Origin of the sequence: Ruegeria sp. HKCCA4633 (assembly GCF_013034605.1) — a bacterium.
GTDB lineage: Bacteria > Pseudomonadota > Alphaproteobacteria > Rhodobacterales > Rhodobacteraceae > Ruegeria.
In genome coordinates this window covers 1078161-1135831 of the sequence record NZ_WQGJ01000001.1, presented here as the reverse complement: position 1 = coordinate 1135831, position 57671 = coordinate 1078161, and the positions used below count along the sequence as shown (strand labels likewise).

The window sequence follows — 57671 nt, the reverse complement described above, 5'->3', positions numbered from 1 at the left end:
AATGGCTTTATGGGCGGCAAAACGCATTCATAGCGTTGGTACAGATGACCTGTATGCTTTCCCACGTTACAACGGTTCCCGTTTGACGAACGCTAATTCGGCGAGCGCGGCTTTGAATAAATGGCTCAAACCGTTGGTACCGAAGCAGTGCACGATGCACAGCTTTCGACATTCGATGCGGGATAGACTGCGAGCGGTCGAGTGTCCGTCTGATATCGTTGATCAGGTAGGTGGTTGGCAAACTGGCGGTACAGGCCAATCATACGGTAAAGGCTACCCGCTCGAAGTATTGCACCGCTGGATGGATAAGATCGTTTGATCATCAAACATGTGATCTTCACCGATCAACCTTTTTCGCCGACTGCTTCAGATGGGTGATTGGGCCTAATCGGTAGCCGTTTGGCCTTACCCTGGCGCCGTAACTCCTCGCCAATACTGTCGAATAAGCATGAGCAAGTTCCCCAGAGCGCCTCCGGTCGTGCTCTGGTGAACGCTCCTACAACGATGTATCGAGCGGGTAAGTAGTTTGGTCCAATAAGTGCTATCACTTCTTGATCTTGATCCGTCAGTTCCAGCCCAAGCTCTGTGGCCTTCTCGGCCAAGCGCTCCATTTTGTGCCCAACGTTCTTGATGTCGGCAACGCTCAAGCCCTTTGACCGTAGGTATGCCTTTAAGAAAAGTTCGATAGCGTGAAAATAGAGGTAATTCACCGGAGCGTCGGGGTGTGTGGCGTCTAGATTTGAGCCTTGAAGAACAGAGGCCGAAGCCCAATAGGAGTGCGCGTAGTTGAATAAACCAATCGCGGTCGTTCGTTCGTCGTTCGTCATGTATTTGGGACTTCTAAGAGTGTTTGAATCAGATTTTTCGCCGCCATGTCCTACGATCTCGCAGCTTCTTCAAGAAACCGAGGTTAATCAATAGGTTGACTTTAGGAGTGGTGCCCGGGGGCGGAAGTTCTACTCCCGTTACAGGCACCGTCACCGGTGATCACCTCAGTGAAACAAGGGGTATCAGCAGGGGTGAATCCGCGTCAATAGGCACGTTTTGTCCTACGATTTGTCCTACGGCCCACTTGGCTCCCTCTCGGTGTCCTTCAGTGACTCCCTGAAGCCCGGTGCGGTTCCCGGGGGCGTACCCATATCGACCACCGGAAAGACTCTGCGTGAGTCTCTGCGCGTTTGCACCCCTCCCTCATAAAGGGCATCGACTACCTACAGTACCCGGCCCGACTTAACCGAGACTTAGCTGCCGGGGTCTCCAACTGCCTGTATCGGCCACCCGAGTATCTTGCGCAATCCAGAGCATGCCCTGCAGCGATTACGGCAGCGCCGATGTCTTCACCGTCGGCAAAGCAAACACCAACCCAACGATCATAAGAGCGCTCTCCGTTAAGTTCGCACTCGATGTTCTTGCCTCGGAGGAAGTTCACCATCCAGCGTTTCGCGTCCTGACCAGAACGAGTGCCAAGTTCCGGCGCATCCACTCCGTTCAGGCGAACAGGAGTGCCATCGACAACTATCGTATCTGCGTCGCGTACTTGGAGGCCACCAGCAGCGGCGGTCGTGGCGAAAAGAGCCACAGCAATTGTTACCATCTTGAACAAGACAAATTCCTCGGTGTTGCGTGTTAGTCAATTACTTGAGTTGCAAGCCGCAACTGCGAGCCACGTTATTGTACTATGAAGCGCAGTGAACAAGCACGATGTTACTCCAGCACCCCCCTTCGTTTTCACCTCAAAAATCTCTGGGTGAATCTTTACGTGACCTCGTACCGTCTTCCCCCCTCCTGGGGTGCTATCGGCGCCATTCCCAAGCAGAACACAGGGGGGATGCTTAGAGACGCGCAGAGACTCACGCAGAGTCTTTCCGGTGGTCGATATGGGTACGCCCCCGGGAACCGCACCGGGCTTCAGGGAGTCACTGAAGGACACCGAGAGGGAGCCAAGTGGGCCGTAGGACAAATCGTAGGACAAAACGTGCCTATTGACGCGGATTCACCCCTGCTGATACCCCTTGTTTCACTGAGGTGATCACCGGTGACGGTGCCTGTAACGGGAGTAGAACTTCCGCCCCCGGGCACCATATCACTTACCCAAGAATTTAAATTCTAACCTAATCACAAGGTTATCTGGGTTTTTTGATTTGTTGCCCACTCGAACCAACCGCAGCGAGTGGATTAAATTGTTGCCCATTCGTTGCTCAATTGAAGATTCTCAATCTGAGAAAGGATGAGCAACAAATGCCCTTAACAACTGAAATCATTGAAACATTCCAGCCTACAAAAAAGCGGTACCGTAAGTCTGACGAAAAAGGACTTTTCTTGGAGATTTCTCCAAACGGTTCAAAGACGTGGAAGCTCGCTTATAGGTTTCAGGGTGGTCACGCTAACTTAACTGCCCGTTCAATCGCAGAGTTCGCATATGCGTTCGGCAAGGACATCGAGATTGATTTCGTGGACAAAAACGCTCGCGACGTAGGCAGTAACAATTCGGCTTCGGACGAAGTTCAAGTTATGCGAGAAACTACGCAAAGGTTGTCAATTCGCACTAGGCGGCTTTGTCCGCACGGCGGCCCTTCTTCACAGCCAGTATCGAGCGATTTCAGCGAACTGCGGCTTTTGATGGGTCGCGCCTTAGCGTCAATACCAACTGTGCAACGGCCCTTACGGGCCGTTGGCTCTTGGAGGCGAGAATAGCCGAATGAATTAAATTGCCAATGCAATGCAGTGCGTGCTCTGTGTTGGGGTCTCTCTATCTTTGCTACCTCGTCCAGGCTATGGTTTCACTATTGGTATTATAGTTTCACCATTGGTATTATAGTTTCACCATTGGTATAAGGAGCACTTTCATGGCAAAGGCTTTTTCTGTTTTGACCTGGAACGTCGAGCATTTCGGGGCAACCGACAAAAAGAAGAAAACACCAAAGAAACCAATTCAACCAATCATTGATGAGATTGCGGCAGTCAATCCAGACATTGTGGCGATCATCGAGGTGCGCAGCAGCATCGTGGCCCAATACTTGATGAACTTGATGCCCAACCATTTCTTCTTCATAACCGAAGGTGAGCAGATGCAGGAGATTTTGGTCGGAATCCGGAAAACTCTTCCTGCGTTCGTTACACAGAAGAACGAGTTTCAGGCCGGACAAACAAGCCTACGCCCCGGATTGCTGGTTACACCGACGATAGATGGCGAGGCCTATCCAATTCTCTTCCTCCATGTGAAGTCAATGCCCGATCCGCGTGGGTTTGGCATTCGGAATTACATGATCGACAAGGCATTTGATTTCCGAAACGTCCTGAAGAAGGCGGCGGGTGGAAAGACCCCGAATTACATTTTTTTGGGGGATCTGAATACAATGGGCATGGAGTATTTTGGTTCAGACAAGGACATCAGCGGAGAGAGGGAGATAAAGGAGCTTGCCGCCGCTGCCAAGCGCAGGAACATGCAATTGCTGACAAAAAGCGAAGGCGCAACCTATTGGAGCGAGCGTTATGGTCCAAGTGATCTGGACCATGTCGTGGCGATGGATCATCTAAAATTCAAATCATTCGGCGGCGCAGATGTAAAGGTAAGCGGCTGGAATGACAAATCTAACAAGGCGCAGAGGAAGGCTTGGGTGAAGAAATTCTCGGATCACGCAATGCTATATCTGGAAGTTCAGAAGGTTTAACTCAAATTGGCACAGCTTGCCACGCTACCAGATCGGGCTAATCCATTACTACAGTCTGGTCTGGGTCTATTCTGTTCGTCTAAGCTTAGCTTTTTGTGCCTTGAGCGCCCCAATAAAACGACCTAACGGAGCCGTTTGATCTTGATGCACTGAGCTTGATATAGTCATTCGACCATTTTGCTCAGATAGCGGCAGTGTCTCTTGATTAGAGAATTCACGCGCGCCAGATTTTACTCTGGAGGTGAATGTCGGCAAATCGGGTTGTGGCCGCAACATCTAAACATCTCGCTCAACGTCGGCTTACCGATCTATTCATCTTGCGTGGTACCCCTGCCTTTACCCGGTCGGATAAAGGGTCTGAATTCTTTGTACAAGCCGTTCGGAACCCTATCGCCTCTGATACCGCGAAGATCGCCTAAATCGCGCCAAGTTAACACTGGAAAAGCGGATATTGCGAAAACTTCAACGGTAGAATGAGGGACGAACTTCTCAACGGTGAGAAGTCTACAGCTTGCGCGAGGCTCAAATTCTGATCGAACAGCGGAGGAAACACTACAATACGATGAGACCGCGAAGTGCACTGGGCTATCGCCCGCCAGCGCCCGAAACCTTCATCTGGGTGGAGCTGAGGCCAATCATATAAGAATAATCAAATTGGAGCAGTCAGACCGGGTTGCTCAAGGGGTCGTGTAAAACAACATCTGGTCTCTAAATGCTATTGCCGAAGTGAACAAATACCTCGTAGCTCAGTTCGTTTCCATTCGGCCGTTTGACGATCAAATGGAAGGTCAATCCTCAAAGAGTTAATATTGATCGTTTTGACAAGTCCGTCGGCTTGATGCAGAATTTTGCGACGCGTTAATATCTACACATTCAATACCTTCTTTTCGATGTGCTGTTGGTTGGGGGATAGGCTGTGAGTGATCTAAAAGCCTGGTTGGCCTCCGTAAAAATGGAAAGATACTTCGCAACTTTTGAGGAAAACACTGTTGACCTCGATGTTGTTGCCTTATTGACTGACGAAGACCTAGCCCGTCTCAATATCCCCTTAGGCGACAGAAAACGCCTAATACGAGCCGCACAATTGTTGGGGGAAAACTCGACCGTTGCGTCAATTCATGCCCAAGAACCAGCTGTCAGAAGCATCCACGAGGGGTCGACCACCTCTGAAAGGCTGATTGGTGAACTGCGTCAGATGACAATAATGTTTGTCGACCTAGTGAATTCGACCGGTCTAGTGCAGGAGCTTGGTGTTGAGGCTTACCGAGATATTTTAAAGGAGTTCCAGCAGTGTAGCACCGAGGCCATTCATGACAACTTTGGGTTTTTTGCCCAACTTGTTGGTGACGGGATAGTTTCATATTTTGGTTTTCCAAACGCAAAGGAAGATGATGCTGAGCGAGCCGCGTTAAGTGCCTTGCAGATAATGGAGAAAATTCGACTTTGGGATATGAAGGTACCGCAGAAGTTATCGGCACGTATCGGTATCGCTACGGGTGACGTAGTTGTCGCAGACCTGGATCATACCAGTCAATCCATGGACAACATCGCGTTGGGAGATATTCCCAACTTGGCTGCTCGACTTCAGACAGTCGCGACACCTGGACAAATTGCGATTTCTGAACGCACGCAGCAACTGTTGGGAAGCAATTTCAAATGCAAGGCGATTGGTAATCACCAATTGAAGGGGTTCGTTGATCCCGTTAAAGTTTGGCTGGTTGAAGGAGCCAAAAACACCGAACTCCGCTTTGACAAGCGCAAACGTGGCGATCTGACACCTCTGATTGGGCGCAAGTCGGAACTAGACCTAATACGCGGTCGTTGGGTGATGTCCTGCCAGCGCGAAGGACAGGCGGTCTTTCTTTCCGGAGAAGCCGGAATAGGAAAATCACGACTTGCGGAAGAAACTCTTAAACACTTGGCTTTAGCGAATGGGCGACGCCTAGTGTTTCAATGTTCGCCTTACCATCAAAACAGCCCGTTTTATCCGGTCAAGTCACACCTTGATTATGTTATCGGCCTTGAAGATGGGGACACTCAGGAAACGAAACTGAGGAAACTACAATCATTTGTGGCTTCAGGCGAGCAATACACGAAGGAGTTTCTTGCACCGCTTTCAGAGCTTCTGTCGATCGAAGGCGTTGGAAAAATTGATTTTTCGTCGCCCGAAGGAACCAAATCTAGAATAACGAACGCTTTGCTGCGATATGTTGAGAAGATGGCCGAGCAAAGCCCTGTCCTTATCCTTTTTGAGGATCTGCATTGGGTGGACCCATCATCAGAAGAACTGCTGAGCAATTTGATCGACCGATTGGACGAATTACGCGTGATGGTACTCGGCACTTATCGACCTGAGTATGTTCCGCGTTGGCATGGCAATTCCAAGGTCACTACTCTTTCATTGTCACGATTGAGTAACAATGAGACGCGCCATCTTGTGGAGGTGCTACTAAATTCAAGCGATATACGTCGTACCGTTGAAGCGACCATCGCAAAGCGATCAGAAGGTGTTCCCCTGTTCATCGAAGAACTGGTTAACATGTTTCAGCGTGTTGGTTTGGACGGTGTAAAAGACGCTCCGCTAAACGACGATTCAGAATTTCCAACGACTTTGAAAGATTTGTTTCGTGCCCGGCTTGATCACCTCAAGGTGGCACCTGACACAATTTCAGTTTGCGCTGCATTGGGGCGAAGTTTCTCGTTGCAACTAGTGGCGGCAATGGCTGGTCGAGATGTTTCTGAAATAGAACAAGAACTTAACACGCTTGTTCGTGCGCAGATACTGGTCATGAAATCAGGCAGGGGAGAAGATAGTTTCTCGTTTCGACACGCGCTAATACGCGACACTGCTTACGATGCCATACTACCTCAGAAGGCCAAGCAACTACACCATCGTATTGCAAACGTAATGACGCGGGATTTCCCCAATTACTGCGATCGCAACCCGGAGATCCTTGCCCTTCATTTTAAAGAAGCCGAAAACCATGCGGCAGCTCGGGATCAGTGGAAGCTGGCAGCTCAAGTAAGTTTGCAGAAATTCGCTAGCCAAGAAGCAGTCGCGCACCTTTCAGCTGCTCTTGAAGCGCATAATAGTCTGGACTGGGATGCTGGGTCGGATGAGATTGAAATCGAACTGCGACAGAACCTATATTTGGCGCTCGAAATGCGTGGTTGGGGATCTCCTGATATTGGCGTGAACCTCGACCGTTTGATCCAACTCAAAGAGAAGGTCGGAGATAAAGAGGCCGTTTTCACTAACCTCAATCAACTCGCAGGGGACAATCTCATTGCCGGACGGCCAGACGTCGCGTTCGAGCATTGTGAACGCATGGCGCTTGTCATAGAAACCGAAACGTCATCGGCTATGCATACCCTTTGTCACCATTATAAGGGGATGGCGCTTGTTCTGTTGGGTGAATTTGACCGAGCGATTTCTCATTTTGATCTCGCCTTGAAATTTCACAAACAATCAGACCCCGAGGATCTGCACCGTTACTATCCGGCAAACTCAGCCGTCGTTGACACCGTGATGCGGTGTTGGGCCATCGCGCTGAAGGAATTGAAGCTCGAAGCAATTCAAGATGAGCTTGAGGCCGCGATTGCACTCACTAACGCGCAAACAAGCGAGTTTACCAGATGTTATGCACTTAGCATCATCGCAACGATCTATTGTACTGTAAACGACCCCGAGCGATCCCGTGAATTTGCCTCCGAAGCACATCGAACGAGCGAAAAGATCGAGTTCCAGTATTGGGAAGCGTGGTCAAGCATCATTCTTGGTTGGGCAGAAGCAAAATGCGGAAGCGCAGATGGCGGCATCGAAAGGATACGGTCGGGTCTAGAGAGATACAAAGCTACCGGGTCGGGTCAGATCGTAGCATTTTCTCACACATTGCTTGCCTCAGCATGCCTTTGCAAAGGCGAAGTAGAAGAGGCTGCCAGTCAGATCGCTAAAGCAAAGAAACTCTTAGAGGATTCCCCGATAAGATTTCACGATCTTCTGACGGACAAAATCGTTAGAGAAGTCGAAATTCAATTCGGTTCGCCAGGATCGAATAGCTGACCCAAATTACGGCTTATGATAGTACCAAGATTCATTTTTGCAAAATCACTGAGTTTTTGAAGCACTTTGTGGTATGTATATAACTTACTGTTTTGTCTGGAGGCGATTATGCGAAAGTACTTGTTGGGGACAGTATTGGCGACATCCATGGGTTTTGTTCTGACTGGCTGTACACAAGGGCCAATTAACTCGGAAACAGGAGAAATCTTTAATGTACAAAGCATCCCAGATCTAAAATTTGTAGCTGGAGGATCTAACGGTAACCGTAACGATCCTCCAAAAAAAATAGCAGATCTGGATGAGCAAGAGTTCGTAAATGTATTGCATGTACTTGCGCCGGATCAGTGCGAAAGAAATGGTTCATTGAACGCTTGTATTCAAAGACTAAAGAATGACACCAAGAAGTTTGGAAGTTTGTCGGGAATTACAGGTCAATCTTTGGTTCGAGTTGCAGAAGCGGGCAGGAAAGCAAACGGGAAAACGGAGGTCTTTGTTAAAGGCCAAATCCTAGAAAAATGCGCTCATGACCCGGCTTTGCAGGGCTACCATTACGAGAATGGCAACTTACGACTTTGCGTTCTAATGGTAACCGAAATCCCCAAAGCTAAGAACAAAAACAATAAGTTCCGTTATCAGTATTTCCACGTTGAAGCATCAAGCGCTCGCGTCGAAAAAAGAAACAACAACGATCCCAACAACATTTTTCCGGCCGCGGCTAATGCAACGGGTTTGAAAATCAAAGCTTCGCCGGACAATCAAAACTTGAATTATAAGTTGTATGCAAATGGGCGAAACATTCGCGTTGTAAACTACTGGGAGGCGAATGCTAAAAGCAAAAATAGCAACCCAGCATGGAAGATGTACACCAGCGCTACTGCGGGAATGCCACCGCGCATCGCTGCGTACTTTAAGGTGGACCCTGACGCGTGTGTTGACATGCTGTTTCCCACAACCCCACCACCGACACTACAACCCGGAGCCGCTGCTGGCGTTCATTACTGTTTAGGACGCTGCAAAAATCCACCAATCGTGAACACAAAATAAGTCGGCAACATTCTGCGGCGGACGAGCATCCCTTTGCAGGCTCCCGCCGCAAATAGTGCTTGCTTCGTCAGGATCAATTCTTGAGCGGGCGAGGCTATTTCTGTTGTTCTGCTGGCTCGGTCTCGGACTGACCAGTAGGATGATGGGATCATCATCATCCGGACAGCGGCGCGCATCGTTCAGCCAGAGAAGCGGGTCGCAGACTACAAGCAGTTCGGGTGCAGGTCTGAAAAGATTTGCCTCAATAAGTGTGGACTGGCGCCGGAAGGTATCGAGACGGCGTAGATCGCGATCCATGTCGAGGACAAAGCAAACGTCTGCCTGATCAAGCGCCAACCCAGCCCACGCGAAGCCAACCGGGGCTCGTTACCAAATTATCTGCCACTTATCGAGAATCCGCACTCCTAGCTCAACCAATCACTGTCCGACTTGAAACGGGTCAATATCAGCCGCCTCATGCCCTGGAGCTGCACCGCAGAAGTGTGATCGGCGCACCACTTTCTCTTGAAACCCAGTTTCCATAAGCTCTACACAACGTGACGCAGTTTTTTGTAACTTCTTAAAATCAAGTATGAAACTTGATCGAAAATCCTCGTGGCGGTGGTTCGTTTCCGCCCCGGTACCTTTTTTGGCTGAACTTTTAAGTGCTTTCTAGATGGTCATTTCGACCTTGGGCTGCACGGCTTCGTGATGCTCAATTGATCTTAGGCCCATTAACCCTGTCCTGTACTGTCTTTGCCTTTAAGGAAATCGGCTAAGCGCGCGTTGTGCTGTTTTACAGCTACGGCTGCGGCCTTGGAGAAATCCGACCAGGGCCATTTCTGGGAGTCAACGGATTTGGACAGTTGCGCAAATAGCGGGTTATCCGCTTCGTCCTGGTTCTCGGCGATTTGGACCGAGACGCGATAGTCCGATGTGTCGTGGCCCTCGTTATACATGCGCAACGAGGCGAGATTGGCGTCCTCGTCAATCAATACGATTGCGCCTCCGATAAGCGGTTTGACTTCGGGGCTGTCGACAACCCAGCCGCCGCTGTTGTAGGCGGCGAAATTTGGCACAAAAAAATGTTCCAACGGCATGACCGATTCAAAAGGTTTGTGCGTGTGGCCAAATACAAGAGAAACTTGTGAAGGAACGCTCGGGCCGAACTCTGATTTTATTTGCTCTTGAACAGGGATCTGCATGAACCGTTTGACGCCTGCTCCGTCGTCGCTGAGTAGGGTATCGGTCTGCCCACGTTCAAAATTGTCGGTGACCAGCGCGCTGACCATTTCGCCGACGCCATTGGCAAGTGTCTTCCCGGTCGCGCCGCCCTTTTTCAGAACTAGATTTCGGGCAGCACTGCCCAGCAGTGATCCAATCGCTTTGGGGCTGTTTTCAGTATTATAGACGTTTTCTTCGTCGACCCCGATGTGCCCAGATCGGCCCAGAACCGACCAGACGAAATCGATCCAGGCAAAGTTCTGCGCCTCCCATGCCTCCATCGTCTCGGGCGGAGTAGTCTTTGGGTACAGAAGATCTGCGAACTCACTGACCATCAGATAGGCGTCTTCGATGAAGTGCCCATGGCTGACCACGATCAGCCTGTTCCCGGACGTGATGGCGAAGTTTGGATAAACGGTTTTGATCCGGGTTTCTGAAAGCCAGGGAAGGCTGTGTGTGATTGCATTCACGAAATAGCTTGGCACCCCTTGCGGGTCGCGCATCGGAGTGATGTGCGGTGGGCGGGGCAGGGGATTGCTCCAATCGGCGGAACTCAAAGACTCTGCATATTGGCGTTCTCGACAGGTTTCCCACAGGTGATGGTCGTGATTGCCGGGAATGAACACAATCTCGGGGTCGAAAAGCCGGGCGGCCGGGTCTTCCGGCATGGTCAGTTCAAGAAAGTGCCGAAACGCCATTGCAGCGACATTTTCGGTGCTGAAGGCCAGATCAAGAATGTCGCCATTCAGAATAAGCGTTGGCAGTCGGTCGCGTGAGTTTTCGTTGATCAGGTGCCTCAGGCAGTTCGCCAGGTGGATCAGAACATCGCTTGGGTGCATCGGGTCTACTAGCCCGTTGGTTGCGTCCAGACGGGTTAAAATACTGTTATCCGCCCCGAAATGCATATCCGAAAGACAGACATATCTGATGTCGCCCATAATCCACCCAATATATATGTTTTAATAACGTTTTGTTGCCTCGTGCTCGTCTTGAACACGAGGGCTGACTATTTCTGAGAGGTATCACAAAACTTGACCTAGTGACACCTTTGCGTGTTTGTTTGAACAATAGCTTGCTTTTAACTAGACTGTTTTTTCATTTTTGCGCGCAGGTGACCTTATGGCAAAGACCTCCGCTGGTACTCATAAAGACTCTGGACTCAGCGGTGAGAGGCGGCGGCTTGTTCTTGCTTTTGTCGATGTTGTGGGCTCTACCGAGCTAAGCACCAAGATGGATTCCGAAGATTTCGCCGATCTTATGTTGGCGTTTCAAAAGTTCGGAAGTGCGGCATTCGAAAAATTCGGTGGAAAAATCGCGCATTATCTGGGTGATGGGCTTCTTGTTTATTTCGGGTACCCACAAGCGCAGGAAAATGACGCAGAACGGGCCGTGCGCGCGGCTTTTGAGATGCTGGAGGGGTTGGGCCAAGTCGGTCAGTCCCGGCTTAAGGCGCCGCTGCAAGCGCGTGTCGGTATCCATGCCGGGCCAGTGGTCGTCGGTCAAAGTAGCGAAGGTCTGGGTGACATTCTATTGGGTGAGACCGTGAATGTTGCTGCGCGTATTCAATCAGCAGCATCGCCGGGCACGATCTTCACCAGTGAATCCGCACTGCAATTGCTGAAAGGAAAGTTCGCTTCACGACCCCAGCCACCGGTTCAGCTGAAGGGGATTGCAGACAAAGTAGTTCTTCATCAATTGCGCCGATCCGCGGCGGCAAAGCGATCTGCGGTGCGGCAAATGAATGCTCTGGTGGGTCGAAGTGAGGAGCTGTCCGCGCTAACCTCAGAATTTGGGGCGGTTCTAAATGGCTCTAGGTCCAGTGTGAGCATCGTTGCTGAGCCCGGATTGGGAAAAAGTTCGTTGATCGACAGGTTTCAGGCCGGTCTTAATGAAACGCCGCATACCTGGCTTGAGGCCAGGTGTGATGTATTGCAGACCGGCGCGGCCCTGCATCCGTTCATCGAATTGGCTTTGAAAAGTCTGGGGATTGCAGATCCACAGGAAACTGAGGACGCCGCGTCCCGGTTGCAAGACGGTTTGGCAGCTTGGGACGATAGGCCGGACAATGCGTTTCCCGTCATTGCCAACCTTCTAGGTATCCATGTGCCGGAATCCTCAGAGCTGGCGAACGAGAGCCCGGAAAGTCTGCGCAAGCTTACGTTGGAAACCTTGGTGCGCTGGATCGAGTTTCTCTCCAATCAGCGCCCTGTTGTTTTGGTTTGCGAAGATCTGCATTGGAGCGATGCGACGACGATAGACTTGCTGAACTTGATGTTGGAGAGGGAAACGCCTGCGAAGGTCCTGTGCGTCGTCACTTCGCGACATGCCAAAGACGGGGTGGCAAAGAAACTGCTTGGCCGCGTTATCGAACTGGCGACGCTGGAAGACACTGAGGCGCATGAGCTCATTCGCGTGATCGATGACGCTCAGCGCCTCAGCGCCGAAGACATACAGCAACTGATTGATCGGGCGCAGGGTGTGCCGTTGTTTCTGGAAGAACTGACGCGACAAGCGCTGCGTGATGAGGCCGGGCGTCATTCCCTCATACCAACATCACTTGATGGTCTGGTCATGCAACAGCTTGACCGTCTGTCGGGCAACGCGAAAGGTACCGCTCAGGTGGCTTCTGTTCTGGGGCAGGTGTTTGATCGGACGCTTCTGGCAGCGGTCTCTGAACTCGACGCCGATGGATTGGATGCGGCGCTTGACCAGCTACTGGAGGCTGATCTTATCCGGCGGCATGAAGGTCAACCAGACAGCTATTTCTTCCGCCACGCCCTGACCCGCGATGGAGCTTATGGCACTTTGCTGCGTCAGCGTCGCAAGGCGCTTCATGCAGTAACGGCAGATCAGTTGACGACCCAGTTCAGCCGGCAAGGAGGCATGGCTCCGTCTGTGGTGGCCTACCATTTGCTTGAGTCCGAGCAGTTCAACCCAGCTGCGGAGTGGTTCAAAAAAGCAGGTCGAAGCGCAGCAAAACAGGCTGCGGTCGAGGACGCCGCAACGCTGTACAGGCGCGCGCTAGAAGCGTTGGAAGGCGCACCGGAATCGCCCGAGCGCCACGTTTCTGAGCTGTCGCTACAGATATTGCTGGGTAACGCTTTGATGGGAGTGCGCGGGTTTGGATCAGATGAAATCGTTCCGGTATGGGAACGTGCGCTGAGCATAGCAGAAACGCTAAAGGACTATGATGAGCGGTCCTCGGCACTGAATGGGTTGGCCGCCTATTGGATTGGGAAGGGCGACTGCGGCAAAGCCTGTGACTTTGCGCTTCAGATATTGTCGTGGTCAGAACCTGCCAATCATCGCATTGGGTTGCTTCGGGCCCATTCTTCACTCGCAAATGCGAAGTTTCAGATCGGTGATGTACAAGACGCGCTGGACCATGCGGAAACGGCGGTCTCGCTATATCAACCCGAAGATTTTGCAAATGTGACCTACGGTGTCGGTACCGATCAGGGTGTTGTGGCCTATGGGGCTGCTGCGGCCTCGCATTGGTGGTTAGGGGCGGCGCAAACCGGTCTCAGACGGGCATGTCAGGGGGTTGCCCTTGCCGAAGGGCTTGAATCCGCCCTCAGCCTTGCCGCCGCACGCTCTTATCTGGCGCTCATTCATCATTACCGAGGGGATGAGGCGTTGGCTTATGAGGTCGCGGACGAAACAGTTATGTTCTGCGCCAATCTTGGGATACCGTTTTGGCAAGGGTTATGCCTGCTACTGCGCGCGGGTCAAAAGGTTGATCCGCCTGCACAACGCCTGCAAGACATCGAAGCGGGGCTTGGCATCCTGTCCGGCAGCGGCAGTCAGTCTGCTGTGGGTCTGGGCTTTGCCATTATGGCCAGCGCGCATACGGATCAAGGCAACCCCGAGATTGCGCTGGGCGTGTTGCAAACAGGCAGCCAGATGTCGGCGATGTTGGGTCAGCATTTCTGGGACGCTGAACTGAAACGTCTGTTGGGTGTGGTGCAGGCAACGATGGGTGACCGCACCGCAGCGGTCGAAAGCCTGTCCGAAGCTGTGGACCTGGCACGCGGCAACAATGCCCGCTCGTTGGAATTACGGGCTTTGCTAACGCTGGATGACGTACTTGGAACCGAGGATCGGACCACCCGAAATCGGTTGGCGACTGTTCTCAAGACACTCGAGCCCGGAACAGACACTCCGGATGCGCAAAGGGCATCCCGCGTTCTTACTGCCGTTAATACCTGAAGTTTATTTGTGGAGCTTTTTCAAATGTCAGAACAGATCGTTTATTGCTCGGGGCCGATGTTCAGCGTCGGGGATCTTTGGGAGCAGCAGAACATTGCCGCCGTGCTTGAGGCTGGGGGGTTCACAACCTATCTACCGCAGCGAGACGGGCTTGAAGTCGGCAAGCTGATGGCTTTGCTTCTTGATCCCCAGATTTCATCGCAAGAAGGGCAAATCGCGCTCTCGATCGTGCGCAAAGTCACTTATTCGCTGGATATCTATCAGTTGATCGGTCGGTGTACATGTTTGGTTTTCAACATGGATGGGCGTGTGCCTGACGGGGGCAGTCTGGTTGAATCCTCTATTGCCTATGCGGCCGGCAAACCGATCGTGATCTACAAAACCACACCGATCACAATGCTGGCCGGGACCGACAATCCCATGATCGAGGGGCTGTCCACCAGTTGGACCTATGTTCATGACACGATCGATATCGTTCCGGCCTTGCAAGCCCGTATTGCGGCGCAATCCGATGCGGACTATGTATATACCCCGCCTCCGGTAGTTGGCCTTGTGCTTGAGGTCGGGGCAAGCGTCGCGGACAAAAACTCAAAACTGCGACAAATCCTGGCGGCCATCTCTGCTGCGCCAACAGGACCTGACGCGCTGAAAGAGGCCAAGGCGCTGCTGGAATGGGCCAAGACGGACAAAGCCTTTCAGGCGGCGTTTGGGTCCGGCCAAACAAGCTTTCTGGGGTCTGACGGTCAGCACAAACTCGTCAACCTGTAGCGGTATGTCCCGCTAGCCAAAGACAGAAACCAAAAGAGAGCGCAAGGCTAGGTGACTTGTGCTCTTTGATCATCCATCCCCATTGAAACCAGAAATGGTGCGGTGCGTTGCGCGCTTTGGAAGGCGGCCTTGTCACCCAGCCCGTCCCAATTGCTGAGGATTAGGGATTGCGCCACAGCCCCGCCCAACGTGGTGCCGGGGCCGGTGACGATGAACAGATCCGGCGCGAACTCTCGAGCGGCCTGCGCAATCGCATGGGTAAAGTCGTAGGTTTCCGTGACCTGATGACCCAATGTGTAGTCCCACAGCGCGTGCGTGTCACAAGCTCCGGGCCACCAGATATGGCCACGCCCGTCGATCATTGGAAGACCGGGTTGTTGGAAAAGATCTACACCCAGTCGCGCGCGACCCTGTGCGGCGACGGGGGCTTGAAGGTGCGAATGAAAGCCCGCGTGATTGGCCAGGCCCAAAGGGAAACGCTCCTGCACCACCGGTACGGCTTGTTCGAACGCGGCTAGCCCGGCCTCATCCCCGGCCAGCACCAACATTCCTCCCAGATCAATCGACAGAGTCAGCGTTGCGCTCGTGCCGTCGATCTGGTCGATCAGAGCCATCAACTCGGCCTTGCGGGCTGGATCCGGGTGCCAATCCGCGTTCAGAAATGGATAAACCAGTTGCCCGCCAATCATGTTGTCCTGCATCAGCGTGCCCATTGTGTTGACGACCTCGAACCCACCTTCGGCAGTCAACGCACCCGCGCAGGCCAGGGCCGAATACCAACCCATCGAGTTACCCGTCACCGCAACCACGTCGATCTTGTTGCGGTCAATGGCACGGAAATCGCCCAGCGTCGCAGCATAGATCAGGGCCGAGGCGTTATCGCCGCGCGTATGTTTCGCAACTGAATACCGCGCTGCACCGTCCAGCTCAGTCAGAGTTTCCTGTCCCTGTGCGCTGCGCATCTGGTCGAACCGCGCCAACAAAGCCTTGTCCGAGAATTGCCGCCCCAACACCCCCAGTTCGGGTTTGTTATACGTGCCCCGACCGGGGCATATGACAACGGCGGTCTGTTTTTCTTGGCTCATACCTCGGTCTCCATCAGGTGCCGCGCTGCAGCCTCGATGCTGTCCTTTGACGGCATTGTGGCGGCATAGGCCGGGCCGGTTGCGATGAAGCTGTCTTCGGCCGTGATGCGGGCCAATGGCACATTAGCGGTTTCATGAAAATGCGCCATCAGGCCCTCGGCCACACCGCCGTGGTGTCGGGTTTCGTCAACGATCAGGATACGTTTGGCCCCGGCTACCGCTTGGGTCAGCGCATCCTTTGGTAAGGGTGACAGCCAACGCAGGTCAACGATCCGGGTTTTGATGCCATCCGCCTGCAACGCCTTTTGCGCTTGGTGGCTGAGATAGACGCCATTGCCAAAGGTCACGATGGCCAGATCACCCCCGTCTCCGTTCACGCCGACTTCTCCAAACCCGATGCGTTCGGACGGGTCGGGATAGGTTTGCATCCAGCCACCATCGCCCGTTTCATGCAGATCGCGCACCGGATAAAGCGCGATGGGCTCAAGGAACACGACTAGCCGTTGTTCTTCGCGCGCCAGCCGGACACATTCCCGCAGCATCCGCGCGGCATCTGCACCATTTGACGGGCAGGCCAGGATCAGGCCCGGAATGTCGCGCAAAACGGCGACTGAGTTGTCATTATGGAAATGCCCACCAAAGCCCTTCTGGTATCCCAGCCCGGCGATGCGCACGACAATCGGGTTGGTGTATTGCCCGTTCGAGAAGAAGGAAAGGGTGGCCGCCTCGCCACGCAGTTGGTCTTCGGCATTGTGCAGATAGGCTAGGAATTGGATTTCCGGCATCGGAACAAAGCCATTTTGTGCCATGCCGATGGCCAGACCCAGGATCGATTGTTCGTCCAGCAAAGTGTCGATCATCCGATCAGGGCCAAAGCGCGCCTGCAATTTTTGCGTCACACCATAGACGCCGCCTTTGCGTCCGACGTCTTCGCCCATCATCACGATCTCATCGTGTTCGAGCATCAGGTCGGTTAGGGTCCAATTGATCAGGCGCGACATGATCTGAGGCTCGGATTGCGCCTTTAGATCGCTGCCGAAGATTTCGGCTCTGTGCTCTGGGCTTGGGCCATTGGTCGGTGCACAGGGGCGCGCAGGTGGGATCAGGCTGGCCATCACGTCACTTGCTGTTTTCAAGCGCGGGCGGGTTACGGCTTTGTCTGCGACACGGGCGACACGTGCGCAGGTGTCGGTGTAAATGTCCAAGGCGTCCTCGGTCGGCATAGCCCCGGATTGTTCCAGCAGTCGGGCAGAATGCAGCAGGGGATCGTTGGCCTCTTCTGCCTCGACTTCCGACTTCGGCAGATAGGTTGTCGGCATGTCCGCCCCGGCATGACCGTAAAGGCGCACCGTGCGTACATGCAGGAAGGCGGGTTTGCGGCGGCGGCGCACGTAGTCGGCCGCCTCTTGCGCGACTCGGAATGTGTCGAACAGATCAAGCCCGTTGCAGCTGAAGTATTTCAGCCCCGGCCGATTTTGGAAGGTCGCTGCGATCCAACCCTGCGGTGTTTTGGTCGAAATACCAATACCATTGTCTTCACAGCAAAACAGCAATGGCAGAGGCACAGATTGGTAAGACGTCCATTGCGCGGTGTTGAACGCCCCTTGCGAGGTTGAATGGTTGGCCGAGGCATCGCCAAAGGAACAATAGACAATCGCATCATCCGGCATGTCAGCATGTTCCGGGCGTTGGCGGCGAGCCGCGCCAATGGCATATGCCGCGCCCACCGCTTTGGGTAGGTGGCTGGCAATGGTTGAGGTCTGCGGCGGAATGCACAGTGCCTTGGACCCCAATACTTTATGCCGCCCACCGCTGATCGGGTCTTCAGAAGACGAAGCAAAAGACAGTAGAATATCCCAGGTTGGGCTTTGCCCTGGCACCTGATCAGAGCGGGCGATCTGAAAGGCAGCATCGCGATAGTGCAGAAAGGCGGGATCGGTCGGGCGCAGCGCGGCGGCAACAGCCGCCATACCTTCGTGCCCGGAAGAGCCGATGGTGTAAAAGCCCTGACCGGCTTTTTGCATCGCGCGGCTTTGCCGATCCAGCGCTCGGCTGAGGCATTGTGCGCGATACAGCCCAACGGCCTCGGTCTGGGTCAAGGGACCAGCAGGGGCGTCACCTGCGGGGAAATCCCGCGCCGCCACGCGACGCAGGAAGTTTTCGTGCACAATGGCTGCGCGATCCATATCGAATGTCCTTAGGCGAAGGCTTGCAGGCCCGTTTGCGCGCGCCCCAAAATCAGCGCGTGTACGTCGTGTGTGCCTTCATAGGTGTTCACCGTTTCCAGATTCACCATGTGCCGGATAACGTGAAAATCCTGACTGATACCGTTGCCGCCATGCATGTCACGGGCGTGGCGCGCGATCTCAAGTGCTTTACCGCAATTGTTGCGCTTGATCAGGCTGATCATTTCGGGCGCGGCGCGGGCTTCGTCCATCAGGCGACCCACGCGAAGGGCGGCCTGCAGGCCAAGGGCAATCTCGGTCTGCATGTTGGCAAGTTTCAATTGAAACAACTGGGTTTGCGCCAAAGGTCGCCCGAATTGCTTGCGATCCATCCCGTATTGATGGGCGGCGTGCCAGCAGGCTTCGGCCGCACCCATGGTGCCCCAGGCAATCCCATACCGCGCGCGGTTCAGACAGCCGAACGGACCTTTGAGGCCTTCGACATTGGGCAACAGTGCGTCTTCTGCGACCTCAACATTGTTCATCACGATCTCACCAGTGATCGAGGCGCGCAGCGACAGCTTGCCTTCGATCTTGGGCGCGGACAGCCCGGCCATACCCTTGTCCAGAACAAAGCCTTTGATCTTGCCGTCATGTGCCTCGGACTTGGCCCAGACCACAAACACATCCGCGATCGGTGCGTTCGAGATCCACATTTTCGAACCATTCAGCACATACCCGCCTTCGGTTTTTTTGGCGACGGTCTTCATCCCGCCAGGGTCCGAACCTGCGTCTGGTTCGGTCAGGCCAAAACACCCAATGAACTCGCCGCTGGCCAGTTTCGGCAGGTATTTCTGGCGTTGTTCGTCGGTGCCGTAGGCATAGATCGGATACATCACCAAGCTGGACTGGACCGACATCATCGAGCGGTAACCGCTGTCGACACGCTCAACTTCACGCGCCACAAGGCCATAAGTCACATAGCTGGACCCGATGCCGCCGAATTCTTCGGGGATGGTGGTCCCCAGTAGGCCCATCTCACCCATTTCCCGGAATATGCCAGGGTCGGTTTCTTCTTTGGCAAAGGCTTCGGTCACGCGTGGCAGCAGTTTGTCCTGCGCATAGGCGCGCGCAGCGTCGCGTACCATACGTTCGACTTCGGCAAGTTGATCTTCCAGCAGGAACGGGTCTTCCCATGTGAAGGGGCCAAGCTGCGGACGGGATTGTGGTTTCATCAGAGTTTCCTTTCTACAGCCGATTTAAGGCGTTCAAGGCCAGCTGCTATTGTATCTTGGGCGTAAGCGAAGCTCAGGCGGAAATGTCCGGGCAAGCCAAAAGCACGACCGGGGACAAGGGCGACACCGGCTTCTTCCAGCACCCAGCCGCAAAAGTCCGCATCATTCTTGAAGGGTCCGCCGTGATCTGCAAGCAATTCCGCGCATGAGGGGAAGGCATAAAAGGCCCCATCAGGCGCGTCACAACGCAGCCCAGGAACCGCGTTCAGCCCGGCAACCACAAGATCACGGCGTTGGGCGAACAGGTCGCGGCGTTCTTCCAGCAACTTCGGATCACAAGTGATAGCCGCCAAAGAGGCCCATTGTGAAATCGAACACGCGCCCGAGGTCACCTGACCCTGCACCGTCACCATCGCCTTGATCAGATCGGCGGGTCCAATACCCCAACCGATGCGCCAACCGGTCATGGACCAGGCCTTGGCTACGCCATTGACGACCAACATACGTTCGGTAAGTTCTGGTGCGGCTTCGGCTACCGAGGTGAACGGAACAAAGCTGAGGTGTTGATAAATCTCATCCGCCAGAACCCAGACATGCGGGTGCTGCGTCAAGACGGTGGCCAGGGCGGCGATCTCATCCTGCGTGTAGATGGCCCCGGACGGGTTCGACGGTGTGTTGAGCATCAGCCAGCGGGTACGCGGTGTGATCGCGGCCTCAAGCTGTTCAGGCAGCAGCTTGAAGCCCTGTTCCATCGGGCAAGGCAGGACAACCGGCGTTCCTCCCGCCATGCGAACAATATCGGAATAGCTGCTCCAATAGGGCGCGGGCATGATCACCTCGTCGCCGGGGTTCAGGCTGGATAGCATTGCGTTTGCGATCACCTGTTTTGCCCCGGTCGACACGATGACTTGCGCCATCTCGACCCCTGCCTGACGAGCGATCTCGGTGCGCAGATCGGGAATACCCGCTGTCGGCGGGTATTTTGTCTTACCGTCTTGCGCCGCGGCGTGGGCCGCCTCGACCACATGTGGCGGCGTGGGCAAGTCCGGCTCACCCGTTGACAGCGCCACAATATCGCGGCCATCCGCACGCAGACGGGCAGCAGCCTCGGAAATCTGCACGATCTCAGAGAGTTCGATCCCGTTTAGCCGCTCTGCACGTTGGAACAACATGTCATTTCCTTTGAAATTCAGCATGAAACTAATGCCTAAATTACTTGAGAAAAACACCTCAATAGGTATCTTTTCTGTGACTAAAGCTCATGGATGTCATGCCCAGGATCAACGCTCTTCCGTCTCTTGCCCTGATGCGCAGTTTTGAAGCCGCAGCGCGTCACGAAAGCTATACCATGGCGGCAGAGGAACTGGGCGTTACGCAGGGCGCGGTCAGTCGTCAGGTGCGCGAGTTGGAGGCGGCAATAGGTGTTACGCTGTTTCGCCGCGTTGGGCGGGCCGTTCGGCTGTCAAAAGCAGGGCGCGCTTTGCGCGAGGAACTGGCCGGCGATCTTGAACGACTGAGCGGTACAATCAACCGTGCCATTGCCGCTGGGGACGGCGCCACCCTTTTAACCATGGCAGTGTTGCCCACCTTCGCGACGCGATGGCTGGTGCCCCGCCTGGCCGATTTCAAAGCGTCACATCCAGAGATCGTACTGGACCTTCACTCCTATACGACGCCGTTTAGTTTGGAAGAGCGGCGCGTGGACGTTGCCATCCACTTTGGCCATGATGACTGGCCGGGTGCCGCGCTGCGCAAGCTGTTCCCGGAGCATCTGGTGGTCACGGCTGCGCCTGCACTGGTGGGCAGCGCTGGGCTTGACGAAAAACAAGATGTGTTCGATCTGCCGCTATTGCATCTCACCTCACGGTCCGAGCAATGGTCAGACTATCATGACAGCCTGGGATTGGGTGCGCGCGCTGTGTTTCCGGGGATGCGCTTTGATCAGTTTTCGATGCTGATCGAGGGGGCCGTTGCCGGGTTGGGGGCTGCGATCCTGCCGTCTTATCTGATCGAGGCCGAGTTGGCCTCGGGAGCCCTAGTCGAGATTGGTCAGGTCGCGAATGTGTCAGGCAGCGCGTATTACGTGGCTTTCCCAACCGGGCAAAAAAACGAAGCTGTTCAGGTCTTTTCGGATTGGTTGATAAAGCAGTCAAAGCACCGGCGATCAGCTGGCTAGCTGAATGGATCAAAATGGCCGCGCCGGGGTCTTCCTACCCGATGCGGCCAGTTCTTGTTTGCTTGAGAGGCTACTCTTTTACGAACAGCGCGGGCCTTAGATGTCGAACTTTACACCCTGCGCAAGCGGCAGTTCCGCTGAGTAGTTCACGGTATTCGTTTGACGGCGCATATACGCTTTCCACGCGTCCGAACCGCTTTCACGTCCGCCCCCGGTTTCCTTTTCACCGCCAAATGCCCCGCCGATTTCGGCCCCTGATGGCCCGATATTGACGTTGGCGATGCCGCAATCGGATCCGGCCGCGGTCAGGAACTGCTCGGCCTCGCGCATATTCAGGGTGAACACGCAAGAAGACAGCCCCTGCGGCACATCGTTTTGCAGTTCGATGGCCTCGTTGAAATCCTCATAGCCCAAGACATAAAGGATAGGCGCAAATGTTTCGGTCTTCACAGTATCGGACTGCCCGGGCATCTCGACGATCGCAGGTTCCATATAGACACCGCCGGGGACACCTTCGGTCACACAGTTGCCGCCGAACACCTTACCACCTTCGGCCTCTGCCGCCTTCAGCGCAGCTGTCATGGCTGCGCCCGAGGCTTCATCCACCAAAGGCCCAACCAGCGTGCCTTCGGCCATCGGGTCGCCGATGGGCAAACCAGAATACGCTTTCTTTAGGCGGGCCACCAATTCGTCCTTGATCGAGTTGTGAACGATCAGGCGGCGTAAGGTTGTGCAGCGCTGACCTGCGGTGCCAACTGCCGAAAACACAATGGCGCGCACGGCCATTTCCAGATCTGCCGAGGGGCCAACGATCATCGCGTTGTTACCACCCAGTTCCAGAATGCACTTGCCAAAGCGCGCCGCGACGATGGGCGCCACCGCACGACCCATACGCGTCGAACCGGTTGCCGAGATTACGGGTACATCTTCGCTTGAAACCAGAGCCTCGCCCAAAGCCGCGCCACCGATCACGGTCTGCAACAAACCGTCAGGGGCATCGCCAAAACGGGCCAGAGCACGTTCAAAGATCTTCTGGCACGCCATTGCAGTCAGCGGTGTCTTCTCGGACGGTTTCCAGATCACCGGATCGCCACAGACAATCGCCAGCGCCGCGTTCCACGACCAGACCGCAACCGGAAAGTTGAAGGCCGAGATCACACCTACCGGCCCGGCAGGGTGCCAGGTTTCCATCATCCTGTGCCCCGGACGCTCGGATGCGATGGTCAGTCCGTAAAGCTGCCGCGACAGGCCAACGGCAAAATCGCAGATGTCGATCATCTCTTGCACTTCGCCCAAACCTTCGGAGGTGATCTTACCAGCTTCCCAGCTCACAAGCGCGCCAAGATCGTCTTTGGCAGCGCGCAGTTCTTCACCCAGCAGCCGGATCAACTCGCCCCGCTGCGGTGCGGGCACCACGCGCCAGGCTTTGAACGCAGCTTGCGACCGGGCGATGATCGATTTCATCTCAGCGGCGGGCGTTTCATGCACGTCGGCCAATACACGACCATCTATCGGAGACGTCACCTGCAAGGTGCCGCCGGTCAATTCAGCCACAGTCAGGTCCAGTTTCGAAAGTGTGGTTTCTGCAGTCATTACAACGTCTTTCATGTCTCAGGCCGCTTTGTTTTGAGGGGTTGCATCACCAGCGCGATAGAGCGCGCCAAATTCAGTATTCAGGAAGTCGGGCAGCTTCACCTGCTCTTGCCGGACAAAGCCTTTCGAAGGCAGCGCACCCGTGCGCATCAGGTCGACAACGCCCAGAACGCCTGCGGCTGTCGTGACCTGAATAGCGCTCCAGGTCTGGCCGCTGATGTCACGGGCAAAGCTTTTGTTGATCAGTGATTTTTCACGCAGCGCGCCGTCGATCATGCCCTTGGCTGTGCAGTAGACCAGAACAACGTCCTGATCTGTACGGGGCAGGGCGGATTCAAAAATCTCTTTCAGCAAATCGCGGCGACGTTCCAGGCCCAGATCATGCAGCAGCAGTTTCAGAATGTCACAATGGCCCGGGTAACGGATCGACCGATACGAGACTGACCGCGCCTTGCCTTCAAGCGTTTCGGGCAATGTACCCAGCCCGCCCGAAGTGTTGAAACATTCGTATTCCACGCCGTCATGCCCCAGAACCTCGTAGTCTTCCAGCGGCGCGGTTTTGACCCGTTGGCCGTTCACGATGGCATCGCAGGGGTTGCAATACTCGTTGATCAGCCCGTCAGTTGACCAGGTCAGATTGTATTTTAACGCGTTGGTTGGATAGAGCGGCAGCGCACCGACCCGCATATGCAGGCTGTCGATTTCGTCAAATTCGGCGGCCAGAGAAGCGCCCGCGATACCAACAAAGCCCGGCGCCAACCCGCATTGCGGCATGAATGCTGTCTGGCTGCCCTCGGCCAAGGCGCGCACAGCGTTCGTGGCGGCCACATCCTCGGTCAGATCAAAGTAATGCGCGCCTGCCTTTTGAGCCGCCTCAGCAATCTTTGGTGTCAAAAAGAAGGGAGCCGCCGAGATTACGGCATCAAAGCCCTTAAGACTTGCGGCCAGACTATGTGTGTCGCTGGCGTCGACTTGCTTGGTGGGCACACCAAGCTTTGCAACTTCTGCCAGTGATTTGAGGTCGTGATCCGCAACAGACACGGTGTAATTTGGCGATGCTTTCAGTAGGGTCGCGATCATCTGCCCGATTTTGCCTGCGCCTACGATACACACATTCCAGGACATTACTGTCTTAGCCTCCCAATTTATGCCTCACTTAACGATGGTTCGAAGGCTGTTCGGGTGGCAGGGTGAAATGTGACGAAACGTACAGGTATTCTGTCGTTATGACGGATAATTCGGAGTTATGACGGATCAGAGACGGGCATCTGGGGTGCTGCCTGAAACGGAGATCGAAGGCTAAAACACGCGAATATCTGACATGGTGCGGATGGCGGCCATGTCCTGCGCGTAAAGCTCTGTAAACGCGTCAAATATGTCCGTGTTCCACCCAGGCAAATCCAACTCTTCTTCAACCAGCTCGGGGCGCGCTTGATCCTCGAGGACTTGCGCCAATTCTTCGCGTTGGCCTTGTATATCCAAGGGTGTGCGCCGCCCAAGGATCTCCTGCACTTGTCCTTGTCCTGCGTCGGTCAAGAGCGACGTCAAAAAGGAGTACTCATCGGGAAGGGGTGTCTCGCTGGGCAGCCCTGTCATAGCCCGGACAATATCACCCCAGATCAGAGGTAGATTTTCGTTTTCCCATACGGTCAGTTTAAACTGAGGCGCAAGTTCGCGCAGGTCTTCAATCATGCTGAGCCAACTGAGACAACTGAGGTCAGTGCTGGCCAGAATATCCCGCCGATGGTCTTCGTGAATGGACATCAGTGTTTTGGGAATGAAAATTCCAGGGTTCACCAGCCCGACAAACAGCTCTAGCTGCGCACCTTCCAAGAGGGTTTCAGTAAATGCCGTCCGCCTTCCCGCAAAAGGATAAATCTGACCATGTTGCAGCGCAGTCCGTCGAGGCCCAAAGAACTTGTCGCTCGACAGAACTACACGCTCCAGGTTGACGTCTTGTGGAAAAAGAGGGGCCAGACTGTCCCGCGTTTCGTCGATCGATGTGCCCTGGGTCAGCGCGTCCGACATGATCTTGACGAATTGTCGGGACATCCGCGGGCCCATCGGAGCAGTCTTCATCTCTGCCAGCATCTGTCTGTTTGCAACAAGCGACGACAAAATGTGGCCTTCATCGGTAAAGGCTGCACCGGCATGAATGATTACCTGCATGTCGACTTCCGTACCCTCACATACAATACCCAACCTCGCACATGTCCTTCGCTGTACCAGACGTATGTGGGGTTTCTGCCTGAGTGGTTTTTGCACTTTCTCAGGAAAACCGACAATACCTTAGTTCAAGCTGAAAATGAGGCTTGCAGTCCCCCGCCAGAGGAAGTAATCGACTGCCAGTGCCCCTATAGCTCAGCTGGTAGAGCAACTGATTTGTAATCAGTAGGTCCGCGGTTCGAGTCCGTGTGGGGGCACCACTTTAACATCCAGTTGCGTCCGATTTTGACTGATAGTAGCTTGTAGTTGCAGGGTTTCTACCGTCGGATTGTCCGATGTTGTCCTGCCACGTGCGCTGTAATCTACCCCCAAATGGGGTACCAAATTGGGGTACATGCCACCTGGTGACTGGAAGGTACCCCCAATGCCTGTCTTGAGCGACGCACGGATTCGGGCTCTGAAACCTAAGGAGAAGCCCTACAAGCAGGCCGATTTTGACGGGCTTTATTTGCTGGTGAAGCCGAACGGTTCGAAACTCTGGCGCTTTAAGTATCGTTCGGGGGCATTTCGAGGGTGAGCACGGGCTTTTTGACCGCTAGATCGACCGCTGAAGGGACAGCTTACGAGACCGCTGAGGACCCGCTGACGAGACGTTCCGGGTGCTGAAGACTGGTCGCTGGTGCTGGCGGGGGGCGGAAACTTGTAATGGCGCTCTGTGTCCCAGTTAACAGAACCTCTCGTTCACCCAAGTTAACGTAAGGTCATCAATGGGAGGTCGCAATGCTTCGTAAGGCTTCAAATACCTGGCACACTCGCACCGAACGCGCAGTAACCATGATACACCCGGTTGTGCGTATCTTGCGTCATTGCACCCAGATGCAACGCCAAGTGAACCGCTACCACTGAATTCGAGTGTGGGTAGGCCGACCGGCTGACGACTGTTTGTTGACGTTGATGAAGTGGCCGACCGTTGGCGCAGAAGCAGACGTTCGAGCGGGCAACGGCGAAGGACCGTATCGAGCCCGAAGCTGCCATTAACTAAGCTACTAAATGCCGCCATGCAGAGGAGGCCTGCCTCGAACCCGCAGCTTCTGTAACCTAAGTGCAAAATAGTGTTTCTGGAGAAGTCGCAGCGGTCTCCGGCAACCGCAATTTAAGCCAATCAAAATGTCAGTCGCGCTCGTAACCCAAGAACGGTCACCGCGCTGTCGCTTGTGTTGAATGCAGGGTTGTCTAGGTACTGGATGCTTGGCGTAATGGCAAAGTTCTGAGCGATTTGCCAGCGATAGAAGGCTTCGATTGCGACTTGGTCTTCATCTGACTTTGGAGGGCGACCCCAACTAGCTCCCAAACCCACTTCACTGGCACGGAAAATTCCCTTGGTGATGCCAATTGCTGCATATCGTTGATATGGTGTGCTTGCATCTTCGTTTGCCCAAGCAAGTCGGGCAAATGTTCCAATGCGTGAGTCTTCAAACGCGTAGCTACCTGTTAGGCCCAGACCATAGTTGTAATCGTCGGTGTGCCAAAGAGCAACATGAACATTGTTAAAGAGAAATGACGCATCAGACACGCTTTGATCGGTCCAACCAAACTCGAGCGCTTTAAAGAAGTCACCGTCACCAAGAGTATCGAAGCTCAAGCTGTCGTATTGGCCATTGGCATCCATGATCATGCCAAGAACATAGAGATTGGTTCGAGGAATGCCGATATACCCAGAAATTCCAAACGAACCAGCTGACGGATACCCTATTGTAGGGTTCAATATTATACTGTTGCTCTGGAACGACGTAAGGTTGTCAGAGTATGGCGTAATGTCGAACTGTGAGAATGCACTCATGTAGCCGACACTGAGCTCGATCGGAGCATCGCCAGCGTCCAGTCGCTGGCGCCATTTCAAAACCGTGATACCCCATTGTTGATTAGACCAGTCGGGTGCGCTTGTTCCGACCCATCCAAAGTTGGCTGCAAGTTCTTCTGGAGCCAGAGCCGTGCCAATCCGGTGGCGGTTTTCAACTCTGAAGTCCAACGTGCCTTTTCTGGAAGGATCGTATCGATTCAGCAGGTCCCACGAAAAGAAGGCCCGGAAAATCCCACCAGTTGCGTGAGTGTCACCTACAGAATTGTCGGACCACTGCGTGTTAAAGCTGTAATCGAAACCTAGATTGAAGCCGTAACGTTCGGCCAGACGGGCTTTCCAATCCAACCACGGTTTCAGCGCATTATCGATTGCAGGGAAATCGAATTCGGCCTCTCTGGCTACTTCAAGTTCCTCCAGCGTTCCCTCTACCGAGGTGGGAGCAGTTGGAATTACCGGTGCTGAATCGGTGGTGTTTCCAGCATCCTGCGCTCTCAATTCAAAAGGTGAAGCTAACAGAGTAAGTGTTAACAGAGTTAGAAGTGTGAAAATGCGCGAGGAAGCCACACTTGCACCTTTCGAATTTGGCTCTTGTGTACGAAATAGTTCGGTCACGATCAGATACCTGCTTTTGTACCCGACGACCAAATCGACCGCCGGGGGCATTTTTTTGATCAGATAATCCCGAGGAAAGGCTTGCGCAGCGTTCCTTCGTAGACCCATTTAGTTAGTGTCGTGTAGTCCCAGACAGGCATGCGCACTGCGTCCTGAACTTTGTAAGCTGCGGGCGGCAGTTCAGTGCATTCCAAGAGGATACATTTAACTTCCGGGTTGTTTGCGACCAAAGTCTTCGCGCCTTCTACGATCTCATTCTCAAGCGCGAGCATGTTGTAACTACCAGTGAGTTGCAGCACGTTTTGCATTTCAGGACCATTCTCTAGGCCTTGGATAACGAGCCGCTCGGCTTTCTGCTGCGGGGTCACGCCACAGTTCTCTATCGCAGGCGAAGCAGCAAGTGCCTCACCGTTGGCGGTCACGATGCCAACTTTTGAACGTGCCGGTAGACTTGCAATCATGGCAGGCAGTTGAAGTAGGCTGGAGGAAAAAAGTGGAGTATCGATTTGCTCGGCTATCGCTTGTTGGTAGGTTCCGTAGAACCCGCAGTTCGCCATGATCGCACGAACTCCCTGCAACTCTAGCCATTTCGCGGCCTTTACCATTTCACTAGTGAAGGACTCGGTCGGTTCGGGAGCAAGAATGTCAAAGACATTCGGGGGAACGGCTTCCCGGTAAAGCATCGGAAAGTCGAAGGTAGTCGCATTGCCCATGTTGCCTGGTGCCATCGGCAAATACGCTCGGGCTTGAATAAGACCGATTGTTACGCCTCCGACGTTGCGGCCGAACCACCAGTCAATATTGGCATCTTTTCCTGCCGTAAACTCTGGAACATAATAGTCACTTGTACGTTCTTCCGGTGGCGCCAATTGTTCGGATGGCGTCGCATACCAGTCGGGTGTTTCTGCAGGAGGATCGGGGGTGTAGAGCGCTTGAGCTTGAGCGTCTCGGGTGGCTGCAACAAAGCCAGCGGCTAGCGCAGCGGCGCTCCCTGCTTTAAGAATATCACGCCGGATAAGCGAACTTGGTGCATCATCATCTGGTCGGATGTCAGCGTCTGTTGTTTCCTTGATTTCTTGGAAACGAGCTTTCGTGTCGTTCGTGTTTTTAGGATACTCGGTCACGGTGAGTCCTCCGTTTGGCTAAGAGCGCGGTGTCAGAAAGGGTCGCTGGCGGTAGCCGCAACGAGACAGATTGTGAGGTTAACTCTGACAGTTCTGATCGCGTTCGGTCTGACGATTTCGATCAAGGCAACACGATTGTTGACGGAAATCGTCAGCGTCGCGACAATAGTTCATATTTTTATGTCAAGATGGCTATGTGGATCATGGACCCTGCATATTCCGGGGATCAGGCATGAGCGGTCCAACGCAACCCCTGATCCGGCTGGCAACTGGCAAGCCAGTGCTTACAGCGCTGGATGCTGTATATGATCGCTCAGACGAATTACTTACTCGGATAGGATTGGCCAGAGAGTCCTTCGATGATCCTGAAGTCTTCGTTCATGCAATCGTTATGTATCAGTTCTTTGAGGAAGTTGCAGCCGCAGCTGAGAACCCATTCTTCTTGGCGGGAATTGGCAAAATGATTGCAAGATCGAAGTGGCCACCGCTGGTTGAGGCAGCGGACTGTGCAATCACGTTAGGATCGTTTCTTACCAAGCTGGTTGTGGTGGCAACCGATCATTCGAGCTCCACCGAGCATCACTTGGACGTTAGTGGCAAGTCTGGTTTCGTGTTTGGTCGCAGATACTACGATACGCCGTTCATACCAGCCCAAATAGATGGGTTCTTCGCGGCGATGTTTGGAGAAATTATTAAGAGATCTGTTGGCGAAAAATGGAACTCCGATGATGTGATGGTCACTATAAGTGACCCCAGAGCTCTTCCGATTGAATTTCTTGGATGTACTGTTTTGGCTGGAGATCGCCGCGGACACCAAATCGCGTTTCCGGCTGTCTGGCTAACGGAGCCATTCTCAGCCGATGACTTTTTCAAAGGTCCGACAGAGCAATCTGGAAAGTCGCCACCTCCGAAACGGGCAATATTCAGCGTCCGAGAAGCACTCAAACCGCACATTGGGGTGCAACTGGTAAATAACGAAGTCGCCGCGAGTATCTGTGGTCTTTCTGAGCAGCAACTATCTCGCAGACTGCGTAAGGAAGGCACAAGTTTGGGCAAATTGATTGCTCAATTGAAATGTGAACACGCAGAAAGGCTTCTTACTGAACAGAATGCCAGCGTTGCCGAAGTCGCGGATGTGCTTGGGTATTCCGACGCCACTAGCTTCGCTCATGCTTTTCGCAGTTGGACTGGAAAAGCACCGAGCGATTTAAAGAAACAAATGGATGAATAAGCGCCTCGACACCCAGTACTTGGGGCAAAACTGAGGTCAAATATCGCCCGAAGCCCAAAAGGGAGCCGTTACACTTGAAACCAATTGTTGCGGTGCAGCTAAAGTTGGGTTTGTCCGCAAAGCGGCCGTTCACGCCATGTAGAGCGAATGCCCGCTTCGAGCCACGGAACGGACGTTTGAACCAGTTATGGCGACCGGTTATGTCGTGTCAGTCCCGTAAATATCGCACTTGCGTCAGAATCCTGCGCGCGGTTCTTTGAAAGTCTTTTGTCGGAGAATGACCAAGTTCACGGCAGTAGCGCTCACTAAACACTATTTCCACATACTCTGCCGTCTTCGATTTTGTTCGCGATCCCAAACAAATCAAAGTGTAACCTTCCATGGCAAAGGTTTTGCCGATGTGACCGGGCACTCCCTTGTCTGTAGACTTCCATTGGAACCCACCGCAAATCTCACCGGCTGGAACGAAACCACTGGGAAGCGATGAGGTGCTGGAACTCACTACACGGTCGTTCCGCTCCTCTGCGGTTTCTGAACGGCGCTCTGCAACGATGTATGGAAGGATTTGGCGAAGGAATACTTTTCTTTGCTGATCATCATGTGTGGGGTGATCATACGGTATCGAGCCATCTTGCAGCACTTGGAACACAATAGAATGATACGGACTGCCAAGCTCTTCTTTGGCCGCAAATCCGCTCTTCAAGAAGCTCACTGGTTTGATAGATGGCGGTAATACAAATTCCCAGTGGTCAGATTTGTATTTTATCTGCCTGGTTTCGGCGTAAGAGCCCCCGGACAACCCCGTACAAAGCAGAAACAGTGCAAAAAACGTCAGTGGCCAAATGTTGCTCTTGAGTAACATCGCCTCTCCACCCTTGTCTCAAGCTGTGCTTATCATGCCTTTTCTTAACTGGCGTTGATGTGCATCAAGAGGGTGGAATTCCAACATGCCATAACGGGAAAAACAGCGGCTTTGTACGCATAGAATTCGTTCAGCCACCCTCAACCAAAGTCCGCTTTGGAAAAAAAGAAAGCAAAGCGCAGATCCCCCGGCAACCCGCTAAGGGCCGCCGAGGGAAAGTCATCAGGGTGGTCTTCGGTTAGGCCGTGTCCGCGATCAAGCGCTCCGGATGTAGATCGAACTTCGCTTTCACGCGGTCCAGCATTGTCTTGGTCGATCCGACCTCTGCCTGCCGGATTGATCTGGTGCCTTCCACGTCGACTATAACCCCGTGATCCGTGTCGATCAGGTAATTGTCGGAATAGCTGAAGAAAGCAGGACCTTTGCGGGCCGCGGTCCATTGGCTGGCAGGGTCAGAATGCGAGGTGAACTTGGGCTGCACCTCGCTCGCAGCTCCGAAAGCCGCCTCATCCAAAGTGTCGAGATATTCGCGGACCGCACGAGGCGCTTCTTCTGGATCGATGGTTGATGCATCCCATTCTTCCTTTGGCGTTGAGTTTTGTTTGTTTGCATCGGCTTCGATCAAGCTGGCATCGATTGCCATGCGCTGACCGCTGACCAGACCTTCTTCGATGCACCGCGCGACAGTCGTTTCAAACAGGTGACGCAGAAGCTCACTCTCCCGGAAACGCCCGTGTCGGTTCTTGGAAAACGTGGAATGATCCGGGATACGGTCGGTCAGATCGAGGCGGCAGAACCATCGATATGCCAGGTTCAGATGCACCTCTTCGCACAGCCGTCGCTCAGAGCGAATGCCGAAGCAATAGCCGACCAGCAGCATCCGGATCAGCAGTTCAGGATCGACCGATGGACGACCAGTGTGGCTGTAGAAATCCGCGAGATGCACTCGAATGCTGCTCAAATCGACAAAGCGATCAATCGAGCGCAGCAGGTGCTCTTGGGGAACGTGGTTCTCCAATGAGAACTCATAGAACAGCGACGATTGCGCTTCCAGCTTCGGTCCCATCATCGCCAATCCTCCCGCCCATTGGAAGAATTGAATCAGCAGTTCATGCGTCGATCAAGGAAGAGTTTTTCAACAAAATAGGCGAAAAGCTGACTTTCGCTGCGTCTGCAAACAGTAGGAGCCATCGAGGCGAAGCAGAAATTCAGTCTGTGCCATGGCAGCCAAATTAGTTGGACTAACAGAAGGACATGCATGGTCGAGATTTCGTGACATCCGTTAGACTGTAAGCAGGCGGGTCCTGTGCATCGTCGACTCGCCGCTATTATGGCTGCCGACGTCGTTGGGTGTTCGTCGTTGATGGGCAGCGACGAAGCAAGGGTATTGTCCGCTCTCTAAACTCTGCGTTCAGAGATTTTGATCCCGAAATTGCAAGACATTAAGGGCGACTCGTCAAGTTGATGCGGGATGGTGCTCTTGTCGAATTTTCTTCGGTTGTCGCTGCCGTAACCAGTGGCGTCGAGATACAGCGGGCAATGGCTGAGTTTCCACTATCCCGCGATGACATCCTGTCGCTGGACGCCCAGCCCCTCAATCCCCAGTTCCATTTTATCGCCTGGCTTCAGATAAGTCTGAGGTTCTTGCCCCATACCCACGCCAGGCGGTGTTCCTGTCGAAATCACGTCCCCGGGTTGCAGCGACATAAACTGCGATAGATGCGCAATGACGGTTGCCACACCAAAATGCATCGTTTTGGTTGAACCATCCTGATACCGGTGCCCGTTCACCTCAAGATACATCGGCAGGTTTTGCGGGTCTGGCACCTCGTCTCTTGTCACCAGCCAGGGGCCGATTGGGCCAAACGTATCGGCGGACTTTCCCTTGACCCATTGACCCGAGCGATGGAGCTGAAAATCTCGTTCTGACAAGTCGTTGACCACGCAATACCCGGCTATGTGATCCACGGCTTCGGCCTCGGATACGTATTTGGCCTCTTTGCCGATGACCACGCCCAGCTCCACTTCCCAGTCGGTTTTGACCGAGCGGCGCGGGATTTCGACCGTATCGTTGGGGCCGATGATGGCCGAGGTGGCCTTGAAGAAAATCACTGGTTCAGCAGGGAGTTCCATGCCGCTTTCTGCCGCGTGATCGGCATAGTTCAGACCTATGCAGATGAATTTGCCGACATTGCCAACGCAAGGACCAATGCGTGGATCTCCATCTACCACCGGTAGGCTGTCCGCATCTGTTGCCCGCAATTTCTCAAGAACTGTGTCGCCAAGTGTGTCGCCCGAGATGTCATCGATAACGCCGGAAAGGTCACGCACTGAGCCGTCCGACCCCAAAATACCGGGTTTTTCAGCGCCCTTGGCACCATAACGTAGCAGTTTCATTGTGAGGTTCCTTCCTGCTCAGATCGTCCAGCCGCCATCAATGGCAAAAGGCTGACCCGACGTGTATTTGCTTGCATCACTGGCTAAATACAGAGCCAGTTCTGCGATCTCTTCCGCGGTGCCAATTCGGCCCATCGGCTGACGGGCAATGAAATCAGTCATTGCCTTTTCGTAGTCTCCCGTGTCGCGCAGCCTGTCATGCAGGCTTGGGCTGTCAACGGTGCCGGGGCAAATCGCATTGCATCGGATGCCTTGAGTTACGAAATCGGCGGCCACGGATTTGGTCAGGCCAATTACCGCTGCCTTTGATGCACAATAGGCAAATCGGTTAGGTACGCCCTTTATGGATGATGCGACTGAAGACATATTGATGATTGACCCACCGCCGACTTCAAGCATTCCCGGAAGGGTCAGGCGGATCAGTCTGAACATGGCTTTGACGTTGAGGTCAAAGCTGAAGTCCCAATCCTGTTCTTCACACTCAAGGATAGAGCCTCCCGCAACATAGCCTGCGCAGTTAAACAGAATGTCCAGATTCGGCAGGTCGGCCGCAGCGGCTGTCACAGCTTCATTGTCTGTTACGTCCAGGTTGAGCTGTTCGATACCCGCGATGCCGCCCAATTCGGTTAGAGAAGCATCGTTGATGTCGCTGGCGATCACGCGTGCGCCTTCGGCCGCAAACAATTCGGCGGTTGCGCGGCCAATGCCTTGCCCGGCAGCTGTGATTAGGGCGGTTTTGCCTGCAAGCCGGTTCGATGGTTCGAATGTCGTCATTGGTTGCCTCGCAGTTTCTCGGGTAGAAGATCCGTTGGGATGTCCTGATAACAGACCGGCCGCAGAAAGCGCCGGATCGACAATGTGCCAACGGATGTTGCGCCAAAGTTGGTTGAGGCAGGGTAGGGGCCGCCGTGAACCATGCTGTCGCACACTTCAACGCCGGTCGGGAAGCTGTTGGCCAGTAGGCGGCCCGCCTTTCGTTCCAGCAGCGGAAGCAGCGCCTGAGCGTCGGGTCTGTCGCCTGCGTCCAGATGCAGTGTGCAGGTCAGTTGCCCCTCGATGGTGCGCGCGATCTGTTGCATTTGAGAGGTGTCATTCACGTGCACGATAATGCCCAATGGTCCGAAAACCTCTTCCTGCAGCTTGTGGTCGGCCAGCCAGTCATCGCCGGAAACAGCGAACAAGTAAGGCGCGGCATCGCGTGTCTCGCAACTGGTGCCCATGATCTTGGAAACACCTGTTCCGGCGGCGATGCGCGAAACGCCGTCGCGATAGGCTGCCGCAATTCCATCGGTCAGCATTGTCTGGTCAGCCACCGAAGACAACCCGGTCTCAGCTGCGGACTGAAACGCCTCAGCATCAGGCCCATCAATGATAACGGCAATGCCGGGATTGGTGCAGAACTGACCGGCGCCCATCGTCAGCGAAGCGGCCCAACCTGTGCCGATCTCGGCCCCTCGCGCGGCCGCTGCTTGCGGCAAGATAAACATTGGATTGACCGAGCTCAGCTCGCCAAAGAACGGAATGGGTTCATCCCGCTGCGCGCACAAATCAAACAATGCGCGTCCACCTCCAAGGCTGCCAGTGAAACCTACGGCCCGGATCAGAGGATGTTGCACCAGGCGCGTGCCCACGTCCCGTTTGCCGCCTTGAACCAGTGAAAACACTCCGGGATGAACCCCGGTCGCCTTGATGGCGGCGTCGATGGCCTGCGCCACGATCTCGCCCGTGCCGGGATGGGCCGAATGACCTTTAACGACAATCGGACATCCTGCGGCCAGTGCCGCGGCGGTATCGCCCCCAGCAACCGAGAAGGCCAATGGGAAGTTCGACGCGCCGAATACCGCAACAGGCCCCAGCGGGCGCTGGATCATGCGCAAGTCGGGGCGGGGCAAGGGTGCGCGATCCGGCATCGCCGGGTCATGGCGCATGTCCAGATAATCACCCGCTTCGATGTGATCGGCGAAGAGGCGCAGCTGGCCGACGGTACGGCCACGTTCCCCCTGCAGACGCGCCTCGGGCAAGCCGGTTTCCTGAGTGCCAATCTCGGTAATGGCATCTCCACGCGCGTCAATCTCCTCCGCGATTTTGCGCAGAAATGCGGCGCGCTCGGCGCGCGAGGACCAGCCGAAAGTGGCAAACGCTGCCTCGGCCGCTTCTACTGCGTTATCGACCAATGTCGCTGTCCCCACAGAAAAGTCATGGCTTGGTCCATGCGCAGGTTCGGATGCAAAAGTCGCATCTGCGCCGACCCATTCGCCGGCGATCAGGTGTTTTCCAGATAACATATTCGTTCTCACTTACAGCAGGCCGCGATGGGCGAGGTTTCGCATCAGGTGTGACGCCCCAAACGTCCATTCCGGGCATTCCGTCGACAGGCGCACGGTGTTGGTCAGTGCCCCAAGTTGTGCATTGGCGATGGTGACGACGTCGCCAAGTTTGTGTGTGAATCCACCGCCTGGGGTATCCCGGTCCTGGGTTGGGGCGAAGAGTGTGCCAAGAAACAGCATCAGCCCGTCAGGATATTGGTGGTGGCGTCCGATTGTCTGCTTCACAAGATCGGCAGGATCGCGGCTGATCTGGGACATCGATGAGCTGCCGTTCAGGACAAACCCATCCGGCCCGGTGACGGTCAGCGTCAGCTCAGCTTGACGTACATCGTCCAGTGTGAACCCAATATCGAACAACCGGATCATCTGTCCGATCGCGCAGGAGGCGTTGTTGTCCTTGGCTTTGCTCAACAACAGAGCTGAACGTCCTTCGACATCGCGCAGGTTCACATCATTGCCCAGCGTTGCGCCTTTGATCTCGCCTTTTGAGGTAACGGCCAGTACAACTTCGGGTTCGGGATTGTTCCAGGTTGAAACGGGGTGCAGTCCAATATCTGCACCGAAGCCGACTGACGAAAGTACCTGCGCCTTTGAAAACACCTCGGCATCGGGGCCGATCCCGACTTCCAGATACTGGCTCCAGAGGCCTTCAGCTATCAGTGCTTCTTTTACATCTGCGGCGGCGTCCGATCCCGGTACGATGTTGGAAAGGCTGTCCCCGATCCGGTCTCCGATGCGCGCGCGGATGGCATCGGCTTTGGCAGGATCGCCTGCGGCCTGTTCTTCGATCACACGTTCGACCATGGAGCCCGCAAATGTGACACCGCAGGCTTTAACCGCCTGCAGGTCGCACGGCGCGAGCCATTGGTGGTCGGCGTCAAAAGGGCCGATTTCTTCACCTTGTGCATTGCGCACATAGTCTGTCGCGTCTTCGCGTTCCAGAATGTCCCGGACGGTTGGTGCCGTTTTTGACGTTATATCGACAACCTGCCCATTGCGCAGGGTTACCACGCTGGGCCCAACCCCTGCACGCTCAACACGGCCGAGCCACAGCCCGTTTGGTTCCAATGTAGGTATGGTCATTTTAATCCCTGAGGTTATAGGCGCGGGTGGCATTGCCACCCATGATCGCCTGGCGTTCGTCGTTGCTCAGCTGGTTCAGGAGCGTATCGGTGGTTTCACACCAGCGCTCGTAGCTGCTGGCCAAGGTGCAAACCGGCCAATCGCTGCCCCAGATTAGACGCGACGGGCCGAAAGTGTTCAGCAGGTGATCCACGTAGGGGCGCAGGTCTTCGATCGTCCAATCTGCGGCAGCCTCGGTCACGAGGCCGGACAGCTTGCACCATGCGTTTGTATCCCGGGCCAAGGCCGACATGTTGTCGGACCAATCATGCAAGATTGCGTCTTTGATCAACGGTTTCGACCCATGGTCGATGACCACACGCAAGTCGGGGTAGCGCTGAAGAAGTTGTCTGAGCGGGCCCAGATGTTGGGGCAAGGTCAATGCATCGAATGTCAGGTCATACCGTTGGACAGCCTCGAAAGCTGGAGGCAGTGTGTCGCCGAGCATCCACAAAGGATCAGCAATGTCCTGTATCATCGGGCGAAGGCCAACCAGTGCTGGGTGGGCGGCCAAAGCAGCAATTTGCACGCCAACATCAACGGCTTCAAAATCAACCCAGCCGACAACACCTTTGATAAACGCATTTTGGTCAGCCAGCGAGAGCATGAATTTGGTCTCTGCCACTGTGGGTGCCGCCTGGACAAGGACCGTGCTATTGATCCCGGCAGCTTTGAGCAGGGGCATTAGGTCGTCTGGCGTGAAATCTCGGTAGATCGTGTCCAGAGCAGGCGTCAGCCAGCCATAGTCGCCGCGCGCCAAAGCCCAGAAATGCTGATGCGCGTCGATTCTCATCCGATCACACCCTTTTTTAGGATGATGTTGCCATAAAGCCTGCGCTCGCCTGTCTGAACGATGGCAAAAGCGTTGGCTGCACGGTCGTAGAATGCAAACCGTTCCAAGCCCTGAACTTTGGCCGGGTTGTCGGCAGTCTTGTCGATGATACTTTGAAAGTCCGCGACTGCGTCGGGAACCGCCTCCGGGTCGCCGACAACCTGCATGGTCAACGCCGGATCAGGAACGAAGGTGTCCAGCGGCATCACGGACAAAACAGCTTGCAACACTTCACTGGCCGAAGATCCATCCGCCCGGATGCAGTTCGGGCCGCTACTGGAACCCGGGAAGTTCGCGTCTGCTATGACGATTTCATCCCCGTGACCCATGGCCCTGAGGGTGTACAGGAGCTCCGGCGACAGGATCGGGTCGATGTTACGCAGCATCGGCGGCCTCGCTTGGCAGAGGCGCGTCCGGTCGGATCAGACCTTCGGATCGTAGATCCGACCAAAGACCAGGAGGAATGTCGCGCTCCATCAAGGCCACATTGGACTGGACTTCGGATGCGTTGACGGCTCCAGGCACCACTGTTTTGACGCACGGATGACCCAGAACAAATTGCAACGCCGCAGCGATCAACGGTGTGTTGTGGGCCGCGCAAACTGCTTCGATCTTACGGACCCGGTTTAGAATGTCTTCGGGCGCGTCTGCATAATTGTATTTAGCGCCGGGCACAGCTCCAGTGGCGAGAACGCCTGAATTGTAAGGTCCCCCGAGGATGATCCCGACATCGCGCTGCTCACATAATGGCAGGAAACTGTCGAGCGCTTCCTGCTCCAGCAGGGTATAGCGCCCGGCCAGCAGGAACCCGTCAAAATCCCCCAGTCCAAGCAGCCTTTCGCAGACCTGCCATTCGTTTACGCCCGCGCCGATTGCAGCGATCTCGCCTGCGTCGCGCAGTTCGGTTAGCGCTTTATAACCCCCGCCATCAAAAAGCTCGCGCACCTTGGCGTCCGACATTTCCTGGCTGCCCTGGCTGAAGACACAGACATCATGCACCAAAAGAATGTCAGAGTTGGCTACACCGATCCTGTCGCGGCTGGCCTCGTAAGACCGCATGACTCCGTCATAGGTATAGTCGAACACGATCCGTTTCTGTGGCACATCGACGAAGGCTTCGGGTGTCACCTCATGCGGTTCGCAATCCAGTAACAAGCGACCAATCTTGGTTGAGAGTTGAATGTTCTCGCGACCGAACCGGTCGATCGCCTGCCCAAACCGATGTTCTGACCGGCCAAGTCCATATTGCGGCGCGGTGTCAAAAAATCGGATGCCTGCATCATAGGCGGCCTGCAACGCCGCCTGCGCGTCCTCATCCGAGACTTTGCGATACAGGTTCCCCAACGGCGCCCCGCCAAAACCCATGCGGGTCAGGGGAACAGGCCGTGTGGTACGGTTGTTCAGTAATTCTGTCTGGGAAACGATCATCCTGCCTCGCTATTCGACTGTGGAGTAAGGTTGAACAAATCGGGATTTTGCTTTTCCAGTTGTTCGATGCGCGGCATCAACTGCCCAAGATGGGTACGCATAGCGTCCTGCGCAGCCTGTTCGTCGCGATTGCTTATTGCTTCGAAAATCGCCCGGTGTTCTGCCAATGTCTCAGCTATTCGGCCGGGTGTCGGCAGCAGCAACATACGGGCGCGGCTGACCTGCAACGATACGGTTTGCGCAACGTCCGCAAGACGGCGGAATCCGGTGAACTCCATCAGTAAGCCGTGGAACTCTTCGTCTGCCTGATAAAAGCCAGGGATGTCCTCATCCTCGATCAGCAGTTCCTGCAGACGCATGTTGCGGCTCAACCGTTTGCGCTGATCGTCGGTCAGATCGCGTGCGACCTTCGCGACGGTTGCAAGCTCAAGCGCCTCGCGCAGGAAAGCGCCTTCGCGAATTTCATCCATCGAGAAATAGGACACGCGGGTGCCGGATTGCGGCACCACATCCACCAGCCCTTCGGAGGCCAGACGCGCGATCGCGTCGGCAACAGGTGCTCGAGATACGCCCAATCTCTCGCACACTGGCGCCTTCCGGAGATTCGCCCCGGGAGGGAAATCAAGCGAGAGAATCGCCTGTTTCAAAGAGTGGTGAACCCGTTGAGTCAGTGGCCCTTCGATAGTCGTGATCTCGGGCAGCAGCGCAGCATCAATATCTTGGTGTTTGTTCATGCTGAGCAATTTAGCATTCTAACATGTTAGTTGACAAGTAGTGATTTTGGATTTAGCAACATTGGCCAAGCAAGCGGGGAAGAGATGCAAGCACACGGCGGCATAGATGTTTTGGAAGAGGCGACGCGCGACGTCGTGAAGCTTAATCCGCAGGACAATATCGTCATTGCTTTGCGCGACCTGCAGGCGGGTGAACAACCAGCGCATGTTCCAGTGCCCTTGACCGCGTCTGTCACCCGCGGTCACAAGATTGCGGTGTCATCAATCCAGGCTGGCGAAAACGTTGTTCGCTATGGCCAGATTATCGGGCAGGCTAAATGTGATATCGCACCGGGTGAACATATCCACGTGCACAACCTTGGCATGGGGGCGCATCAGCAAGACTACGCACATGCCAGCGCGAACGCGCCACTGCCTGCTCTGACTGAAGAGCGGACATTCGACGGATACCATCGCACCGACGGTAAGGTGGGAACCCGAAACTACATCGGTATTCTGACCACCGTGAATTGTTCGGGGTCCGTGGCGCGCTTCATCGCTGAGGCGGCGGAAAAATCCGGGCTGCTGGACAGCTTCCCAAATGTGGATGGCGTGGTGCCTATTGTGCATGGGACCGGCTGCGGAATGTCCGGCAAGGATGAGGGTTATGCCACCCTGTTCCGAACCCTGTCCGGGTACGCCCAGCATCCGAATTTCGGGGGTATCCTGCTGATTGGTCTGGGGTGTGAGGTCATGCAGGTCGCAGACCTGGTTGGCGGTCGTCCAATCCGCGCTAACGGTGCCCTGCGCTACATGACTATTCAGAATGAGGGCGGAACGCGGCGCACAATCGAGCGGGGGCTCGAAGAACTGCGAGGCATCGCCGAACTGGCCAATCAAGCCGAACGCGCCCCCGCTCCGATCAGTGCCATTACGGTCGGCATGCAATGTGGCGGCTCGGACGGATATTCGGGGATCACTGCGAATCCCGCGCTGGGGTATGCCTCGGATCTGCTGGTGCGCCACGGGGGCACGACGATCCTGTCGGAAACCTCGGAAATCTACGGGGCAGAGCATCTGCTGACGCGGCGGGCCGAAACGGTCGAAGTTGGTGAAAAGCTGATCGAACGTATCCACTGGTGGGAGGACTACACCGCCCGCAACTGCGGTGAGATGGACAACAACCCGAGCCCCGGCAACAAGCGCGGTGGCCTGACAACCATTCTTGAAAAATCGCTGGGAGCCGTTGCCAAAGGAGGCACAGCTCCTCTGCGCGACGTCTACAAATTCGGTGAGATGGTAGACAAGCACGGGTTTGTCTTCATGGACAGCCCCGGTTTTGATCCGTGTTCGGTGACCGGACAAGTGGCCTCGGGCGCGAACCTGATCGTGTTCACCACTGGGCGCGGGTCGGTGTCCGGATATCAGCCGACGCCTTGTATCAAACTGGCCACCAATTCCGAGATGTATGCCCGAATGGCCGACGATATGGACCTGAACTGCGGTGACATCGTGACCAACGGGATCAGCATCGAGGCAAAAGGCGAAGAGCTGTTTGAAATGCTCATCCGCGTCGCCTCGGGAGAAAAGACCAAAAGCGAGGAACTTGGCTTTGGGGGCGTTGAATTCGTCCCCTGGCAAATCGGCGCGGTGATGTAAACCGCGTTGGGCCCAAGGGAGAGGGGCACATGGGAGGGAAAATGAATAAATTGGTCGAAATGACGGGGATTGATAAGTTCTTCCCCGGCGTGCACGCGCTGAAATCCGTGCAGTTCGATCTTGAACCGGGCGAAGTTCACGCGCTGATGGGGGAGAACGGGGCCGGGAAAAGTACGCTGATGAAGATCCTGTCGGGTATCTATCAGCGCGATGGTGGGACGCTGAAGATCGAAGGGCGCGAAGTTAGTCCGACAACCCCGCGTGAAGCACAGGATCTGGGCGTCGGGATCATCCATCAGGAACTGAGCCTGATGAATGACCTGACTGTCGCTCAGAACATTTTCATCGGGCGAGAACCGCGCAAGAGTTTTGGTCGTTTGGATGAGGCTGCGCTGAATGCGCAGACAGCCGAAATCTTTGCTTCGATGAATCTCAGCCTCGATCCCAGGGCGCCGGTGGGCAACCTGACCATCGCAAAACAGCAGATGGTCGAGATCGCCAAGGCACTGTCCTTTCGGTCCAAAGTGCTCATCATGGACGAGCCTACGGCGGCCCTGAATGACGCCGAAATTGCCGAGCTGTTCGTCATCATTCGCCGCCTCAAGGCCGAGGGCGTTGGTATCGTTTACATCAGCCACAAGATGGACGAGCTCAAGCAGATCTCGGATCGCGTGACGGTCATGCGTGATGGGGAATATGTCGGAACAGTTGGTGCTGCCGAAACCCCCATCAGCCAGATCATTGCCATGATGGTCGGCCGTGAGGTCAAAGAAGAACCGCTGGACGTGCCCGATCTGGGTGATGCTGAGATGTCTCTGCAGGTCACCGGGCTGAGCCGGAGCAACGAAATTCAGGACGTCAGTTTCTCGGTCCAAAAGGGTGAAATTCTGGGCTTTGCCGGTCTGATGGGCGCAGGTCGTACCGAGGTTGCACGGGCTATCTTCGGGGCCGACCCCAAGGATAGCGGAGAAATCCGGGTACATGGTCAGGTGGTGTCGATCAAATCACCCACCGACGCCGTCAAAGCGGGGATCGGATACCTTTCCGAAGACCGAAAGCACTTCGGCCTCGCCACTGGTATGAACGTGCGCGACAACATCGCGCTTGCCTCGATGGACCTGTTCACCGGCGCAGGCGGAGTTCTGCATGATGGAGACATCAGCGACACCGCAAAAAGCTACATCCAGCAATTGGGCATTCGAACACCATCGGATGTGCAGGAGGTTCGCCTGCTGTCAGGCGGCAACCAGCAGAAAGTTGTCATCGCCAAATGGCTGCTGCGTGACTGCGATATTCTGATCTTTGACGAACCCACCCGCGGCATCGACGTCGGCGCAAAATCCGAGATTTACAAGCTGCTGGAAGAACTGGCGGGACAGGGCAAGACGATCATCGTGATCTCATCCGAACTGCCCGAAATCATGCGCCTCAGCCATCGCATCGCCGTGATGTGTGAAGGGCGACTGACCGGCATTCTGCCCGGCGGAAAAGACACCACACAAGAAGACATCATGCATCTGGCCACGCAACGTGCGGCGGCGATGCAGGTAACAGGGACAGTCCAATGACCACAGCAACCGACATCGAAAAGAAAAAGCCACTCTCGGGCCTTGCGGACAGTGGCGCGTATCAAAAGCTGTTGGCCTTTGCCAGTTTGATCGTTCTGCTGATCGGCTTTTCCATTGCATCACCCAACTTCATGCAGACCTCGAACATGATCGCCATTCTGCAGGCAACGTCGGTCAACGGCGTTCTGGCCGTCGCAGCAACGCTGGTCATTATCACGGGTGGGATTGATCTGTCCGTTGGTACGCTGATGACCTTCTGCGCCGTGATCGCGGGCGTGGTGTTAACGTATCTCGGCATGCCCTTGCTGTTGGGCGTTGCCGCAGCCATTGCGGCGGGCGCATTTTGCGGACTTTGCTCAGGCACTTTCGTCGCGAAAATGAAAATTCCGCCTTTCATCGCCACGCTTGGGATGATGCTGATCCTTAAAGGCCTGTCGCTGGTGATCTCGGGGACGCGGCCAATATACTTCAACGACACGCCGGGCTTCGACCTGATTTCGCGCGGGTCACTGATCGGAGAGGTTTTCCCTTCGCTGCCCATCCCCAACGGTGTGCTGATCCTGTTCCTTGTGGCCATCGCGGCATCGTACATTCTGGGGCGCACGGTTCTGGGCCGTTATACATTTGCGCTTGGCTCAAATGAGGAAGCGGTGCGTCTGTCCGGCGTGAACACCGACATGTGGAAGATGCGCATTTATGCGCTGGCCGGAGCGATCTGCGGCATCGCCGGAATCTTGATCGCCTCGCGCCTGAACTCGGCGCAACCGGCATTGGGGCTGGGTTACGAGCTGGAAGCGATCGCCGCCGTGGTGATCGGCGGCACGTCCCTGTCCGGCGGGCGCGGCACCATTCTGGGCACGCTGATTGGCGCCCTGATCATGGCGGTGCTGACCAACGGATTGCGTGTGCTGTCCGTCGCGCAGGAATGGCAGACCGTTGTGACCGGCGCAATCATCATCCTGGCCGTCTATGCCGATATGGCACGGCGCAAGAAATCGGGATGACCAAGCAGCTAATTCAAAGACCAAAACGACCAACTGGAGGAGAAAACATGTTATCACGTCGTTTCATTCTGGGTGCGCTGAGTGCAGCCACCCTGGCAGGACCCGCCTCGATGGCGGCGGCCGAAGAGATCTACATCCCGCTGGTATCCAAAGGCTTCCAGCATCAGTTCTGGCAGGCCGTGAAGTCGGGTGCGGAGCAGGCGGCTGACGAATTTGATGTCACCATCACGTTCGAAGGCCCGGACAATGAGACCATGGTGGACCGTCAGATCGACATGCTGGCTGCCGCTCTGGCCAACAACCCCAAAGCCATTGGTTTTGCCGCTCTGGATAGCCAAGCTGCAATCCCGCTTTTGAAGCAGGCCAACGAAAAGGGCATTCCGATCATTGCTTTCGACAGCGGCGTTGACAGTGACATTCCGCTTTCAACCGCGACAACGGACAACCTGGCAGCAGCCGGACTCGCAGCCGACAAGATGGCAGAGAAAATTGGTGGCAAGGGCAAAGTCGCAGTTGTCGCGCATGACCAGACCAGCCGCACCGGCATCGATCGTCGCGACGGCTTCGTGAACCGAATGGCCGAGAAATACCCGGATATCGAAGTTGTCACGGTTCAGTACGGCCAGGGCGACCACCTGAAATCGACCGAAGTCACCAAGGCGATCCTGACGGCGAACCCTGATCTGAATGGCATCTTCGGCACCAACGAAGGTTCGGCCATCGGTGTTGTGAACGGCGTTCAGGAACTGGGCACCGAGGGTTTGATCATCATCGGCTATGACAGCGGTAAAGCCCAGAAAGACGCAATCAAGAGCGGTCTGATGGCCGGCGCGATCACGCAAAACCCGGTCGGCATCGGCTACGAGACGGTGAAGGCAGCGGTGGCGGCTCTGAACGGGGAAGAGGTTCCAGGTCTGATCGACACAGGCTTCTACTACTACGATGCCTCGAACATTGACGACCCGAAGATCTCGGCCGTTCTGTACGACTAAGTACCACCACTCACGCTGTCCGGCCTGTCTTTTGGGCGGGCCGGATGGTTTCATCTGCAGATTTTCAGGTGAATTGATACCAAGGCGTGCGGGGCAGGGGCATTCGGGTCGCTACGCTGGCTTGCAATTGAGCCGCCGTCGTTTTTAGCGCATCAATGACAAATTCGCGGCGGTTGTCGATCAGGGAGGAAGCGAAATGCGGAATCGTCAGTGAAGCGATCACGGATTGTCCCATACCATGACGGATAGGTGTCGAAATCTCGCTTATGGCGTTGCTCTCGGGGCTGCCGAGCGAAATGTAGTTCTGATCGGCGCAGACTGCCGCTTGATCAGAAAACTCTTGCAGAGAGTCTGGGTTTTCCTCCGATGAAATTTTGCGAAGATAGGCTAAGCGATCTTCGCGTGAGGAAATTTCCGAAAGAAAACACGCCCCGGCCGATGTCTGAAACACGGGCGTTGTGTAACCGACTTGCACCGTGACACCGTAGTTCTGGGACGATGAGACACTGTTGATCACAATCAGCTCGTCTTTTCCATTGGGCACCCAAAGGTGGTTTGACAGTTCGATCTCTTCGGCCAAACGGTTCATATAGGGCTCAGCCAATTCCGCGAGTTTGCTGTTGTCTGTGCGGTCTCCACCCAGCAAAGCAAGCTTTCCAGTTAGTTTGAACAGGTCACCTTCCTGGCGGTCGATGTACCCGCGTTCCTCCAGCACGATCATCATGCGAAAGATTTCGTTCTTCGATCGGCCAATACCCTGCGCAAGCTGAGAAAGGGTAGGGGCAGTGTCCGACAAAGAAAGAAACTCAAGAATATCCAATCCCTTCTCCAAAGCGGGAGCCGAGTACTTTTGGAGTTTCGTTTTTTGCTCGGACATTCGCGGCACCTTTTTTCGAAGCTTTCTCAAAAAAGACAGCAGGGGCGCAAGCCCCTGCGTGTCCGACCGGCCACCCCGACAGGGAGGAGAAAGGAAACCGGCCTGATTGGTCCTTACAGGCCGTTTTTCTTCAGGATTTCTCCTGCGTTATCGGCAGTGATTGCCTCGGTGCCCATGACGACCGACTTTGGCACCTCTTCGCCTTTCAGGTGTTTCAGTGCCTGACGAAGACCTTCGGCACCGGGAGTTGGATACAGGAATGTGGCCGACAGTTCGCCATTGGCGACCCAGGTCACGCCTTCACCTGGCAAAGCGTCAACACCGATGAAGATGATGTCATCCGCGCGGCCAGCGTCCTTGGCGGCCAGATATGCACCATAAGCCATCGGATCGTTGTGGCCGTAAACCATTGTGATGTCTTCGTAGTTGCGGAGGGCGGTCGACATGATGTCGTACGCCTGATCCTGTTTCCAATCGCCCGACTGCTGATCAAGCAGGAAGGTCACGCCTTCTTCGCCTTCAAACGCCTCATGGAAACCATTTGCGCGGTCATGGGCAGCTTGTGTTCCCAGGCCTCCCCAGATCTCAATGATGGTGCCTTTTGCTGCACCCGCACCGCCCAGCTGGTCCAGCGCAAACTTACCGGCTTCGCGGCCGATCAGTTCGTTGTCGCCGCCGACCCATTGAACGAACTTTTCGGTGTCCACGTTGCGGTCCAGAACAAAGACAGGGATGCCAGCGTCTGTTGCCTGCTCGACCACACCGGTCAGACCAGCGGATTCCTTGGGCGAGATCAGGATCGCGTCAACTTCCTGACGGATAAAGTTCTCAACATCGGCCACCTGCTTTTCGGTGCGGTCGTTGGCGTCCGCAATGATCAGCTCGACATTGTCGTGCTGGTCCGCTTCGGCACGCAGATCCTTGTTGAATTGGACACGCCAGGGCTCAACTGTGGTTACCTGCGAAAAACCGATCACATAGTTGTCAGCCGCAAGTACCATCGAGGCCGAAAACGAGGTTACGAGCGCGGTGGCGGCCATCAGGCCCTTGCCAAATACTCTTCTTTTCATAGTCTACTCCTTAGTCATGATGCGGGTTTCTCCAAATTCCCGCGTTCTGATTGCTCTAACCTTGGTCCGCCAAGATCTGAGGTTAGAGCCTCCTCCCTCTGCCGAGGCGCTCTTTCGCCATGACAAAGATCTCCTCAAATCGCCCTTCCTGAAGCAGGACGGCGACCACGATGATGATGCCCTTGAGCACCAGCTGCGTGTTGCTGTCGATGTTGTTGAGTTGCAGGATGTTGCTGAGGAAGCCAAAGATCAGCACTCCAACAAATGTCCCCATGATCGCCCCACGACCGCCCATGAGGCTGGTGCCACCGATCACAACGGCTGCAATCGCATCCAGTTCCAGTCCCAATCCGGCATCTGGTTTACCCTGACGGAATTGTGCGACGTATAGCACACCAGCCAGCGCCGAGAGGCCTCCAGCCAATGCGTAGGTGATGATCTTGTTGCGCCCCACATTGATGCCGGCCAGACGTGCGGCCTCTTCATTGCCGCCGATGGCCATGAGGTAGCTGCCAAAAGTGGTGAACCGTGTGATCAGGAAAAAGACCAACAGGACGCCAAGGAAGAAAAGCCCGGGTACGGGCAGGACGCCCCACAGCAACTCACGCAACACTTCGAAATTTTCAGTCGCATTGCTGCCGGTGTAGACCGGATAAACAGCCGTATCTTGCCCTGCAATGACGCGCGCCAGACCCAGCGCACCCACCATCATCGCCAGCGTCACGATAAAGGGTTGCAGGCGGCCATAGACGATCAGTGCACCGTTCACCGTGCCCATGACGGCGCCAATACAAGGCACCACGATCAGAACTGCAAGAACACCGAACTTTGGCATGACCTGCCCGGCCAGCCAGACCATCACGCCAATTGCGATCGCAGCAGCAATCAGCCGACTCAGCATCCGCGATGGCGCGCTTGTTGTTGCTGCTGTTTCAGAGGTGCGGTTCAGGTTGCTTTGGACGAAATAGATCAGGGCCGCGATGGTCACAAAAAGGACAATCCCGGTCGCAGGAACGCCAAAGTAACTTGCTGCGGTCCAGCCTTCCTGGGTGAGCAGCATGGCGCAGATCACCGTGCCCAAAGCCATGACAGACCCAACGGACAGATCGATGCCTGCGATGAAAATCACCATCGTCATACCGACCGCGACAATCCCGGTGACCGACACCTGACGCAGGATGTCCGTCAGGTTCCCAAGCGACAGAAAGATATTGTTGCCCTTCGAAGAAAGGGGTGAGGTCAGCGCACCAAACAGGATCAGGGCGAACAGCCCCCAATACAGTTTGGTTTTGCTCAATAGCTGCATGAACATTGCCGCACCTGGGCGGTCTTGTTTCACTGTCGGGCTGTTGGGTTCCATAACGGTCATGTCTTTTCTCTTTTGTGGGCCGGGGCAGTTAGCGGAACTGCATCGCCAGGGCCTTGATTGAATCCACGGACATTTCTTTTCGGGAAAGCTCTCCGGCCATCTGGCCTTCGCACAGCACAATCATGCGGTCACAGACGGCCATGAACTCAGAAAGCTCAGAACTTGCGAACAAAACCGAGATACCCTGATCCGCCAGTCGTCCGACCAGGTCATAGATTTCGTCCTTGGCGCCGATGTCGATACCGCGTGTGGGCTCATCCAGCAGAAGGACACGGGGCTGCGTTGCCAGCCATTTGCCCAGAACCACCTTTTGCTGATTGCCCCCGCTGAGTTTGCCAACCGGATGCTCGGGGCCGGTTGCCGCAACCTTGAGTGTTTCGATGGCCTTAAGTGCTTGTTTGCGCTGTTCAGCCTCGGAAAATCGCCCAAAACGGGACTGCAAAGGCATCAACGGCAATGCCACGTTTGATGAGATCGAGCGATCAAGGATCAGGCCGTTGCCCTTGCGATCTTCGGTGATCAGTGCCAACCCGTTGCGCACCCCGTCCTGAGGTTTGATGGGCCGCAGTTGATTGCCTTCCAGCGTTACTTCACCCTGATAGCTGGCACCTCTTGCGCCGAACAATGTCTCCAGCAACTCAGTCCGACCCGCCCCCAAAAGTCCGCCGATACCCAGAATCTCTCCGCGCTTGAGATCGAATGAAACGTCGTCCAGCACTTTACGTTTGCCGTCCCAGGCCGACAGATTGGCGACCTGCAATACGGTTTCATCGGTCGCCGGGTTCTGGCGTTCAACGGCGTTGATCTCGACCGTGCGACCGACCATCATGCGGATCAGTTCGGCTGACGTTGTCTCAGAGGCCAACCGCGTACCGATCAGGTCACCATCCCTTAAAACCGTAACCCGGTCGGAAATTTCAAACACTTCATCCATTCGGTGCGAGATGTAGACTACGGCAACCCCTTGTAGGGCCAGATCGCGCACGACCTCCATCAGAATGTCAGCCTCAGCCTGCGACAGCGCTGAGGTGGGTTCGTCCATGATCAGCAGTCGCGCATTCATCAACAATGCGCGAGCGATTTCGACAAGTTGCTGCTCGCCCACGCGTAAATCTTTGACCGGTGTGTCAATGTCCAGCGTGAACCCGAAGCGAGCCAACGCCTTCTTTGCCTTTTCCCGCAGCGCTTTGCGGTCGATGAATGCGCCGAACTTCCGGGGCTCATGCCCAAGCAGGACATTTTCGGCCACCGTCATTTCCGGGATCAGGCTGAGTTCCTGATGCATGATGACGATGCCGTGCTTTTCGGCATCGCGTGGGGCATCGAATTCTACGGTTTCACCATCAATCTGGAATTTTCCAAATGTGGGTCTCTGTACGCCAGAGATGATTTTGACGAGCGTGCTTTTCCCGGCACCATTCTCGCCCATCAAAGTGTGGATTTCGCCGCCGTCGAAAACGAGGTCGACATCTCGGAGAACAGATACACCCGAAAACGACATTCCGATCCCGCTGAGGGACACGGTGATCTGGCTTTCGGTTCCTTGTTGCGCACGCAGCGCGGATTCTTGTTTCGCCATCACAGCGCCTCCCTTCGCCGATCTAAACGATTCACCGTAAAACGGTTTCATATACGAAACCACAAGCGCCAGCGGGGCGTCAAGAGGTATTTTCCCTGGAGCGAATAAGGAATTGTTTAGGTGCCTGATCAGACCTTGAAGTCAGCAAGCATAGTGCAGGTTTCGAACTTTCAAATTTCTCTTAGTACTCTGTTATTTAACATAATAATTGGAGTCATGTGTCTGTCTTGGACAATTCGAAGAAAGAAAAGCCACCACCGAATTCCTACCCGCTTGCCTTGATCATTCGACTGGCATTGCCCATTTTGAGTGTTTCACCAGTGAAAGTACTTTGGGTATTTTTCTCGACAGCGCGAAGTTAGTCGATAACTTCGCAGTCGATTTCGAAGGAAACTTTCTTGCGAAGAAATTTGCTGAGATCGTTCGCGAAAGGCAGTAGCCAACGACGGCCTTGGGCCGTTACTTTTTTGGGACGTCAGGCGGAAAGCGGTCATTAGCTGCAGTTAAGGGGATGTTTTTCAAGGACAGCGATCCGACATACTGGGCCGTCCAACCACGGGTTCTTCGCCAGGAATTCGACAAGCTGATACGAGGCCGATTTGAGGACGGCGATATTCGACACCTTTCGGTGTTTGGGCTCGCGCCTATTCCTCTCTTGATGGAGCTTGGCAGACTGATTTCAGATATCTCTGACACCGACGTCTACGAAAAGCACAGAGAGCCCGATCAATGGGCGTGGCCAGAAGACGGCGAAGAGGTCAGCTTCATAACGCAACGAGGCACCGAAGGCCCCAAGCGCGTCGCGCTAAAGCTTTCAATCACCTCGCAGATTAGTGACGATCGGATAACTGGTGCTGTCGGAACAGACGTGTCGATTTGGGAAATCAAAAGCACGCCACAGAAACACGGTGTCATAAGGCACAAGGAAGACCTTAGTCGCTTCAGGACCATCGTTCGTTCGACCCTTGATGAAATAAAGAACGTCCACGGAATGGATGTCGAACTAATGGTCTTTCCGGCAATGCCTGTTTCATGCTCCGTTGAGTTTGGGCGCGTGTGGCAACCAAAAGCTCACCCAGATATCCATATCTACGACCAAACCAAAGATCAGGGTTTTTTGCAAAGAATGACTCTGGCCGGAGGCGCAACCTGATCAATCATTAAAGATAGTGGCCGTAATGGCATGCTTTCGGTCTGTCTGAGGCTGGTCGCACGGCGAAGCAAAATACGGATGCTGCTGCCTTACTAAACTTGCCTATAGACTCTGAATGACCGCTTTCAGAGATCGGACCAGTTGCTCTCGCACCTACGGCGAAAGTCTGCTTCCCGCCCTACTTGCCGTTCTGGTACTTTCCGAAAACCCTTTCAGCCCCCTTGACCTCTTCGAAGATAAGTTCAGGCACAACGACTTCCCAACTGGCCCGTTTCATCAGGTGACGAAAACTCTCATCGGCATCTTCCTTAGGCGAATCTTTGGTCAGTGCGTCCACGTGTGTTTTCTCCATCTGCTCGAGGACCGTGAGCAACGCGGCTGCGCGCTTCACGGCGTCGAGCGGGAGGTCGGTTCGCAGCGACAGGCAAAGAAACTGGTTTGGGACCTGGTTTGACAGTTTTTTTGGCAGGCGTTTTCGGAAGTAGAAAATACGGCCGCGGAGCATGAGGTAGGGGCCGGCATGATAACGGGGTTTGCGCGACCGCGCGCCGGGCCGATTTCTTGCTGGCTGTGTCACAGCATGTGTCACAGTTTCCGAATGCTGTGACACATCGTATTTTCCTGAGGCTCTGTTGCCCCTTATTTTCCTGGCTTTTCTGGAAAAGGTGGCTGTGCTTGCAGTTTGCAGCTAGCTAGTCTGCACAAGTTTCCCTGTTAACAGGGAAAATACAGGGAAAACTAGCGACTTCACCGATTTTTGGGGCTTAGCACCTAGATTACTTCGGATAAAACAAAGGGTTGGGTACGATTTCCCTAAGACTGGTAACAGGGAAAATATAAGTAGCTATTAGCGAAATTTTTCCAAGGAACAGGGACGCGAACAACTAATTCGAATGAAGCAAATGGCGTCTGATTTGAAGAAGGGAGAATGTTTCACGCTGTTGTCGGCAGCTGCGCCCCGATTAGCCCCTCACATCAGTTATCCTGGTCAAATTTATCGTCGACGCCAAGTTGGCGCACTGCATCAAGCAGATCCAATATAGCCTCCTCTGCCACAGCGAGCTTGACTGCCACCATCAGATCATCGCGGCCTGCCATCGCCAGAAAAGTCCCCAGTACTTCATCAGAGTGCCGCGCCAATGAGATTAAATGGGTTCCGCTCGGGCCATAGTTTCCCGAGAACCAGTTCTTTACAGTCTTCTCATTGGCTCCCGTCCAAACCGCCACGGTCTTCACACCAGCCCGGCTGTCGCCAAGCGACCGCTTCAGTGCCGAGGCGACTTCATCGGCAAAGCAGCCACTCGTCTGTTGCCTCCCAACTTCATTATATTTATTTTCCTTTGGAAAGAACTTGCCCTTTTTCGGAAACGACATTCCACACTCCTTCGCTTTAAATGAATGCGAAGAATTCAGCCGTTGATTCTGACGGTAGAGATAGATTTGACCGAATAGTAAGGAGATGGTTTGTGAAAGGTCGATGGGCGCCGCATTCTAACAATAGTAACGAGCTGCCCGAATCCGACGTGCCGGCTGTCGCCTATATACGGATGTCGACCGACCACCAGAAATATTCTACCGAAAACCAGCTGGACATCATACGGAACTACGCCACAGCACGGGGCCTGCAGATCTTGCGCGTTTTTGAGGACTCCGGTCGATCCGGGTTGCGGTTGGACGGTCGCGAGGCTTTGCAGAACCTGATGGCAGAGGTCCGAACCGGTCACGCGGATTTCAAGGCCATTCTGGTCTATGACGTTAGTCGCTGGGGTCGGTTTCAGGATGCTGATGAAGGGGCGTATCACGAGCATGTTTGCTCCCGCGCGGGGATCCGTGTTCACTATTGCGGCGAGCAGTTTGAAAACGACGGCAGTATCGGTTCAAACCTGCTGAAAACTGTCAAGCGGGTGATGGCGGGCGAGTACAGCCGTGAGCTTTCTGTGAAAGTGTTCGCCGGGCAGTGCAGGCTGGTCGAGCTTGGCTATCGCCAGGGCGGTGCGGCCGGATACGGCCTGCGTCGGTTGCTCATCGACGAACAGGGCAATCCGAAGGGTGAATTATCCCGCGGCGAACAGAAGAGCCTTCAGACCGACCGTGTTACTCTTGTGCTGGGCCCTCGTCACGAACAGGACCTCGTGCGACGCATGTACCGGATGTTTGTCGAGGATGGCCAATCGGAGCGTGAGATTGCGGAAACCCTGAATGCCGAAGGGCATCGGACAGATCTTGAGCGACCATGGTCCCGGGCATCGGTGCACCAGATCCTGACCAACGAAAAATACATCGGCAACAACGTTTACAATAAGGTGTCCTTCAAGTTGAAGCAGCGCCGCGTTGTGAATCCCCGGGAGATGTGGATTCGCGCTGAGGGTGTCTATCCGGCTATTGTGGATGAAGTGCTGTTCCTGCGTGCACGCGAAATCGTTGACGCGCGCAGTCAGCATTTCACGGACGAAGAATTGCTCGAAGCTCTGCGCAGTGTTCTGCAAAAGAAAGGCGTTTTGTCCGGACTGATCATCGATGAACAGGACAACCTGCCGTCGTCCAGCACATTCCGTAGCCGGTTTGGCAGTCTGCTGCGCGCCTACCAGATGATCGGTTACGAGCCGGAGCGCGATTATCGCTACATCGAGGTCAACAGGGCCTTGCGGCAGGCTCATCCGGGGATTGTAGCGCAGATCGTTGAAGGTGTCGCAATGGGTGGCGGAATGGCCGTGCAGGATCCGAACACAGGCTTGATCCGCATCAACGATGAATTCACTGCATCGGTGGTGCTTTCCCGCTGCTTTGAAACTCAGGGCGGGTCCCTGCGATGGCGAATTCGTCTTGATACTGGCCTCGTTCCCGACATTACGATTGCCGTGAGGATGGATGAATTGAACGAATTACCGCGGGATTACTACCTGTTGCCGAGCATCGACATGACCATGGCCAGACTTCGGTTGGCCGAACAAAACGGACTATCGCTCGATGCCTATCGCTTTGACACGTTGGATTATTTCTACGCGCTCGCTGGCCGGGTCCAGATCACGGAGGCCGCCTGATGACCGACAACGCTCACGTTATTGCCCAAAAGCACGTCACGCTTATCCCCATTGACCGAATTCGCATTCTCAATCCCCGTGTACGCAACCGACGCACCTTTGAAGAAATGGTGGAAAACATAGCAAAGATTGGTCTGAAACGACCGATTACCGTGGCGCTACGCGCCGGAGCAGAACCTGCGGAATATGATCTCGTCTGTGGACAGGGTCGGCTCGAGGCGTTCATGGAGCTTAAACAGGATGTTATCCCTGCTATCATTATCGAAGCCGATGAGAGCGACTGTCTTGTCATGAGTCTCGTGGAGAACTGTGCGCGCCGCCAGCACAACCCGATCGACCTGATGCGCGAGATCGGCAATCTTCGGAAGCGCGGATACAACGACCGCCAGATCGCAAACAAGATAGGTGTCACCTCGGATTACGTCGGCATGATCGCGGGGCTTCTGGAACGTGGAGAAGAACGACTGGTCTCAGCTGTGGAAACTGGACTTCTGCCGCTGAATCTCGCCATCGACATTTCGAAGACAGATGCCGAGGGCGGTCAACGGGCTCTAATGGACGCCTACACCCAGAAGAAACTGCGCGGAAAGAAGCTGGCCGCTGTGCGCCGTCTCATCCAGCAACGTGATGTACGGGGCCCGCACCTTCATAGAAACCGCTATGGCCGAAGCGACGGCGCCAAACGGCGTCTGACAAGCGACGCGCTCGTTCGTGCTTATCAACAGGAAGCGGAGCGCCAGAAGATACTTATTAAAAAGGCCGAGCTGACGCAGGGCCGCCTGATGTTCGTCGTGGAGGCGTTTCGTGCGTTGCGCGATGATGATCACTTCGTGACGCTTCTGCGCGCGGAAGGGTTGGACACCCTGCCCACATATCTCAGTCAATCGCTGGACGCAGGAGCGGCCGAATGAGCCGAGGCAAGCGCAAAACCCCGGGCGCGGTTGCTCTCGGTTTTGAGAGTGATTGCGTTACTTTACCGGTAGAGGCTGTCTTGCCCGTTAAGGCGTTAAGCGCATCGGTCAAATCCAGCCGCAAGTACCGCCAGATCACCGCGTCGATCAAAGAGGTTGGCTTGGTCGAACCGCCGGTGGTCACGCGATCTATGGGTGAGCATGATACCTACATGCTGCTCGATGGACACATCCGGATCGAGGTGCTGAAAGAACTCGGCATAAAGCGGGTCGAATGCCTAATTTCCACGGACGACGAGGCTTTCACCTACAATAAGCGGATCAGCCGACTTGCACCGATCCAGGAGCATAAGATGATCCGCAAGGCTATCGAGCGCGGGGTCTCCGAGGAAAAGATCGCCCTTGCGCTGGATCTCAATCCTCGCAGCATTGTGCGCAAGGCAAGGTTGCTGGACGGTATCTGCGAAGAGGCAGTGGGCCTTCTGAAGGACAAACACTGCGCGACGGCTGTGTTCGAGACACTGCGCAAGATGAAGGCAGTGCGCCAGATCGAGGCGGCCGAGCTGATGATCAACGTGAACAACTACACTCCAGCATACATCTCGGCAATCCTTGTGGGAACGCCTCAGGCTCAGTTGGTGGACACGAAAAAGCCTAAGAAGAAGGGAATTACTCCCGAGGCTATGGAGCGCATGGAAGAGGAACTGGCCCGACTGCAGGAAGGTATCACCTCGATTCAGGACTCTTATGGGAAGGATCATCTGCAGCTGACTGTCGTAAAAGGGTATTTGGGAAAGCTGCTCCAGAACGCCCGTATCGTCCGGTACCTCATGCAGCACCGACCGGAATTTCTCGCGGAATTCCAAGCTATCACCGAGATGGCTTCCACCCCGCCACCCGAGGCGCAATAGGCGAAGTAATCAGAACTGAAGGGGACCCGGACCCGATAAGCGCGGGGACCGCAGGAGACGCCGGACGGCGGGTCGGATCGAGCGCGGGGGTGGGGATGGCGGCGAACCCGTTCGGAGCCCACCAGGTCGGCCGAGTTTTCGCCGACTGCGCAACCGATCATGTGGTTGCGAAATCTGCAGGCGTGCTGAGAGGTAGCAGGGCTCAGCACGCCTGTTCGAGAACCAGGGCGGCGGCCTGTCCTATATAAAAAGCGCCATTATGTTAAATTTTAAGTTTGGCGAAACCCAAATCTTCAAAAGTGGTAGCGTCATCCGGCTTTATTGTGAATAGTGACCCGTCTGCAGGGAAGCCGGCGAGTATATCCAATCAGTTCTACGATAGCATCCCGTCCGCCAAGACGTGGGCGACGAGTATATCTGAGCCGAATGCACGAGAGCCGGTAGATGACATCGGTTATTCCTGTTTCCTACGTCGCCGTATCACTTAACGCTTGATCAAGACTCGTTGTGACTCGGTTCACATCCTCCATCGACAGGCAAAGTGGCGGCACCATGCGGAGGCATTGCTGGAATGGTCCGGATTTCGACAGGATAATTCCCTGCGCACGGCAGGCCTCAAATACCTCTGTCGTCATGGCCTTGTCAGGCGATTTGCTATCGCGGTCTCTTACAAATTCCAAGGCCAGCATCAAACCGTGACCCCGCACATCGCCGATGGTCTTATACTTGTCTTTTAGATCACTCAAACGTTCCAACAGCTTTGCGCCAACTGTCTTGGCGTTTTCCTGCAGGCCCTCGTCGCGCATGACAGCTAGAACAGCGCGCGCGGCCGCGGCTGATGTTGGGTTTGCACCATAGGTGTGGAACATGAACTTCTCAGCCATTGGCTCGGCTACATGTTTCTTGGCGACTACCGCGCCAATGGGGAAGCCATTCCCCAGACCTTTAGCCATAACAATGATGTCGGGTACGACGTCGTCCGCCTCAAAACCCCAGAAGTGATCACCAGTACGACCAAAACCGGACTGAACCTCGTCTGCGATGTAGAGCCCGCCAGCCGCGCGAACCCGCTCCGCCGCGCCCGACATATAGCCCGGCGGCATCTGATGTATACCTCCATATCCTTGAACGCTTTCGACAAGGATCCCGGCCACCTGACCCGAGGTGGCGGCGTTGATCGTGTGGGTGATCTCATCCAGATAAGGTGCAGTGCCTGGGCCAAAGATGCCGCGATACTGGTTCGGATCGGCAACAAAGGCGACGTTGCCGGGCATGCCGGGGTGCCGCCATCCAGAGATGCCCGTGACCGACTGCGCGGCGGCGGTTGGCCCATGATAAGCTGTGCGCAAAGCAAGCAGATCAAGATTACCGGTGAAGGTTCGCGCCATTGTCATGGCAAGATCAATGGCCTCGGAGCCCGAATTGGTCAGATGCACTACCCAGTCGTGACCCTTGGGCATCGTCGCGGCTAGTTCCTCGGCCAAATGCGCAGGTGTCGGGTGATAGAACATGGTCGTACAATGTGTGAGCTCCTGCGCCTGTTCCATCGCTGCGGCGACAACCCGGGGATGCGAATGTCCGACTGAGATGCAGACGTTCATGCCCAGAAGGTCGGTGTATTTCCGTCCTTCTGTGTCCCATAGGTATTGA

The 57671-nt window shown here is 55.0% G+C and carries 45 protein-coding genes, 1 tRNA gene and 2 pseudogenes (2 of these 48 cut by a window edge); 19 read left to right on the top strand and 29 right to left on the bottom strand.

Features of this window, described 5'->3' with window-relative positions; all coding sequences use genetic code 11:
• Window positions 1–319, top strand: partial view of a DUF6538 domain-containing protein gene (locus GOV85_RS05555; RefSeq protein WP_171175800.1) — the 3' end only. It extends 845 nt beyond the left edge of the window; 319 of the gene's 1164 nt are visible here — the last part of the coding sequence; the start codon falls outside the window, past its left edge; it ends in the stop codon at window positions 317–319.
• A 25-nt stretch (window positions 320–344) separates the two neighbouring features.
• On the opposite strand, the gene GOV85_RS05550 is transcribed toward GOV85_RS05555, so the two are convergent.
• Both GOV85_RS05550 and GOV85_RS05545 read right to left on the bottom strand, forming a co-directional pair.
• Window positions 345–827: a hypothetical protein gene (locus GOV85_RS05550; protein WP_171175798.1), complete on the bottom strand. Its 483-nt coding sequence runs from the start codon at window positions 825–827 to the stop codon at window positions 345–347.
• A gap of 380 nt (window positions 828–1207) precedes the next feature.
• On the bottom strand, window positions 1208–1594 hold the full coding sequence (locus GOV85_RS05545) for a thermonuclease family protein (RefSeq protein ID WP_171176265.1): 387 nt from the start codon (window positions 1592–1594) through the stop codon (window positions 1208–1210).
• 1252 nt (window positions 1595–2846) lie between these two features.
• Between GOV85_RS05545 and GOV85_RS05540 the strand changes: the two genes are divergently transcribed.
• The 4 genes and pseudogenes from GOV85_RS05540 (at window position 2847) to GOV85_RS05525 (ending at window position 8778) form a co-directional block, all read left to right on the top strand.
• Window positions 2847–3671: an endonuclease/exonuclease/phosphatase family protein gene (locus GOV85_RS05540; RefSeq protein ID WP_171175796.1), complete on the top strand. Its 825-nt coding sequence runs from the start codon at window positions 2847–2849 to the stop codon at window positions 3669–3671.
• Between the two features lie 299 nt (window positions 3672–3970).
• A pseudogene (locus GOV85_RS21495) lies at window positions 3971–4314 on the top strand (transposase); the annotation flags it as partial.
• A gap of 273 nt (window positions 4315–4587) precedes the next feature.
• A complete protein-coding gene (locus tag GOV85_RS05530; RefSeq protein ID WP_171175792.1) occupies window positions 4588–7734 on the top strand; it encodes an adenylate/guanylate cyclase domain-containing protein in 3147 nt (1048 codons plus the stop codon).
• Window positions 7735–7842: 108 nt separating this feature from the next.
• On the top strand, window positions 7843–8778 hold the full coding sequence (locus GOV85_RS05525; RefSeq protein WP_171175790.1) for a hypothetical protein: 936 nt from the start codon (window positions 7843–7845) through the stop codon (window positions 8776–8778).
• A gap of 713 nt (window positions 8779–9491) precedes the next feature.
• Here the strand turns inward: GOV85_RS05525 and GOV85_RS05520 are convergent.
• The gene (locus GOV85_RS05520; protein ID WP_171175788.1) at window positions 9492–10919 is read right to left on the bottom strand and encodes a metallophosphoesterase; all 1428 of its coding nucleotides are present in this window, start codon (window positions 10917–10919) and stop codon (window positions 9492–9494) included.
• A 181-nt stretch (window positions 10920–11100) separates the two neighbouring features.
• Between GOV85_RS05520 and GOV85_RS05515 the strand changes: the two genes are divergently transcribed.
• Entirely contained in the window at window positions 11101–14190 is a 3090-nt protein-coding gene (locus GOV85_RS05515; RefSeq protein WP_171175786.1) for an AAA family ATPase, read from the top strand.
• A 24-nt stretch (window positions 14191–14214) separates the two neighbouring features.
• On the top strand, window positions 14215–14958 hold the full coding sequence (locus GOV85_RS05510; RefSeq protein ID WP_171175784.1) for a nucleoside 2-deoxyribosyltransferase: 744 nt from the start codon (window positions 14215–14217) through the stop codon (window positions 14956–14958).
• Window positions 14959–15005: 47 nt separating this feature from the next.
• On the opposite strand, the gene GOV85_RS05505 is transcribed toward GOV85_RS05510, so the two are convergent.
• The 4 genes from GOV85_RS05505 to GOV85_RS05490 are packed head-to-tail and all read right to left on the bottom strand — an operon-like array spanning window position 15006 to window position 20615.
• Complete coding sequence (locus GOV85_RS05505; protein WP_171175782.1) at window positions 15006–16043, bottom strand: ACP S-malonyltransferase; 1038 nt, start codon at window positions 16041–16043, stop codon at window positions 15006–15008.
• Window positions 16040–18229 carry an alpha-ketoacid dehydrogenase subunit alpha/beta gene (locus GOV85_RS05500; RefSeq protein ID WP_171175780.1) on the bottom strand — a complete coding sequence of 730 codons (2190 nt, stop codon included), beginning with the start codon at window positions 18227–18229 and terminating at the stop codon, window positions 16040–16042. Before GOV85_RS05500 ends, GOV85_RS05505 begins: the two co-directional genes overlap by 4 nt.
• An 11-nt stretch (window positions 18230–18240) precedes the next feature.
• Window positions 18241–19443: an acyl-CoA dehydrogenase gene (locus GOV85_RS05495; RefSeq protein ID WP_171175778.1), complete on the bottom strand. Its 1203-nt coding sequence runs from the start codon at window positions 19441–19443 to the stop codon at window positions 18241–18243.
• Window positions 19443–20615, bottom strand: coding sequence for a pyridoxal phosphate-dependent aminotransferase (locus GOV85_RS05490; RefSeq protein WP_245223342.1), 1173 nt, complete (start codon window positions 20613–20615; stop codon window positions 19443–19445). The genes GOV85_RS05495 and GOV85_RS05490 overlap by 1 nt, the downstream gene beginning before the upstream one ends.
• Before the next feature lie 98 nt (window positions 20616–20713).
• On the opposite strand from GOV85_RS05490, the gene GOV85_RS05485 reads away from it, so the two are divergent.
• The gene (locus GOV85_RS05485) at window positions 20714–21619 is read left to right on the top strand and encodes a LysR substrate-binding domain-containing protein (protein ID WP_209940322.1); all 906 of its coding nucleotides are present in this window, start codon (window positions 20714–20716) and stop codon (window positions 21617–21619) included.
• Window positions 21620–21715: 96 nt separating this feature from the next.
• Here GOV85_RS05485 and GOV85_RS05480 read toward each other — a convergent pair whose 3' ends face one another.
• The 3 genes from GOV85_RS05480 to GOV85_RS05470 all read right to left on the bottom strand — a co-directional run bounded on the left by GOV85_RS05480 (window position 21716) and on the right by GOV85_RS05470 (window position 25381).
• Window positions 21716–23212 carry an aldehyde dehydrogenase family protein gene (locus GOV85_RS05480; RefSeq protein WP_371732354.1) on the bottom strand — a complete coding sequence of 499 codons (1497 nt, stop codon included), beginning with the start codon at window positions 23210–23212 and terminating at the stop codon, window positions 21716–21718.
• An 18-nt stretch (window positions 23213–23230) separates the two neighbouring features.
• The gene (locus GOV85_RS05475; protein ID WP_171175769.1) at window positions 23231–24337 is read right to left on the bottom strand and encodes a saccharopine dehydrogenase family protein; all 1107 of its coding nucleotides are present in this window, start codon (window positions 24335–24337) and stop codon (window positions 23231–23233) included.
• Window positions 24338–24511: 174 nt separating this feature from the next.
• A complete protein-coding gene (locus GOV85_RS05470) occupies window positions 24512–25381 on the bottom strand; it encodes a hypothetical protein (protein WP_171175767.1) in 870 nt (289 codons plus the stop codon).
• 181 nt (window positions 25382–25562) lie between these two features.
• Between GOV85_RS05470 and GOV85_RS05465 the strand changes: the two genes are divergently transcribed.
• Together GOV85_RS05465 and GOV85_RS05460 are read left to right on the top strand one after the other, a co-directional pair.
• Window positions 25563–25638: transfer RNA gene (locus GOV85_RS05465), tRNA-Thr, on the top strand.
• Between the two features lie 134 nt (window positions 25639–25772).
• Window positions 25773–25955 carry an Arm DNA-binding domain-containing protein gene (locus GOV85_RS05460; protein WP_371813572.1) on the top strand — a complete coding sequence of 61 codons (183 nt, stop codon included), beginning with the start codon at window positions 25773–25775 and terminating at the stop codon, window positions 25953–25955.
• A 585-nt stretch (window positions 25956–26540) separates the two neighbouring features.
• On the opposite strand, the gene GOV85_RS21760 is transcribed toward GOV85_RS05460, so the two are convergent.
• Both GOV85_RS21760 and GOV85_RS05450 read right to left on the bottom strand, forming a co-directional pair.
• Window positions 26541–27851 (bottom strand): carbohydrate porin, encoded by a 1311-nt coding sequence (locus GOV85_RS21760; RefSeq protein ID WP_170469991.1) that lies wholly within the window; start codon window positions 27849–27851, stop codon window positions 26541–26543.
• Window positions 27852–27910: 59 nt separating this feature from the next.
• The gene (locus tag GOV85_RS05450; RefSeq protein WP_170645259.1) at window positions 27911–28975 is read right to left on the bottom strand and encodes a hypothetical protein; all 1065 of its coding nucleotides are present in this window, start codon (window positions 28973–28975) and stop codon (window positions 27911–27913) included.
• A gap of 232 nt (window positions 28976–29207) precedes the next feature.
• Here GOV85_RS05450 and GOV85_RS05445 point away from each other — a divergent pair, with 232 nt between their 5' ends.
• Window positions 29208–30206: an AraC family transcriptional regulator gene (locus GOV85_RS05445; RefSeq protein WP_170469997.1), complete on the top strand. Its 999-nt coding sequence runs from the start codon at window positions 29208–29210 to the stop codon at window positions 30204–30206.
• A gap of 208 nt (window positions 30207–30414) precedes the next feature.
• Here the strand turns inward: GOV85_RS05445 and GOV85_RS05440 are convergent, their stop codons facing one another.
• The 10 genes and pseudogenes from GOV85_RS05440 to GOV85_RS05395 form a co-directional block, all read right to left on the bottom strand.
• Window positions 30415–31068 (bottom strand): hypothetical protein, encoded by a 654-nt coding sequence (locus GOV85_RS05440; protein WP_171175763.1) that lies wholly within the window; start codon window positions 31066–31068, stop codon window positions 30415–30417.
• A 241-nt stretch (window positions 31069–31309) separates the two neighbouring features.
• Window positions 31310–32137, bottom strand: a pseudogene (locus GOV85_RS05435) (transposase); the annotation flags it as partial.
• A 485-nt stretch (window positions 32138–32622) separates the two neighbouring features.
• Window positions 32623–33465 carry a fumarylacetoacetate hydrolase family protein gene (locus GOV85_RS05430; protein WP_171175761.1) on the bottom strand — a complete coding sequence of 281 codons (843 nt, stop codon included), beginning with the start codon at window positions 33463–33465 and terminating at the stop codon, window positions 32623–32625.
• A gap of 18 nt (window positions 33466–33483) precedes the next feature.
• Window positions 33484–34239, bottom strand: a complete 756-nt coding sequence (locus GOV85_RS05425) for an SDR family oxidoreductase (protein ID WP_171175759.1) — start codon at window positions 34237–34239, stop codon at window positions 33484–33486.
• Window positions 34236–35750, bottom strand: coding sequence for an aldehyde dehydrogenase (NADP(+)) (locus GOV85_RS05420; protein ID WP_171175757.1), 1515 nt, complete (start codon window positions 35748–35750; stop codon window positions 34236–34238). Before GOV85_RS05420 ends, GOV85_RS05425 begins: the two co-directional genes overlap by 4 nt.
• Before the next feature lie 12 nt (window positions 35751–35762).
• Window positions 35763–36875, bottom strand: coding sequence for a fumarylacetoacetate hydrolase family protein (locus GOV85_RS05415; RefSeq protein ID WP_171175755.1), 1113 nt, complete (start codon window positions 36873–36875; stop codon window positions 35763–35765).
• Between the two features lies 1 nt (window position 36876).
• Window positions 36877–37707: an amidohydrolase gene (locus GOV85_RS05410; RefSeq protein ID WP_171175753.1), complete on the bottom strand. Its 831-nt coding sequence runs from the start codon at window positions 37705–37707 to the stop codon at window positions 36877–36879.
• The gene (locus GOV85_RS05405; RefSeq protein ID WP_171175751.1) at window positions 37704–38132 is read right to left on the bottom strand and encodes an RbsD/FucU family protein; all 429 of its coding nucleotides are present in this window, start codon (window positions 38130–38132) and stop codon (window positions 37704–37706) included. The genes GOV85_RS05410 and GOV85_RS05405 overlap by 4 nt, the downstream gene beginning before the upstream one ends.
• On the bottom strand, window positions 38122–39174 hold the full coding sequence (locus GOV85_RS05400) for an aldo/keto reductase (protein WP_171175749.1): 1053 nt from the start codon (window positions 39172–39174) through the stop codon (window positions 38122–38124). Before GOV85_RS05400 ends, GOV85_RS05405 begins: the two co-directional genes overlap by 11 nt.
• Window positions 39171–39908: a GntR family transcriptional regulator gene (locus tag GOV85_RS05395; protein ID WP_171175747.1), complete on the bottom strand. Its 738-nt coding sequence runs from the start codon at window positions 39906–39908 to the stop codon at window positions 39171–39173. The genes GOV85_RS05400 and GOV85_RS05395 overlap by 4 nt, the downstream gene beginning before the upstream one ends.
• 84 nt (window positions 39909–39992) lie before the next feature.
• Here GOV85_RS05395 and GOV85_RS05390 point away from each other — a divergent pair, with 84 nt between their 5' ends.
• From GOV85_RS05390 to GOV85_RS05375, 4 genes are read left to right on the top strand one after another with little or no spacing between them, the layout of a single operon-like run.
• Window positions 39993–41546 (top strand): UxaA family hydrolase, encoded by a 1554-nt coding sequence (locus tag GOV85_RS05390; protein ID WP_171175745.1) that lies wholly within the window; start codon window positions 39993–39995, stop codon window positions 41544–41546.
• 41 nt (window positions 41547–41587) lie between these two features.
• Window positions 41588–43114, top strand: a complete 1527-nt coding sequence (locus GOV85_RS05385; RefSeq protein ID WP_171175743.1) for a sugar ABC transporter ATP-binding protein — start codon at window positions 41588–41590, stop codon at window positions 43112–43114.
• Window positions 43111–44118: an ABC transporter permease gene (locus GOV85_RS05380; RefSeq protein WP_170423121.1), complete on the top strand. Its 1008-nt coding sequence runs from the start codon at window positions 43111–43113 to the stop codon at window positions 44116–44118. Before GOV85_RS05385 ends, GOV85_RS05380 begins: the two co-directional genes overlap by 4 nt.
• A gap of 47 nt (window positions 44119–44165) precedes the next feature.
• Window positions 44166–45110, top strand: a complete 945-nt coding sequence (locus GOV85_RS05375) for an ABC transporter substrate-binding protein (protein ID WP_171175741.1) — start codon at window positions 44166–44168, stop codon at window positions 45108–45110.
• A 64-nt stretch (window positions 45111–45174) separates the two neighbouring features.
• Here GOV85_RS05375 and GOV85_RS05370 read toward each other — a convergent pair whose 3' ends face one another.
• The 4 genes from GOV85_RS05370 to GOV85_RS05355 form a co-directional block, all read right to left on the bottom strand.
• Window positions 45175–45987 (bottom strand): IclR family transcriptional regulator, encoded by an 813-nt coding sequence (locus tag GOV85_RS05370; protein WP_171175739.1) that lies wholly within the window; start codon window positions 45985–45987, stop codon window positions 45175–45177.
• Window positions 45988–46100: 113 nt separating this feature from the next.
• Window positions 46101–47057 (bottom strand): substrate-binding domain-containing protein, encoded by a 957-nt coding sequence (locus tag GOV85_RS05365; RefSeq protein ID WP_171175737.1) that lies wholly within the window; start codon window positions 47055–47057, stop codon window positions 46101–46103.
• Between the two features lie 82 nt (window positions 47058–47139).
• Complete coding sequence (locus GOV85_RS05360) at window positions 47140–48426, bottom strand: ABC transporter permease (RefSeq protein WP_216601857.1); 1287 nt, start codon at window positions 48424–48426, stop codon at window positions 47140–47142.
• 28 nt (window positions 48427–48454) lie between these two features.
• On the bottom strand, window positions 48455–50005 hold the full coding sequence (locus GOV85_RS05355) for a sugar ABC transporter ATP-binding protein (RefSeq protein WP_171175735.1): 1551 nt from the start codon (window positions 50003–50005) through the stop codon (window positions 48455–48457).
• Window positions 50006–50516: 511 nt separating this feature from the next.
• Between GOV85_RS05355 and GOV85_RS05350 the strand changes: the two genes are divergently transcribed.
• Window positions 50517–51158 carry an SAVED domain-containing protein gene (locus GOV85_RS05350; RefSeq protein WP_171175733.1) on the top strand — a complete coding sequence of 214 codons (642 nt, stop codon included), beginning with the start codon at window positions 50517–50519 and terminating at the stop codon, window positions 51156–51158.
• A gap of 178 nt (window positions 51159–51336) precedes the next feature.
• On the opposite strand, the gene GOV85_RS21420 is transcribed toward GOV85_RS05350, so the two are convergent.
• Together GOV85_RS21420 and GOV85_RS05340 are read right to left on the bottom strand one after the other, a co-directional pair.
• Complete coding sequence (locus GOV85_RS21420; RefSeq protein ID WP_217358270.1) at window positions 51337–51735, bottom strand: DUF6538 domain-containing protein; 399 nt, start codon at window positions 51733–51735, stop codon at window positions 51337–51339.
• Between the two features lie 398 nt (window positions 51736–52133).
• Entirely contained in the window at window positions 52134–52532 is a 399-nt protein-coding gene (locus GOV85_RS05340) for a hypothetical protein (protein WP_171175729.1), read from the bottom strand.
• A 92-nt stretch (window positions 52533–52624) separates the two neighbouring features.
• Here GOV85_RS05340 and GOV85_RS05335 point away from each other — a divergent pair, with 92 nt between their 5' ends.
• The 3 genes from GOV85_RS05335 to GOV85_RS05325 are packed head-to-tail and all read left to right on the top strand — an operon-like array spanning window position 52625 to window position 56021.
• Window positions 52625–54199: a recombinase family protein gene (locus GOV85_RS05335; protein ID WP_348540167.1), complete on the top strand. Its 1575-nt coding sequence runs from the start codon at window positions 52625–52627 to the stop codon at window positions 54197–54199.
• Window positions 54199–55110: a plasmid partitioning protein RepB C-terminal domain-containing protein gene (locus GOV85_RS05330; protein WP_171175727.1), complete on the top strand. Its 912-nt coding sequence runs from the start codon at window positions 54199–54201 to the stop codon at window positions 55108–55110. The genes GOV85_RS05335 and GOV85_RS05330 overlap by 1 nt, the downstream gene beginning before the upstream one ends.
• Complete coding sequence (locus GOV85_RS05325; protein WP_171175724.1) at window positions 55107–56021, top strand: plasmid partitioning protein RepB C-terminal domain-containing protein; 915 nt, start codon at window positions 55107–55109, stop codon at window positions 56019–56021. The genes GOV85_RS05330 and GOV85_RS05325 overlap by 4 nt, the downstream gene beginning before the upstream one ends.
• 467 nt (window positions 56022–56488) lie before the next feature.
• On the opposite strand, the gene GOV85_RS05320 is transcribed toward GOV85_RS05325, so the two are convergent.
• Window positions 56489–57671, bottom strand: the 3' portion of a protein-coding gene (locus tag GOV85_RS05320; protein WP_171175722.1) for an aspartate aminotransferase family protein. Its footprint extends 131 nt past the window's final position; the window shows 1183 of its 1314 coding nt (coding positions 132–1314); its start codon lies beyond the right edge, outside the window — the gene reads right to left on this strand; it ends in the stop codon at window positions 56489–56491.

Coding starts and splice junctions, on each gene's coding strand:
- GOV85_RS05425 (WP_171175759.1), bottom strand. CDS start 34,239: ATGACGACATTCGAACCATCGAACCGGCTTGCAGGCAAAACCGCCCTA.
- GOV85_RS05460 (WP_371813572.1), top strand. CDS start 25,773: ATGCCACCTGGTGACTGGAAGGTACCCCCAATGCCTGTCTTGAGCGAC.
- GOV85_RS05545 (WP_171176265.1), bottom strand. CDS start 1,594: ATGGTAACAATTGCTGTGGCTCTTTTCGCCACGACCGCCGCTGCTGGT.
- GOV85_RS05340 (WP_171175729.1), bottom strand. CDS start 52,532: ATGTCGTTTCCGAAAAAGGGCAAGTTCTTTCCAAAGGAAAATAAATAT.
- GOV85_RS05400 (WP_171175749.1), bottom strand. CDS start 39,174: ATGATCGTTTCCCAGACAGAATTACTGAACAACCGTACCACACGGCCT.
- GOV85_RS05515 (WP_171175786.1), top strand. CDS start 11,101: ATGGCAAAGACCTCCGCTGGTACTCATAAAGACTCTGGACTCAGCGGT.
- GOV85_RS05325 (WP_171175724.1), top strand. CDS start 55,107: ATGAGCCGAGGCAAGCGCAAAACCCCGGGCGCGGTTGCTCTCGGTTTT.
- GOV85_RS05520 (WP_171175788.1), bottom strand. CDS start 10,919: ATGGGCGACATCAGATATGTCTGTCTTTCGGATATGCATTTCGGGGCG.
- GOV85_RS05370 (WP_171175739.1), bottom strand. CDS start 45,987: ATGTCCGAGCAAAAAACGAAACTCCAAAAGTACTCGGCTCCCGCTTTG.
- GOV85_RS05505 (WP_171175782.1), bottom strand. CDS start 16,043: ATGAGCCAAGAAAAACAGACCGCCGTTGTCATATGCCCCGGTCGGGGC.
- GOV85_RS05390 (WP_171175745.1), top strand. CDS start 39,993: ATGCAAGCACACGGCGGCATAGATGTTTTGGAAGAGGCGACGCGCGAC.
- GOV85_RS05495 (WP_171175778.1), bottom strand. CDS start 19,443: ATGAAACCACAATCCCGTCCGCAGCTTGGCCCCTTCACATGGGAAGAC.
- GOV85_RS05395 (WP_171175747.1), bottom strand. CDS start 39,908: ATGAACAAACACCAAGATATTGATGCTGCGCTGCTGCCCGAGATCACG.
- GOV85_RS05380 (WP_170423121.1), top strand. CDS start 43,111: ATGACCACAGCAACCGACATCGAAAAGAAAAAGCCACTCTCGGGCCTT.
- GOV85_RS05550 (WP_171175798.1), bottom strand. CDS start 827: ATGACGAACGACGAACGAACGACCGCGATTGGTTTATTCAACTACGCG.
- GOV85_RS05475 (WP_171175769.1), bottom strand. CDS start 24,337: ATGTCCTGGAATGTGTGTATCGTAGGCGCAGGCAAAATCGGGCAGATG.
- GOV85_RS05330 (WP_171175727.1), top strand. CDS start 54,199: ATGACCGACAACGCTCACGTTATTGCCCAAAAGCACGTCACGCTTATC.
- GOV85_RS05375 (WP_171175741.1), top strand. CDS start 44,166: ATGTTATCACGTCGTTTCATTCTGGGTGCGCTGAGTGCAGCCACCCTG.
- GOV85_RS05415 (WP_171175755.1), bottom strand. CDS start 36,875: ATGACCATACCTACATTGGAACCAAACGGGCTGTGGCTCGGCCGTGTT.
- GOV85_RS05365 (WP_171175737.1), bottom strand. CDS start 47,057: ATGAAAAGAAGAGTATTTGGCAAGGGCCTGATGGCCGCCACCGCGCTC.
- GOV85_RS05430 (WP_171175761.1), bottom strand. CDS start 33,465: ATGAAACTGCTACGTTATGGTGCCAAGGGCGCTGAAAAACCCGGTATT.
- GOV85_RS05500 (WP_171175780.1), bottom strand. CDS start 18,229: ATGGATCGCGCAGCCATTGTGCACGAAAACTTCCTGCGTCGCGTGGCG.
- GOV85_RS05405 (WP_171175751.1), bottom strand. CDS start 38,132: ATGCTGCGTAACATCGACCCGATCCTGTCGCCGGAGCTCCTGTACACC.
- GOV85_RS05525 (WP_171175790.1), top strand. CDS start 7,843: ATGCGAAAGTACTTGTTGGGGACAGTATTGGCGACATCCATGGGTTTT.
- GOV85_RS05350 (WP_171175733.1), top strand. CDS start 50,517: ATGTTTTTCAAGGACAGCGATCCGACATACTGGGCCGTCCAACCACGG.
- GOV85_RS05540 (WP_171175796.1), top strand. CDS start 2,847: ATGGCAAAGGCTTTTTCTGTTTTGACCTGGAACGTCGAGCATTTCGGG.
- GOV85_RS05355 (WP_171175735.1), bottom strand. CDS start 50,005: ATGGCGAAACAAGAATCCGCGCTGCGTGCGCAACAAGGAACCGAAAGC.
- GOV85_RS05445 (WP_170469997.1), top strand. CDS start 29,208: ATGAGCGGTCCAACGCAACCCCTGATCCGGCTGGCAACTGGCAAGCCA.
- GOV85_RS05485 (WP_209940322.1), top strand. CDS start 20,714: ATGCCCAGGATCAACGCTCTTCCGTCTCTTGCCCTGATGCGCAGTTTT.
- GOV85_RS05490 (WP_245223342.1), bottom strand. CDS start 20,615: ATGTTGTTCCAACGTGCAGAGCGGCTAAACGGGATCGAACTCTCTGAG.
- GOV85_RS05510 (WP_171175784.1), top strand. CDS start 14,215: ATGTCAGAACAGATCGTTTATTGCTCGGGGCCGATGTTCAGCGTCGGG.
- GOV85_RS05410 (WP_171175753.1), bottom strand. CDS start 37,707: ATGAGAATCGACGCGCATCAGCATTTCTGGGCTTTGGCGCGCGGCGAC.
- GOV85_RS05470 (WP_171175767.1), bottom strand. CDS start 25,381: ATGCAGGTAATCATTCATGCCGGTGCAGCCTTTACCGATGAAGGCCAC.
- GOV85_RS05440 (WP_171175763.1), bottom strand. CDS start 31,068: ATGTTACTCAAGAGCAACATTTGGCCACTGACGTTTTTTGCACTGTTT.
- GOV85_RS05385 (WP_171175743.1), top strand. CDS start 41,588: ATGAATAAATTGGTCGAAATGACGGGGATTGATAAGTTCTTCCCCGGC.
- GOV85_RS05360 (WP_216601857.1), bottom strand. CDS start 48,426: ATGACCGTTATGGAACCCAACAGCCCGACAGTGAAACAAGACCGCCCA.
- GOV85_RS05420 (WP_171175757.1), bottom strand. CDS start 35,750: ATGTTATCTGGAAAACACCTGATCGCCGGCGAATGGGTCGGCGCAGAT.
- GOV85_RS05480 (WP_371732354.1), bottom strand. CDS start 23,212: ATGACTGCAGAAACCACACTTTCGAAACTGGACCTGACTGTGGCTGAA.